General features: G+C 70.4%; 52 protein-coding genes and 3 pseudogenes (1 of these 55 cut by a window edge). 30 read left to right on the plus strand and 25 right to left on the minus strand.

What is annotated here, in order from left to right:
- A pseudogene (locus tag ACFUPX_RS17345) lies at nt 1–308 on the plus strand (sugar kinase); the annotation flags it as partial.
- Between the two features lie 10 nt (nt 309–318).
- Here the strand turns inward: ACFUPX_RS17345 and ACFUPX_RS17350 are convergent.
- From ACFUPX_RS17350 to ACFUPX_RS17365, 4 genes are all read right to left on the minus strand, one after another.
- Nucleotides 319–1,191: a family 16 glycosylhydrolase gene (locus ACFUPX_RS17350; protein WP_383322409.1), complete on the minus strand. Its 873-nt coding sequence runs from the start codon at nt 1,189–1,191 to the stop codon at nt 319–321.
- A 171-nt stretch (nt 1,192–1,362) separates the two neighbouring features.
- On the minus strand, nt 1,363–3,708 hold the full coding sequence (locus ACFUPX_RS17355) for an ATP-binding cassette domain-containing protein (protein WP_383322412.1): 2,346 nt from the start codon (nt 3,706–3,708) through the stop codon (nt 1,363–1,365).
- A 59-nt stretch (nt 3,709–3,767) separates the two neighbouring features.
- Complete coding sequence (locus ACFUPX_RS17360; protein WP_383322415.1) at nt 3,768–4,769, minus strand: LLM class flavin-dependent oxidoreductase; 1,002 nt, start codon at nt 4,767–4,769, stop codon at nt 3,768–3,770.
- Between the two features lie 143 nt (nt 4,770–4,912).
- Nucleotides 4,913–5,122, minus strand: a complete 210-nt coding sequence (locus ACFUPX_RS17365) for a winged helix-turn-helix transcriptional regulator (RefSeq protein WP_383322418.1) — start codon at nt 5,120–5,122, stop codon at nt 4,913–4,915.
- Between the two features lie 394 nt (nt 5,123–5,516).
- On the opposite strand from ACFUPX_RS17365, the gene ACFUPX_RS17370 reads away from it, so the two are divergent.
- Genes ACFUPX_RS17370 through ACFUPX_RS17385 form a run of 4 tightly spaced genes read left to right on the plus strand, consistent with a single transcriptional unit; the run spans nt 5,517 to nt 9,166 of the window.
- Nucleotides 5,517–6,362 carry a helix-turn-helix domain-containing protein gene (locus tag ACFUPX_RS17370; protein WP_383322420.1) on the plus strand — a complete coding sequence of 282 codons (846 nt, stop codon included), beginning with the start codon at nt 5,517–5,519 and terminating at the stop codon, nt 6,360–6,362.
- Complete coding sequence (locus ACFUPX_RS17375; RefSeq protein ID WP_383322423.1) at nt 6,359–7,156, plus strand: SAM-dependent methyltransferase; 798 nt, start codon at nt 6,359–6,361, stop codon at nt 7,154–7,156. The genes ACFUPX_RS17370 and ACFUPX_RS17375 overlap by 4 nt, the downstream gene beginning before the upstream one ends.
- Nucleotides 7,153–8,628, plus strand: a complete 1,476-nt coding sequence (locus tag ACFUPX_RS17380) for a helix-turn-helix domain-containing protein (RefSeq protein WP_383322426.1) — start codon at nt 7,153–7,155, stop codon at nt 8,626–8,628. The genes ACFUPX_RS17375 and ACFUPX_RS17380 overlap by 4 nt, the downstream gene beginning before the upstream one ends.
- Nucleotides 8,629–8,677: 49 nt before the next feature.
- The gene (locus tag ACFUPX_RS17385) at nt 8,678–9,166 is read left to right on the plus strand and encodes a hypothetical protein (protein WP_383322429.1); all 489 of its coding nucleotides are present in this window, start codon (nt 8,678–8,680) and stop codon (nt 9,164–9,166) included.
- 40 nt (nt 9,167–9,206) lie between these two features.
- Here the strand turns inward: ACFUPX_RS17385 and ACFUPX_RS17390 are convergent, their stop codons facing one another.
- Complete coding sequence (locus ACFUPX_RS17390) at nt 9,207–9,428, minus strand: dodecin (RefSeq protein WP_190078819.1); 222 nt, start codon at nt 9,426–9,428, stop codon at nt 9,207–9,209.
- Nucleotides 9,429–9,710: 282 nt separating this feature from the next.
- Between ACFUPX_RS17390 and ACFUPX_RS17395 the strand changes: the two genes are divergently transcribed.
- Entirely contained in the window at nt 9,711–10,964 is a 1,254-nt protein-coding gene (locus tag ACFUPX_RS17395; protein WP_383322640.1) for an extracellular solute-binding protein, read from the plus strand.
- A 25-nt stretch (nt 10,965–10,989) separates the two neighbouring features.
- Here the strand turns inward: ACFUPX_RS17395 and egtD are convergent, their stop codons facing one another.
- From egtD to egtA, 4 genes are read right to left on the minus strand one after another with little or no spacing between them, the layout of a single operon-like run.
- Nucleotides 10,990–11,952 carry an L-histidine N(alpha)-methyltransferase gene (gene egtD / locus ACFUPX_RS17400; protein WP_383322432.1) on the minus strand — a complete coding sequence of 321 codons (963 nt, stop codon included), beginning with the start codon at nt 11,950–11,952 and terminating at the stop codon, nt 10,990–10,992.
- Entirely contained in the window at nt 11,949–12,704 is a 756-nt protein-coding gene (gene egtC / locus ACFUPX_RS17405; RefSeq protein WP_383322435.1) for an ergothioneine biosynthesis protein EgtC, read from the minus strand. The genes egtD and egtC overlap by 4 nt, the downstream gene beginning before the upstream one ends.
- A complete protein-coding gene (gene egtB, locus ACFUPX_RS17410; RefSeq protein ID WP_383322437.1) occupies nt 12,704–14,032 on the minus strand; it encodes an ergothioneine biosynthesis protein EgtB in 1,329 nt (442 codons plus the stop codon). The genes egtC and egtB overlap by 1 nt, the downstream gene beginning before the upstream one ends.
- Entirely contained in the window at nt 14,029–15,381 is a 1,353-nt protein-coding gene (egtA, locus tag ACFUPX_RS17415) for an ergothioneine biosynthesis glutamate--cysteine ligase EgtA (protein ID WP_383322440.1), read from the minus strand. Before egtA ends, egtB begins: the two co-directional genes overlap by 4 nt.
- 259 nt (nt 15,382–15,640) lie before the next feature.
- Between egtA and ACFUPX_RS17420 the strand changes: the two genes are divergently transcribed.
- Nucleotides 15,641–16,528 (plus strand): TIGR02452 family protein, encoded by an 888-nt coding sequence (locus ACFUPX_RS17420; protein ID WP_383322443.1) that lies wholly within the window; start codon nt 15,641–15,643, stop codon nt 16,526–16,528.
- On the opposite strand, the gene ACFUPX_RS17425 is transcribed toward ACFUPX_RS17420, so the two are convergent.
- A complete protein-coding gene (locus ACFUPX_RS17425; protein ID WP_383322446.1) occupies nt 16,513–16,971 on the minus strand; it encodes a type II toxin-antitoxin system PemK/MazF family toxin in 459 nt (152 codons plus the stop codon). The genes ACFUPX_RS17420 and ACFUPX_RS17425 overlap by 16 nt on opposite strands.
- Before the next feature lie 71 nt (nt 16,972–17,042).
- On the opposite strand from ACFUPX_RS17425, the gene ACFUPX_RS17430 reads away from it, so the two are divergent.
- The gene (locus ACFUPX_RS17430; RefSeq protein ID WP_383322449.1) at nt 17,043–18,113 is read left to right on the plus strand and encodes a glycosyl hydrolase family 18 protein; all 1,071 of its coding nucleotides are present in this window, start codon (nt 17,043–17,045) and stop codon (nt 18,111–18,113) included.
- A gap of 17 nt (nt 18,114–18,130) precedes the next feature.
- On the opposite strand, the gene ACFUPX_RS17435 is transcribed toward ACFUPX_RS17430, so the two are convergent.
- Nucleotides 18,131–19,549 carry an amidase gene (locus ACFUPX_RS17435; protein WP_383322452.1) on the minus strand — a complete coding sequence of 473 codons (1,419 nt, stop codon included), beginning with the start codon at nt 19,547–19,549 and terminating at the stop codon, nt 18,131–18,133.
- 182 nt (nt 19,550–19,731) lie between these two features.
- Here ACFUPX_RS17435 and ACFUPX_RS17440 point away from each other — a divergent pair, with 182 nt between their 5' ends.
- Nucleotides 19,732–20,778 carry a LacI family DNA-binding transcriptional regulator gene (locus ACFUPX_RS17440; RefSeq protein WP_383322455.1) on the plus strand — a complete coding sequence of 349 codons (1,047 nt, stop codon included), beginning with the start codon at nt 19,732–19,734 and terminating at the stop codon, nt 20,776–20,778.
- A gap of 21 nt (nt 20,779–20,799) precedes the next feature.
- On the opposite strand, the gene trxA is transcribed toward ACFUPX_RS17440, so the two are convergent.
- On the minus strand, nt 20,800–21,192 hold the full coding sequence (gene trxA, locus ACFUPX_RS17445) for a thioredoxin (RefSeq protein WP_383322458.1): 393 nt from the start codon (nt 21,190–21,192) through the stop codon (nt 20,800–20,802).
- Nucleotides 21,193–21,344: 152 nt separating this feature from the next.
- Here trxA and ACFUPX_RS17450 point away from each other — a divergent pair, with 152 nt between their 5' ends.
- Nucleotides 21,345–22,778, plus strand: coding sequence for a dihydrolipoyl dehydrogenase family protein (locus ACFUPX_RS17450; RefSeq protein ID WP_383322461.1), 1,434 nt, complete (start codon nt 21,345–21,347; stop codon nt 22,776–22,778).
- Between the two features lie 195 nt (nt 22,779–22,973).
- Here the strand turns inward: ACFUPX_RS17450 and ACFUPX_RS17455 are convergent, their stop codons facing one another.
- Nucleotides 22,974–24,977, minus strand: a complete 2,004-nt coding sequence (locus tag ACFUPX_RS17455; protein WP_383322464.1) for a heavy metal translocating P-type ATPase — start codon at nt 24,975–24,977, stop codon at nt 22,974–22,976.
- Nucleotides 24,978–25,072: 95 nt separating this feature from the next.
- On the opposite strand from ACFUPX_RS17455, the gene ACFUPX_RS17460 reads away from it, so the two are divergent.
- The 3 genes from ACFUPX_RS17460 to crcB (ACFUPX_RS17470) all read left to right on the plus strand — a co-directional run bounded on the left by ACFUPX_RS17460 (nt 25,073) and on the right by crcB (ACFUPX_RS17470) (nt 26,290).
- Nucleotides 25,073–25,438 carry an ArsR/SmtB family transcription factor gene (locus ACFUPX_RS17460; RefSeq protein ID WP_383322467.1) on the plus strand — a complete coding sequence of 122 codons (366 nt, stop codon included), beginning with the start codon at nt 25,073–25,075 and terminating at the stop codon, nt 25,436–25,438.
- 61 nt (nt 25,439–25,499) lie between these two features.
- The gene (gene crcB, locus ACFUPX_RS17465) at nt 25,500–25,910 is read left to right on the plus strand and encodes a fluoride efflux transporter CrcB (RefSeq protein ID WP_383322470.1); all 411 of its coding nucleotides are present in this window, start codon (nt 25,500–25,502) and stop codon (nt 25,908–25,910) included.
- Nucleotides 25,907–26,290: a fluoride efflux transporter CrcB gene (gene crcB / locus ACFUPX_RS17470; protein ID WP_383322643.1), complete on the plus strand. Its 384-nt coding sequence runs from the start codon at nt 25,907–25,909 to the stop codon at nt 26,288–26,290. Before crcB (ACFUPX_RS17465) ends, crcB (ACFUPX_RS17470) begins: the two co-directional genes overlap by 4 nt.
- 41 nt (nt 26,291–26,331) lie before the next feature.
- Here crcB (ACFUPX_RS17470) and ACFUPX_RS17475 read toward each other — a convergent pair whose 3' ends face one another.
- On the minus strand, nt 26,332–26,679 hold the full coding sequence (locus tag ACFUPX_RS17475) for a tetratricopeptide repeat protein (protein WP_383322472.1): 348 nt from the start codon (nt 26,677–26,679) through the stop codon (nt 26,332–26,334).
- 162 nt (nt 26,680–26,841) lie between these two features.
- On the opposite strand from ACFUPX_RS17475, the gene ACFUPX_RS17480 reads away from it, so the two are divergent.
- The 3 genes from ACFUPX_RS17480 (at nt 26,842) to ACFUPX_RS17490 (ending at nt 29,762) form a co-directional block, all read left to right on the plus strand.
- Nucleotides 26,842–27,807 carry a pirin family protein gene (locus ACFUPX_RS17480; RefSeq protein WP_383322475.1) on the plus strand — a complete coding sequence of 322 codons (966 nt, stop codon included), beginning with the start codon at nt 26,842–26,844 and terminating at the stop codon, nt 27,805–27,807.
- 872 nt (nt 27,808–28,679) lie between these two features.
- Complete coding sequence (locus ACFUPX_RS17485; protein WP_383322478.1) at nt 28,680–28,967, plus strand: hypothetical protein; 288 nt, start codon at nt 28,680–28,682, stop codon at nt 28,965–28,967.
- Between the two features lie 48 nt (nt 28,968–29,015).
- Complete coding sequence (locus ACFUPX_RS17490) at nt 29,016–29,762, plus strand: hypothetical protein (RefSeq protein WP_383322646.1); 747 nt, start codon at nt 29,016–29,018, stop codon at nt 29,760–29,762.
- On the opposite strand, the pseudogene ACFUPX_RS17495 reads toward ACFUPX_RS17490, so the two are convergent.
- Nucleotides 29,714–30,466, minus strand: a pseudogene (locus ACFUPX_RS17495) (IS5 family transposase). The gene ACFUPX_RS17490 and the pseudogene ACFUPX_RS17495 overlap by 49 nt on opposite strands.
- A gap of 411 nt (nt 30,467–30,877) precedes the next feature.
- On the opposite strand from ACFUPX_RS17495, the gene ACFUPX_RS17500 reads away from it, so the two are divergent.
- The 3 genes and pseudogenes from ACFUPX_RS17500 to ACFUPX_RS17510 all read left to right on the plus strand — a co-directional run.
- Entirely contained in the window at nt 30,878–31,699 is an 822-nt protein-coding gene (locus tag ACFUPX_RS17500) for an SDR family oxidoreductase (protein ID WP_383322481.1), read from the plus strand.
- A gap of 32 nt (nt 31,700–31,731) precedes the next feature.
- On the plus strand, nt 31,732–32,625 hold the full coding sequence (locus ACFUPX_RS17505; protein ID WP_383322484.1) for a helix-turn-helix transcriptional regulator: 894 nt from the start codon (nt 31,732–31,734) through the stop codon (nt 32,623–32,625).
- An 823-nt stretch (nt 32,626–33,448) separates the two neighbouring features.
- Nucleotides 33,449–33,580: pseudogene (locus ACFUPX_RS17510) on the plus strand (pirin family protein); the annotation flags it as partial.
- A gap of 452 nt (nt 33,581–34,032) precedes the next feature.
- Here the strand turns inward: ACFUPX_RS17510 and ACFUPX_RS17515 are convergent.
- From ACFUPX_RS17515 to ACFUPX_RS17535, 5 genes are read right to left on the minus strand one after another with little or no spacing between them, the layout of a single operon-like run.
- On the minus strand, nt 34,033–35,541 hold the full coding sequence (locus tag ACFUPX_RS17515) for a hypothetical protein (RefSeq protein ID WP_383322487.1): 1,509 nt from the start codon (nt 35,539–35,541) through the stop codon (nt 34,033–34,035).
- Nucleotides 35,542–35,560: 19 nt separating this feature from the next.
- Nucleotides 35,561–35,809, minus strand: coding sequence for an acyl carrier protein (locus ACFUPX_RS17520; RefSeq protein WP_383322490.1), 249 nt, complete (start codon nt 35,807–35,809; stop codon nt 35,561–35,563).
- Nucleotides 35,810–35,847: 38 nt separating this feature from the next.
- Nucleotides 35,848–36,621 carry an SDR family oxidoreductase gene (locus ACFUPX_RS17525; protein ID WP_383322493.1) on the minus strand — a complete coding sequence of 258 codons (774 nt, stop codon included), beginning with the start codon at nt 36,619–36,621 and terminating at the stop codon, nt 35,848–35,850.
- On the minus strand, nt 36,621–37,595 hold the full coding sequence (locus ACFUPX_RS17530) for a DMT family transporter (RefSeq protein WP_383322496.1): 975 nt from the start codon (nt 37,593–37,595) through the stop codon (nt 36,621–36,623). Before ACFUPX_RS17530 ends, ACFUPX_RS17525 begins: the two co-directional genes overlap by 1 nt.
- Nucleotides 37,596–37,611: 16 nt before the next feature.
- Nucleotides 37,612–39,087, minus strand: coding sequence for a PqqD family protein (locus ACFUPX_RS17535; protein WP_383322499.1), 1,476 nt, complete (start codon nt 39,085–39,087; stop codon nt 37,612–37,614).
- Nucleotides 39,088–39,392: 305 nt separating this feature from the next.
- On the opposite strand from ACFUPX_RS17535, the gene ACFUPX_RS17540 reads away from it, so the two are divergent.
- The 9 genes from ACFUPX_RS17540 (at nt 39,393) to ACFUPX_RS17580 (ending at nt 50,439) form a co-directional block, all read left to right on the plus strand.
- Nucleotides 39,393–40,418: a hypothetical protein gene (locus tag ACFUPX_RS17540; RefSeq protein WP_383322502.1), complete on the plus strand. Its 1,026-nt coding sequence runs from the start codon at nt 39,393–39,395 to the stop codon at nt 40,416–40,418.
- A 31-nt stretch (nt 40,419–40,449) separates the two neighbouring features.
- Nucleotides 40,450–41,298, plus strand: a complete 849-nt coding sequence (locus tag ACFUPX_RS17545) for a fumarylacetoacetate hydrolase family protein (RefSeq protein ID WP_383322505.1) — start codon at nt 40,450–40,452, stop codon at nt 41,296–41,298.
- Nucleotides 41,299–41,302: 4 nt separating this feature from the next.
- Nucleotides 41,303–43,012: a non-ribosomal peptide synthetase gene (locus ACFUPX_RS17550; protein ID WP_383322507.1), complete on the plus strand. Its 1,710-nt coding sequence runs from the start codon at nt 41,303–41,305 to the stop codon at nt 43,010–43,012.
- Nucleotides 43,013–43,017: 5 nt separating this feature from the next.
- Nucleotides 43,018–44,784 carry an asparagine synthase (glutamine-hydrolyzing) gene (gene asnB, locus ACFUPX_RS17555; RefSeq protein WP_383322510.1) on the plus strand — a complete coding sequence of 589 codons (1,767 nt, stop codon included), beginning with the start codon at nt 43,018–43,020 and terminating at the stop codon, nt 44,782–44,784.
- 27 nt (nt 44,785–44,811) lie between these two features.
- The gene (locus ACFUPX_RS17560) at nt 44,812–45,498 is read left to right on the plus strand and encodes a thioesterase II family protein (RefSeq protein WP_383322513.1); all 687 of its coding nucleotides are present in this window, start codon (nt 44,812–44,814) and stop codon (nt 45,496–45,498) included.
- A gap of 35 nt (nt 45,499–45,533) precedes the next feature.
- Entirely contained in the window at nt 45,534–47,171 is a 1,638-nt protein-coding gene (locus tag ACFUPX_RS17565) for an FAD/NAD(P)-binding protein (protein WP_383322516.1), read from the plus strand.
- On the plus strand, nt 47,134–48,429 hold the full coding sequence (locus tag ACFUPX_RS17570) for an ATP-grasp domain-containing protein (protein ID WP_383322518.1): 1,296 nt from the start codon (nt 47,134–47,136) through the stop codon (nt 48,427–48,429). Before ACFUPX_RS17565 ends, ACFUPX_RS17570 begins: the two co-directional genes overlap by 38 nt.
- 2 nt (nt 48,430–48,431) lie before the next feature.
- The gene (locus ACFUPX_RS17575; RefSeq protein ID WP_383322521.1) at nt 48,432–49,418 is read left to right on the plus strand and encodes a hypothetical protein; all 987 of its coding nucleotides are present in this window, start codon (nt 48,432–48,434) and stop codon (nt 49,416–49,418) included.
- Nucleotides 49,419–49,500: 82 nt separating this feature from the next.
- Complete coding sequence (locus tag ACFUPX_RS17580) at nt 49,501–50,439, plus strand: UbiA family prenyltransferase (protein ID WP_383322524.1); 939 nt, start codon at nt 49,501–49,503, stop codon at nt 50,437–50,439.
- A gap of 52 nt (nt 50,440–50,491) precedes the next feature.
- Here the strand turns inward: ACFUPX_RS17580 and ACFUPX_RS17585 are convergent, their stop codons facing one another.
- The 3 genes from ACFUPX_RS17585 to ACFUPX_RS17595 form a co-directional block, all read right to left on the minus strand.
- Complete coding sequence (locus ACFUPX_RS17585; RefSeq protein ID WP_383322526.1) at nt 50,492–51,160, minus strand: response regulator transcription factor; 669 nt, start codon at nt 51,158–51,160, stop codon at nt 50,492–50,494.
- A gap of 596 nt (nt 51,161–51,756) precedes the next feature.
- Entirely contained in the window at nt 51,757–52,620 is an 864-nt protein-coding gene (locus ACFUPX_RS17590) for a hypothetical protein (protein ID WP_383322528.1), read from the minus strand.
- Nucleotides 52,617–53,321, minus strand: coding sequence for a GntR family transcriptional regulator (locus ACFUPX_RS17595; protein WP_383322531.1), 705 nt, complete (start codon nt 53,319–53,321; stop codon nt 52,617–52,619). The genes ACFUPX_RS17590 and ACFUPX_RS17595 overlap by 4 nt, the downstream gene beginning before the upstream one ends.
- Nucleotides 53,322–53,483: 162 nt before the next feature.
- On the opposite strand from ACFUPX_RS17595, the gene ACFUPX_RS17600 reads away from it, so the two are divergent.
- The gene (locus ACFUPX_RS17600; RefSeq protein WP_383322534.1) at nt 53,484–54,026 is read left to right on the plus strand and encodes a YbhB/YbcL family Raf kinase inhibitor-like protein; all 543 of its coding nucleotides are present in this window, start codon (nt 53,484–53,486) and stop codon (nt 54,024–54,026) included.
- Nucleotides 54,023–54,490, plus strand: coding sequence for an NUDIX domain-containing protein (locus tag ACFUPX_RS17605; protein ID WP_383322537.1), 468 nt, complete (start codon nt 54,023–54,025; stop codon nt 54,488–54,490). The genes ACFUPX_RS17600 and ACFUPX_RS17605 overlap by 4 nt, the downstream gene beginning before the upstream one ends.
- A gap of 90 nt (nt 54,491–54,580) precedes the next feature.
- Here ACFUPX_RS17605 and ACFUPX_RS17610 read toward each other — a convergent pair whose 3' ends face one another.
- Complete coding sequence (locus tag ACFUPX_RS17610) at nt 54,581–55,420, minus strand: ECF transporter S component (RefSeq protein ID WP_383322538.1); 840 nt, start codon at nt 55,418–55,420, stop codon at nt 54,581–54,583.
- Nucleotides 55,417–55,879, minus strand: the final stretch of a protein-coding gene (locus ACFUPX_RS17615; RefSeq protein ID WP_383322540.1) for an ABC transporter ATP-binding protein. It continues 1,220 nt past the right edge of the window; 463 of the gene's 1,683 nt are visible here — the last part of the coding sequence; its start codon lies off the right edge, out of view — the gene reads right to left on this strand; its stop codon occupies nt 55,417–55,419. Before ACFUPX_RS17615 ends, ACFUPX_RS17610 begins: the two co-directional genes overlap by 4 nt.

Below are 55,879 nucleotides of genomic sequence, written 5' to 3' on the forward strand. Positions count from 1 at the left end.
CCGCCGAACGCCTGGTCGCGGTCGGCGGTGGCGCCCGTGCGCTGTGGACCCGGATCGTGTCCGACGTGACCGGGCGCGAGCAGCATCTGCCGCGCCACACCACCGGTGCCGCGTACGGCGACGCGTTCCTCGCGGCGGTCGGTGCCGGGCTCGCCGGGCCGGGCGACATCGCGCACTGGAACCCGACGGTCGAGGTGGTCGCCCCCGATGCCACCACCTCGACCGTCTACGACCAGCTCTACGGGCTCTACCTGGACCTGTATCCGGCGACCCGCGAGGCGGCGCACCTGCTCGCGCGCCTCAACTAGTCCGCGCCACCTAGTTGTTGGTGGTCACGTGGACGTAGTCGACGACGAGCTGCTGGGGGAAGGTCGTGTTGCCGTCCGGGTCGCCGGGCCAGTAGCCGCCGACCGCGAGGTTGAGGATCAGGAAGAAGGGCTTGTCGAAGACCCACTGCTTGCCGCCCAGGTCGGCGGGGGTGCGGGTCTGGTAGACGTTGCCGTCCACGGACCACGTGACCTTGTTCGGCGACCAGTCCACCGCGAAGGTGTGGAACTTGTCCGAGAAGGCCTCGCCGCCGGGCAGGGTGTAGCCCGCGCCGATGCCGCCCGAGCCCGAGTAGCCGGGGCCGTGCAGCGTGCCGTGGACGGTGCCCGGCTCGAAGCCGACGTTCTCCATGATGTCGATCTCGCCGCTCTGGGGCCATCCGACGTTGCCGATGTCGGCGCCGAGCATCCAGAACGCGGGCCACATGCCCTGCCCCTTCGGCACCTTCATCCGGGCCTCGACATGGCCGTACGTCTGCGTGAACTTGCCCGAGGTGTTGAGCCGGGCCGAGGTGTACTCGCAACGCCCGTACCAGCACTGGTAGTTCTCGGGGTTCTCCTTGCGGGCGGTGATGACCAGGTTGCCCTGGCCGTCGAGGGCCGCGTTCTTGTTGCCCGACGTGTAGAACTGCCGCTCGTGGTTGTTGACGTTGTCGCCGGTCTCGATCTGCCACTTGCCGCCGTCGACCGCGGAGCCGGCGGCGCCGTTGAAGTCGTCGGTGAAGGTCGCGGCGGCCGCGGTGGAACCGGCGGGGGAGGGGGCCGCCGACGCTCCGGAGGGCAGCCCGGCCAGGGCCGAGGCGCAGCAGGCCAGGGCGACGGAGGAGAACGCCGCACGGCGGCGCCAAGAGGAGTGCACTGTCATCACATCGCTTCACGTGGGGGTGGCGAGAGGGGTGGGGGGAGTGCTGAGGCATGCGCATGACAACACGACATCGGGAACTGAACGCGGCGGGCGATCAACCCCGACGCTTTGTTCAGTACTTGATTTAAGGCAGACTCGCGGGCGCCGTCAAGGAGTTGGTGTGTACCAACCTCATCGGCCCCCGGCCACCGCCCGCGCCAGATACGGCGCCGTCCGGCTCCCTTGGGCCCGCGCCACCACCGCGGGCGGCCCCGAGGCGACCACGCGACCGCCCTCGTCACCGCCGCCGGGACCCAGGTCGATCACCCAGTCCGCGTCCGCCACCACCGCCATGTCGTGTTCGACGACGACCACCGAGTGGCCCGCGTCGACCAGGCCGTGCAGCTGGCGCATCAGGACCTCGACGTCCGCCGGGTGGAGTCCGGTCGTCGGTTCGTCCAGGAGGTAGAGCGTGTGACCGCGCCGGACGCGCTGCAGCTCGCTGGCCAGTTTGATCCGCTGGGCCTCGCCGCCCGACAGCTCCGTGGCGGGCTGGCCCAGGCGCAGATAGCCCAGGCCCACGTCGAGGAGGGTCCGCAGGCTGCGGGCGACGGCCGGGGTGTCCGCGAAGAACTCGGCGGCCGCCTCCACCGTCAGGTCGAGCACCTCCGCGATGTTCCGTCCGTGGTACGTCACTTCGAGGGTCTCGGGGTTGTAGCGCGCACCCCCGCAGTCCGGGCAGGGTGCGTACGTACTGGGAAGGAAGAGCAGCTCCACGCTCACGAACCCCTCGCCCTGGCAGGTCTCGCACCGCCCGCCCGCGACGTTGAACGAGAACCGGCCCACGCCGTAACCCCGTGAGCGCGCCGCGTCCGTGGCCGCGAAGGCCTTGCGCACGACGTCGAAGAGGCCCGTGTAGGTGGCCAGATTGGAACGGGGCGTGCGGCCGATCGGCTTCTGGTCGACGCACACCAGACGCCCCACGCCGTCCAGGTCCTCGGTGACCTCGCCGATGAGCGTGGACTTGCCCGAACCGGAGACACCGGTGACCGCGGTGAAGGCGCCGAGCGGGAACTCGGCCCTCACGTCGCGCAGGTTGTGCCGGCTCACCGGGCCGACCTTCAGCCAGCCGCGCGGGGTGCGCACCGGGCGTGCCGGAGCGGGTTCGCGGCCGAAGAGGAAGCGGGCCGTCGCGGACCGAGTGACCTTCTCCAGGTCCGCGACCGGACCGCTGTGCAGGACCTGGCCGCCGTGCTCACCTGCGTCAGGACCCACGTCGACCAGCCAGTCCGCGTGGCGCATGACGTCGAGATGGTGCTCCACGACGAAGACCGAGTTGCCCGCGGCCTTGAGCCGGTCGAGAACGGTGAGCAGGGACTCCGTGTCCGCCGGGTGCAGACCGGCCGACGGCTCGTCCAGGACGTACACGACGCCGAAGAGCCCGGAGCGCAACTGGGTCGCCAGGCGCAGCCGTTGGAGCTCGCCCGTGGAGAGGGTGGGCGTGGACCGGTCCGGGCTCAGATAGCCCAGGCCCAGCTCGGTGATCGTGGCGATGCGGGCCAGGAGATCCTCGGACAGGACGCGCGCCGCCTCCGAAACCGAGCCGCCCTCCAGGGACTTGGCCAGTTCCGACAGGGGAAGCGCGGCGAGGTCGGCGATCGTGCGGCCCGCGAACGTGACCGCCATCGCCTCCGGACGCAGCCTGCTGCCGCCGCACGCCGGGCAGTCGGCGCCCGCCAGGAACCGTTCGGCCTTGGCGCGCAGCGGCTGGCTCTTGGAGTCCGAGAACGTCTTCATCACATAGCGCCGGGCACTCATGTACGTGCCTTGGTACGGGCGTTGGATGCGGCCCGCGTCCCGCACCGGGTGCACCGTCACCACCGGCTGCTCGTCGGTGAACAGGATCCATTCCCGGTCCGCCGGCGGCAGCTCGCGCCAGGGACGGTCGACGTCGTGGCCGAGTGCGTCGAGCACGTCCCGCAGGTTCTTGCCCTGCCAGGCGCCGGGCCAGGCGGCGATCGCACCCTCCCGGATGGAGAGGGACGGATCCGGGACCAGGAGCTCCTCGCTCGTGCGGTGCACGCGGCCCAGGCCGTGGCACTCGGGGCAGGCCCCGGCGGCCGTGTTCGGCGAGAAGGAGTCCGAGTCGAGCCGCCGGGCGCCCTCGGGATACGTACCGGCGCGGGAGAAGAGCATGCGCAGCGAGTTCGAGAGGCTGGTGACCGTGCCCACCGATGAGCGCGACGTGGGCGCCGAGCGTCGCTGCTGGAGCGAGACCGCCGGGGGCAGACCGGTGATCTCACCGACCTTCGGCGCCCCCACCTGGTGGATGAGCCGTCTGGCGTACGGGGCGACGGACTCGAAGTAGCGTCGCTGGGCCTCCGCGTAGATCGTCCCGAAGGCGAGCGAGGACTTTCCCGAGCCGGAGACGCCGGTGAAGACCGCGAGGACGTCACGCGGGACGTCCACGTCGACGTCCCGCAGATTGTGCTCGCGGGCACCCCGGACACGTACGAACGGATCGTGGGGGCTGTGCATGGGCGGACTCCGTACGCGGCTCGGGTGACTCGGGTGCCTCGGGGGCAAACCCCACGATTCTAGGCCCCGGACAGACCCGCGACCCGGGCCAGGCGCCGGAAGGAGTCAAGGAGGCCCTCGCGGTCGTACGTACTGGTCGTGACCAGCACTTCTTGCGCCCCGCTCTCCTTGATCAGCGTCTCCAGTTCGCCCGCCACCTGTTCCTCCGTGCCGTGGATGTGGCCGACGAGCCCGGATTCGTAGAAGCCGCGCTCCTTCTCGGTCATCGTCGTCGCCGGTGACTCGACGCGCTCGGCCGGGGGCAGGGGCGGGAACGTGCCGTGAGTGCGTGAATAGGCCATCGACCAGGCCTCGGGGATCAGCAGGCGGCGGGCCTCCTCGGGCGTCCCGGCGACGGCGATGGTGCCCGATATGACGACGTAGGGCTCGCTGGACCACTCCGATGGCCGGAAGGACGTGCGGTAGTGCTCGATGCCGCGGAGCATCTTCTCGCGGCTCCGGATGTCGCCGATGACCATCGGGAGCCCGGCCCGTGCCGCGATGGTGGCGCCCTCGCCGATGGCCAGGACGAAGGGCGGGACGGTCAGGCCCTCGGTCGGGCGGGCGTGCGCTCCGGTGTCCGACGTGCCGCGGAACCAGCCCAGGAGCTCGGTGAGCTGCGCCGCGAAGTCATCCGCGTCGTGCTTGTCCCGGCGCAGGGCCCTGCGCACCCCGTCGGTGAAGCCCACCGAGCGGCCGAGCCCCATGTCGATGCGCCCGGGGAAGAGCGCTTCCAGGACCCCGAACTGCTCGGCGACGATCAGGGGTTGATGGTTCGGCAGCATCACTCCGCCGGTGCCGACCCGGATGGTGCGCGTCGCGGCGGCGACCGCGGCGGCGAGGACGGTCGGCGCGGAACCCGCGACGCCCGGCACCGCGTGATGCTCCGAGACCCAGAAGCGGTGGTACCCGAGGGCTTCGAGCTCCTTGGCCAGGCGCACGGTGTCGCGCAGCGCCTCGGGACCGTCGTGCCCCTCGCGGGTGCGGGAACGGTCGAGGACGGAGAACCGGGTCGCTTCCACACGAGATCCCTTCGCCGGGTGGGGATCGCGTTCTGATCTCCGCTGTCCTCTCCATGATCCGTGACGTGCGGGGAGCGGGCAAAGTGATATTGGTCGCCGCGGAGGCGGGAGACGGGAGGCCTGGGGGCGCAGCTCAGAGGCGGCTACTCCTCGGGCACCCTCTGCCGCAGCCCCTGGACGCGGGCCACGATGGCGGAGTGCGTCTCGGTCCACTGGGCGGCGGGCACCATGACCGTCAGGAGCTCCCGGGCCGGCGGGGCGAGGCGGTACGTCGTGACGTACGGGTAGTCCATCGCCCGTTCGCGTTCGATGAGCTCTCCCTGCCTCAGGCGCTGCAGGGTCTGGCTCAGCATGCCCTCCTGGAGGAAATGGTGTGCATTTCCCGGCCAGTTGCTGATGGGGGTCTGCGCACGGACCGTATTCAAAAGTTCCGTGTACTGCAGCGGTCCGTCATTCAAGGCCACCAGGATGTCCCAATGCCATTCACCGTTCAATAAGTGGAAAAAATCGTGGATTCGCTGTAAGTACCGCTCGCCGCTCGGTGGTGGTTCCGCGTGAACCGGGCGAGCTGCTTTTGATTTCAACTTACGTGCTCTCACGGATAGTTGATCATTCCTTCTCTCGGCCCGGTCCTGGGCTTTCAGCATAGGGAATAAGGACATACAAAGGGTTGCGCGCAACGATTGCAAGGTACAGAGTGTGCACGATCCACAAGTTGCGGTAAGTGCGGGAAGGGGGGAGGTGTTTGTGGCCCGCGAGCGATCCGGCCGGACCGTCGCGCATCTCGTTCTGGCCACCCGGCTGAAAACGTTGCGTGAATCGGCGGGGCTGAGTTTCCAGCAGGCGGCCGAGGCGCTGGGCGCCCATTCGGCGACCGTCCGCCGCATCGAGCAGGCCCAGACGTCCCTGGACGCGGGCCAGGTCTCCACCCTCCTGTCGCTGTACGGGGCGGGCCCGGGGGAGACCGGGGAGTTCCTCGGGAAGCTGGCGGCCGCCAACCGCCCCGGCTGGTGGCACCCGTGGCGTGCCGTCATGGACGCCTGGCAGCTCGACCTGATGAGCGTGGAGTCCGCGGCCAGCATCATCCGGACCTGGCACCCCTCGCTCGTCCCCGCCCTGCTGCGCACCCCGGCCTATGCCCGCGCCGTCGACGACGTCCTGCGCCCGGATCTGTCTCCCGCGGCCAAGGACCGGCGCACCGACTTCCTGATGGAACGTCAAGAGCGGTTGGGTGCCCAGCAGACGCGCGTCTGGGCACTGATGTCGGCCACGGCCCTGCACACGCGCGTAGGGGATGCGCAGACCATGGCCGGACAGCGGAAGTCGCTCGAATCGGCCGCGGAGCGGCCTGAAGTGACCCTGCAGATCCACCCGCTGGACGGGCCCGCGCACGCCATGACCGGCAAGCCGCCGCTGACCGTGTACCGGGTCGAGGTGCCGGAGATCTCCGACCACGTCGTCCGGGAGGGAGGCCTGCCCGGCACGGCCGACGTCTGGGACGCGCACGAGACCGTGACGGCCTATCTCATGCTCCTCGACTACTCCTGCACCGCCGCGCCCCACCCCCACAAGTCGAAAGAGGAACTGGTGTGACCGAACCGACGAAGCTGCCCCCGGAGATAGACACCTCCGTCGCCCACAGCGCGCGTGTCTGGAACTACTGGCTGGGCGGCAAGGACAACTTCCCCGCCGATCAGCAGGCCGGGGACGCCTATCGCGACAGATATCCGCTGATCGAGCAATTCGCCCGCGAGTCACGGGACTTCCTGCGGCGCACCGTCAGCCACCTGGCGCGGGACGCCGGGATCCGCCAGTTCCTCGACCTGGGCGCCGGACTGCCGACGGCCAACAACACCCACGAGGTCGCCCAGCGCATCGCCCCCGAATCCCGGGTGGTCTACGTGGACCACGACCCGCTCGTCCTGCTGCACGTGCACGCGATGCGCACCAGCACCCCCGAGGGTGCCACCGCCTATGTGCTGGCGGACATGCGTGACACGGACGCGGTCCTGCGGGGCGCGGCCGAGACCCTGGACCTGACCCGGCCCGTCGCCCTGGTGATCAACGACGTCCTGGGCCACATCGTCGACTGGGACGACGCCCTGTCTCTCGTACGCCGCCTGGTGGCGAAGCTTCCCTCGGGGAGCTATCTGGCACTGAGCCACTCCACCGCGTCGGACGAGGAACACCGCAAGGTGCAGGAGGAGTACAACAACTCCGGCGCGATTCCCTACATCTTCCGCGAGCCGGAGGTGACGATCGCCTTCTTCGAGGGACTTGAGTTGGTCGAACCCGGCTTCGTCTCCTGGCCCAACTGGCGGCCGGACGCCAACACGGACCGCACCACCGAGCGGGCGGGATGGGGCGCCGTCGCACGGATTCCGTGACGACGAGCCGGGCGGGCCGCGCGCAGGACCGTGCGGGGCCCGCTCCCGCCTCCCCCGTCGAGAACACGCCCTACCAATGGGCGCGACGGCTCACGCGCGCGGCCGGCCGGTCCGGTGCCGCGCTGATCACCGAGGCCGCCGTCCTGGCCGACGGCTGGGCGGCCCTGGTGAACCCCGTGGCAGGCGCGGTGCACAGCCACCCGCACACCGCCGGGCCCGCGGCGGTGCGTGCCGCCGCGCACCCCCGGGCCCATCCGCACCTCACCGTCCAGCAGGTGGCCGAAGCCGTCCTCGTCCTCGGCCCCGGCAAGGCGACGCCCGCTCCCCGCACGGCCCTGATCGCGCAGATCACCGTCGACCTGCTGCTGGTGCGGGCCCGGCAGGCGGACGAGACGCGCGGCGCCGAGCAGCGGCTGCACAGCGCGGCGCTGCACCTCCTGCGGCGCGGCCACCATCGCCTCGCCACCGATGTCCTCGGCGGCAGCACCGCCACGCACGCCACGGTGTACCGCCTCGCCGGCAGCGACGTACCCACCGCGCACCAGGCCCTGTGGCGAGCGGCACGCTCCGGCGTACCCCTCGGCGACGTCCGCATGCTGGTGGGCCTGGACGGGGCGGAACTGGTGGTGGCCGCCCTCCATGGCGCGAACCCGCGTGGCGCGCAGGAGGAACCCGCCCCCGCGCTCCCGCTCCTCGCCCGGATCGCCGAGCGCCACCAACTGACCGGAGGAGCGGCGGACCCCGCGCCACTGGACATGATCCCCACCGCGTGGGACGAGGCCGGGGCCGCGCGCAACGGCGCAGCCGTCGGCAGTCTCGTCCCCGCGGCCGGTCTCGGGGCGCACGGGTTGCTCCGTGTCCTGCCCACGGACCGCCTCGCCGCCTGGTCGGCCGCCGTGCTGCAGCCCCTGGACCGTGAGCAGCGCCGGACCCTGGAGACCTGGCTCAGGGCGGGCTCGGCCCAGGCCGCGGCGCCGGCCCTGGACGTGTCCGAGGGCACGGTCCGCTCACGGCTGCGCGGCATCGGCGCTCTGCTCGCGGCCGAACTGGACGGCCCCACCGTCCAGGCGCAGCTGCTGCTCGCGCTGCGGGCCCCGGCGCCGACCGAACCCGCCGCCTCGTCCGTACGCCTTCCCGCATCGCCGCTGCCCCCCGAACTCCTGGGCTCCGACCGGGCCGAGAGCTGGGCGGCCACCCTGCTCGCACCGTTGGACCCACGGCTGCGCACCGCACTGAGGTGCTGGCTGGGGCAGCGTGGCAGGACCGCTCCCGCCGCGGCCGAGCTGGGGCTGCACCGGACCACCCTCACCGCCTGGCTGGACAAGTGCGGCCGCCTCCTGAGCCTGGACCTGTCCTCCGCGACGGTCAGGGCGGAGCTGCACCTGGCCGCCGAGACGATCGCGGCTCCCGGCGATTCGCCGACTGCGCTACCGCGTCGCGGGGGCAGAACCTATCGAGGGCCGCGGGAGTAGGCCCCGAGGTCGATGCGTGACCGTCAGGGGGATTGCCTACGCTGGGCGCGTGACGGACGACAGCAGGCCACTGGCCGTATTCGACCTGGACGGCACGCTCGCGGACACCGCGCACCGCCAGCGCTTCCTGGAGCGGGCGCCGCGGGACTGGGACGCCTTCTTCGCCGCGGCCCCGGACGACCCGCCGCTGGAGCAGGGCGTATCCCTCGCTCTGCGGAGCGCGCGGGAGTGCGAGGTCGCCTACCTCACGGGCAGGCCCGAGCGGTGCCGCAAGGACACCGTGGCGTGGCTCGCGGCGCAGGGGCTTCCCGAGGGGCGGATCTGGATGCGCCGGGGCGACGACCGGCGCCCGGCCCGCCGCACCAAGCTGGAGATCCTCCAGCAGATCGCCAGGTCCCGCGAGGTCCGGATGCTGGTGGACGACGACGAGCTGGTGTGCGACGAGGCCGAGCGCGCGGGCTTCAAGGTCGTACGGGCACGCTGGGCGAGCACGTCCGCCGCGCTGAAGGACGCCCAGGAGCGTCAGGGGCGGACGTGACCGTCCTGCGGTGGGGTGGGGCGCCGTCGGCGCCCCACCGTCAGGCGCTGTCGCCGTCCTCCAGGCGGAAGCCGACCTTCAGGCCCACCTGGTAGTGCTCGATCTCGCCGTTCTCGATGTGGCCGCGCACCTGGGTGACCTCGAACCAGTCGAGCGAGCGCAGCGTCTGCGAGGCGCGGGCGACGCCGTTGCGAATCGCCTGATCGACGCCCTCGTGCGAGGTGCCGACGATCTCGGTGACCCGATAGGTGTGGTCGGACATCAGGGTGTTCCTCTCCGCCGTGTGGTGACCTCACAGCCGTGGGGTGAGGCCACTCCACCGTGCCCCACCACGCGGCGGTGCGCGAGGCGGTGGGCACGAGTTCACCCCGCCGACGGCCCCGGAATCTGGGATGCCGGCGCCGTTCCCCCTTGACCGGCCCATTGGTACAGACCAAAATCCAGCCGTACCCGTTCGAGCCACCAGCTCTCCCCCCACGTCGGGCCGACCTTCCCTGTCCGCAGGCAGAAAGTGACCCACGTGAAACCGCACCGCCGCGCCGCCATGTCCGTGTCCCTCGTCCTCGCCACGTCCACGCTGCTCGCCGGATGCGGCGTCCTGCCGGGCGACGGGCAGGAGAAGCGGACCGTCACCGTGTGGCTCATGCGGGGCAGCGCGTCGGAGGAGTTCATCAAGCGGTTCACGGACGACTTCGAGAAGCGCAACGGCGACATCGACCTGGAGATACGCCTCCAGGAGTGGACCGGCATCGGCGGCAAGGTCAAAGCGGCGCTCAAGGCCGAGGACGGGCCCGACGTCATCGAGGTCGGCAATACCCAGGTCGCCCAGTACGTCGACGAGGGCGGGCTCTACGACCTCACCCTGGAGTCCGCGCGCGACCTCGGCATGAAGGACTGGCTGCCGGGCCTCGCCGAGCCAGGCCGGTACAACGGCAGCCAGTACGGCATCCCTTGGTACGCGGCCAACCGCGTCGTCATCTACAACAAGGACCTCTTCGCACGGGCCGGGATCGAGCAGCCGCCGAAGACGCGCGCGCAGTGGATCGCCGACACCCAGCGGCTCAACTCCGGCGGCGACCAGGGGATCTACCTGGCGGGCCAGGACTGGTACACCCTGGCCGGATTCATCTGGGACGAGGGTGGCGAACTGGCCACGGAGGCCAAGGGGTCACGAGGCGTGTGGCAGGGCAGCCTGCACGCGCCCGCGGCCCTGCGCGGCATGGAGTTCTACCGGAAACTGCAGGCGCTGGGCGAGGGCCCCCGCGACGCGGACGAGGAACACCCGCCGCAGGCCGGGGTGTTCGCCGAGGGCGAGGTGGCGCAGATCGTCGCCGTGCCCGGGACGGCGCGGGCCATCGAGAAGGCGAACCCCGAACTGAAGGGGAAACTCGGCTACTTCCCGATCCCGGGCAAGACGGCGGCGAAGCCGGGCGCCGTCTTCACCGGCGGATCCGACCTCGTCGTGCGCGGGAAGACGGACGACCGCAAGAGCGCCGTCGCCGTGATCGAGGCTCTCGCGGGCAAGAAGTGGCAGAAGGACCTGGCCCGGACCATGAACTACGTACCGAACAAGACGACTCTCGCCGCGGCCGTCTCCGACGAGGAGGGAGTCGCCGCGATGGCCGCGGGCGCCGCGCAGGGCCGGGCGACACCGGCCTCGCCGAAGTGGGCCGCCGTGGAGGCGGACAACCCCATCAAGGCGTACATGTCGAAGGTGCTCGGCGGGGGCGACCCGGCGACGGAAGCCAAGGCGGCCTCGCGCCGGATCACCCGGGAACTGGACGTGAGCGGGCCGTGACTCTCACGAACCCGCGTCACGGTCCCTAGCGCGCCACGCTCAGCGACAGCGCGAAGCGCGCCCTCTCGTCCGTCCACCAGTGGGTCAGCTCCAGGTCCGCCGCCGCCAGTTCGGCCCGCACGCCGTCCTCCCGGAACTTCGCCGAGATCTCGGTGCGCATCTCCTCGTGGCGGTCGAAGTCCACCGCCAGGTCGAGCGCCGGGATCTTCACCGTCTGGGCGGTCAGCGAGCGCAGGCGCATCTCGATCCACTCGTGCTCGCGGTCCCAGACGGCCACGTGCGAGAACGCGTCGGGGTCGAAGTCCGCGCCCAGTTCGCGGTTGATCACGTGCAGGACGTTCTTGTTGAAGGAGGCCGTGACGCCCGACCCGTCGTCGTACGCGGAGACGAGCACCGACTCCTCCTTCACCAGGTCGGTGCCGAGCAGCAGCGCGTCACCGGGCGAGAGCAGGGTGCGCGCCGACGCGAGGAACGCCGAGCGCTCCGAGGGCAGCAGATTGCCGATCGTGCCGCCCAGGAAGGCGACGAGACGCGGGCCCGGCGTGCCGGGAAGGGCGAGGCCGCGGGTGAAGTCGGCGATCAGGGCGTGCACGTTCAGGGAGGGGCGCGAGGCGATCAGGGTGTTCGCGGCGCCGATGAGCGCGCTCTCGCTCACGTCCACGGGGACGTACGTGTGCAGGCCCGGGAGCGCGTCGATCAGGTGCCGGGTCTTCTCCGACGAGCCCGAACCGAGCTCGATCAGCGTGCGTGCACCGGTCGCCCCGGCGATCTCGGCGGCGCGGGTCTGCAGGATCTCCCGCTCGGCGCGCGTGGGGTAGTACTCGGGGAGCGTGGTGATCTCGTCGAAGAGCGCGCTGCCCCGCGCGTCGTAGAACCATTTGGGCGGCAACGTCTTGGGGCTGTGGGTGAGGCCGTGCAGGACGTCGGCGCGCAGGGCGGCGTCGGTGGTGTCCGCGGGCAGGGTGCGGGTCAGCTGGAACGGGCTCACGCGGTGGGCTCCTTGAGCGGGGTCAGCAGGACATCGGTACGGCTTGCGGCGAGCAGGGTGCGGTCGGGCACCTGCCGCCAGTGCGGATCGTCGTCGTAGGGCTCGGAGGCCACGACGGTGCGGCGGCCCGGTTCGGCGAGGTACCAGAGGGTGTCGCCCCAGGCGGTCGCGGCGATCGTCTCGCCGTTGGTGAGCAGGAGGTTGAGACGTGATCCGGGCGCCGCCTCCGCGACCTCGACGACGGTGTCCGCGAGGGCCTGGCCCTCGTCGTCGCCGCTGCGCAGCCGGTGCAGGACGAGCGCCCACACCAGGGCCGAGTCGCAGCGCGCCTCCATGGAGAGGAGCTCCGCGGACGGCAGGCGCTGGGCCACCGGGGCCAGTGAGCGCGGCCATCCGCTGACCGCGCCGTTGTGGCTGAACAGCCAGGTCCCCGCGGCGAACGGCGCCGCCGCGGCTTCCCCGTCCGCGCCCGCCTCGGTCGCGTCACGCACCGCGGCGAGCAGCGCCCCGGACCGCACGACCCGGGAGAGGTCCGCGAAGGACTGGTCGCCCCAGATCGGCCCGGAGCGGCGGTAGCGAGCGGGCACCGGGTCCCCTTCGGCGTACCAGCCCACTCCGAAGCCATCGGCGTTGACCGTGCCGTAGCGCTGCTGCCGCGGCGCCCAGGACTGACGGAACAGGCTGTGCAAGGGGTCCACGATGAGCTTTCCGAGCGGCTCCTGCGGTCCCAGGAAGGCCAGATGACGGCACATCAGACGGTCTCCGTCGGGTCCGCGTCGCGTGCGGTGCGAAACCCGGAGAAGATCTGCCGCCGCACCGGATGGTCCCAGTTGCGGAACGTGCCCCGGCACGCCACCTCGTCCACGGAGAACGCCCCGCCGCGCAGCACCTTGTAGTCGCCGCCGAAGAAGACGTCCGAGTACTCGCGGTAGGGGAACGCGGCGAACCCCGGATAGGGCAGGAAGTCGCTGGACGTCCACTCCCACACATCGCCGATCAACTGGCGTACGCCGAGCGGGGATTCACCGGCCGGGTAGCTGCCCGCGGGAGCCGGGCGCAGATGGCGCTGGCCGAGGTTCGCGTGCTCCGGCGTGGGGTCCGCGTCGCCCCACGGGTAGCGCGTCGAGCGGTCGCTCGCGGGGTCGTGCCGTGCGGCCTTCTCCCACTCCTCCTCGCTGGGCAGCCGCCGGCCCGCCCAGCGGGCGTACGCGTCCGCCTCGTACCAACTGACGTGCAGCACCGGCTCGTCCGGCGGCACCGCCTCGACGGTCCCGAAGTGCCGACGCAGCCACCGGCCGCCCTCCTGGCGCCAGAACAGCGGCGCCGAGAGGCTGTTGCCCCGCACCATGTCCCAGCCCGACGGGGTCCACCACCGCTGCTCCGTGTATCCGCCGTCGGCGATGAAACGCTGGTAGTCGGCGTTGGTCACCGGCGTCGTGTCGATGTGGAACGGCGGGACCAGCCGGTGGTGCGCGGGCCGTTCGTTGTCGAGGGCCCACGGCTCGGTGGACGTGCCCATGGTGAACGGGCCGCCCGGCACGAGGACTTCGGACGGCCCGTTGAAGGGCGGCGCGGGCGCGGGGTCCGGCGCGGTGAGCGCGGTGGGACCCGAACGCAGCTGATGGGTGATCAGCATCGTCTCGTCGTGCTGCTGTTCGTGCTGAGCGATCATGCCGAACGCGAAGCCCGCGTCGGTCAGCGGCGAGCCGCGAAAGGGCGTGCTTTCCAGTACGTCCAGTGCGCGCCCCCGCACTTCGGCCGCGTACCGGCGGGCCTCGGCGGGCGCGAGCAGCGGCAGGCTGGGCCGCTCGGAGCGGGGGTGCTCGAAGGCGTCGTACAGGCCGTCGATCTCGGGCCGCATGGCATCACGGCCCGCCACCGCACGCAGCAGCCACATCTCTTCCTGGTTGCCGATGTGCGCCAGGTCCCAGACCAGCGGCGACATCAACGGCGAGTGCTGTGCGGTCAGTTCCGGTTCCTCGACGCACGTGGTGAGGAGCGAGGTGCGGTCCCTGGCGGCCAGGAGCGCCGCCAGGGCGCGCCGGCGAAGCGCATCGGGATCGCTGACGGTTCCGGTCATCGGAGGATGCCCTTCTCGTGCTCGTGGTCGTAGTGGTGGCCGTCCGTGTGCCCGTCGAGCAGGTCGTCGGCCGGGCAGCGGCCCCGCGCGACATACCGCTCGGCGTACGCGGCGACCACTGCCTGCACCTGGGCGCTCGCGCCCATCCGGGGCAGCGCGTCGGCCGCCGCGGCGAAACAGGCGGCCGCGGCCTCGCGGAGCTCCGGATCGGCGAGACCGTGCCGGGCCGCGTCCAGCCACAGCGGGCTGCGCGGCGCCGCGGGCGCACCGGGCGGGCAGGCGCGCTCGGCCAGCGGCTTCAGCGTGCGGTAGGCGGTCTCGGCGGCCTGCGGGTCGTCGAAGAGCGCGCTGGTCACGGCGAGCGGCACGATCCAGCCGTCCGCGCCCGGCTGTGCGTCGACCATCCGCAGCTCCAGATGGCCTCGCGGGCGTACGGGCGGAAAGAGCGTGGTCAGGTGATAGTCGAGGTCGTCGCGCGTCGGCGGACGCGGCCCGCCCGAACGGGTCCAGGTGCGGAAGGTGAGCCCCTCCGGCACGGTCCAGGGGGCGGCGGGCCCGTTGGGTCCGCCGGGTTCGTCATCGGACCCTCTGATGAACATCACCGGAGCGTCCAGGGCGTGCCGTGTCCAGGCCGCACGCGGCTCCGCGTCCATCGACGGCGCGCCGGACGTGCCCGGATCGATCGACGCCCACACGGCCTGCCGCGTGGAGCGCCAGCCGGTGGAACGCCCGTCCTGGACGGGCGAGTTGGCGAACGCCGCGACCAGGACCGGACCCAGCAGATGCGCGAGCCGCCAGCGCCTTCCGTAGCCGAGCGGGCCCGGCTCCTCGTGTCCGGCGTCCAGGCAGATCTGCACGGAGGCCGTGGAGCACATCATGCGGCGGCCCGCCGGACCCGTGCGGTCGAGGTAGGACTCCATCGCGTCGTACCGCGGCCGGTGCAGGATGCGGGACGGCGGGCGCCAGGGATCGGCACCGAGCCCGGTGAGCGTCAGATCAAGGGTGGCAAGGCGGTCGCGTACCAGGGAGAGATCGGCCGATACGGCGGATACGCACTCCATGAGCGAGGCGGCGGGGAGCGAGCTGAGCTCCAGCTGGCCGCCTGGTTCGACGGTGATCAGGGAGTGCAGGGGCAGGGCCCGCAGTGCGGCGTAGGCCGCTTCGAGGCGGGCGGGGGACACGGGCAGATGGAGCCGGTTCGGCTCGTGGATCAGCCATTCCAGTTCGACACCGGTGATGCTCGGCGGTCCGGTCTTGAAGCAGATGCCGGTGACCAGCGCCTCCGCCTCGGACTCGGATACCGCGGTGCCGTACTTCGCGCGGTAGGTCGTACAGTCGCCCTCGGGCATGCAGGGGTCCTCCTGTTCAAGTTCTGCCTGGTCCAGCGGTTGTTGTGGACCACCCGGCCGACTCGGGACGGGTGATCCGAGCCGACCTGGTCGCAGCGCTCGTACCACCCAAGACCCTGTCGGCCGTTCGCACAAGAGTGCCCCTGAGGCCAGTCCGACGCCAGAGAATTCTGTTGCGGCGGGCGTCGGCGAGAGCTCACGATGCGTTCATGTGCGAGACGGGGGACAGAACCGCGGAGGTCGGGGCGGGGGAGCGGGCATGAGTGCGCGACTGCGTGGCATCGCGCGACAGACCGAGGAGATCGTGGCGGCAGGCCGATACGCGGCTGCGGATGGCCGCGACGTGGTGATCGCGGATGCGGTGGACGCCGCGCGCTCCGGCACGCGGATGTTCGGTCCGGCGGCCCTGTCCATGGCTCCTGTGGCGCCGCCCGAGCTGATGTCCACGGTAGTCGAGGTCACCGGCGAGAGCAGCTTGGAGGCCGCGCGCCGCCTGGTGGGCGCGGAGGGCGGCCCGGTGGCGGCCCTGAACTTCTCCTCCGCGCGCAATCCCGGCGGCGGCTATCTGAACGGCGCGCAGGCGCAGGAGGAGGCCCTGTGCAGGGCCTCGGCGCTGTACACGTGCGTGCGCTCGGCCCGGGAGTTCTACGAGTACCACCGCGACCACCGCGACCCCTTCTACAGCGACCGCGTGATCCACTCCCCGGCCGTGCCGGTCTTCCGCGACGACCGGGGACGGCTCCTCGGCGAGGACGAGGCGTACAGGGTCGGCTTCCTCACCGCGGCGGCGCCGAACGCGGGCGTGGTGCTGCGCCGGAGTCCCGAGCGCGCCAAGGAGCTGCCGTCCGCGCTGGCCGCTCGCGCGCAGCGGGTCCTGGAGACCGCCGTGGTCTGCGGATACCGCCGCCTCGTGCTGGGCGCGTGGGGCTGCGGGGTCTTCCAGAACGACCCCGCCGACGTGGCGGAGGCGTTCCGGGCGCCGCTCGGTGAAGGCGGCCGGTTCCACGGGTACTTCGAGCACGTCGTCTTCGGGGTGCTCGACCGCACGCGCGGCGCGGTGACGCGGACCGCCTTCGAGGAGGCGTTCGGCGCGGGGTTCGAGAGCCCCGTCAGGGGCGCGGAGAACCGCGCTCAGCGCCAGCCGTAGCGCTCCTGGAGGCGCCGCACGACCAGGTTGAACCGCATCCGGTCCAGCGCGCACGCCTCGCGGCGCATGCCCTCGTCGTGCACCCGGAGCACCCGGTCGACGGCGACCCACGAGTCGCGGCCCTCGCGGTCCCAAGGGCCACTGCCGATCGGCACCCAGTCCCGCTCGTCCGCGTGCTGCTTGCTGGAGAGCTGGACGGCCAGCAGCGTGCCGCGCGCCTCGCGGGCGACGACCAGGACGGGACGGTCCTTGCCGCGCCCGTCGTTCTCCTCGTAGGGAACCCAGGTCCAGACGATCTCGCCGGGGTCGGGATCGCCGTCGTGGGCGGGGGCGTACGTCGTCTGGACCTGGCCGACCTCGCGCGGCTCGGCCTCGGTGGTCGCGGTGCGGCCGGTGCGGCCCGGGTGCGCGGACATCTGCTGGTCATCGGTGTTGGCAGTCACGCGGGACACCGTAGAACCTGTCTGGCCCAACCCGCAGAGCGGGTCCGCCCGATGGACCGCAGGCTCGGTCCATGGCGCCACGACGACACCTCAGCCGAGCCCGGATCACCGCGGTCCTCGCCCTCTGCGGCACGGCACTTGCCCCGACGCTCCCTCAGCCCACCGAGCCCGCCGAGCGGTTCGCGCCGCCACCGCGCACCGTCTCCGGGTGGCTTCCCTACTGGGACCAGGAAGCCGCGTACAAGGACGCCCTGCGCCACGCCGACCAACTGCACACCGTCAGCCCCTTCTGGTACGAGGCCAAGACGGCGGGACGCGTGGCGAACCACACCGGAGCGGGCTCGCGCCGCGTCATCGACGGACTCCACAAGGCGGGCATCAAGGTCGTGCCGACCGTCATGGAGCGGATGCGGCCCGGCGCGCTCGCGGCCGTCGTCACCGACAAGGCCCGCCGCGCGGAGCACGTCGAGGAACTCCTGCGGGTCGTCAGGAGCCGTGCGTACGACGGCATCGACCTGGACTACGAGTCCATCGCGCCCACCGGCGACTTGGCCTACAAGAAGGTGGGGGCGGGGTACGCGACGATGGTCGCCGACCTGTGCGCGCGGCTGCACGCGCTGCGCAAGCAGTGCGTCATCACCGTCTCGCCGAAGACACGGATCAGCGGACGCGTCTGGGACTACCGCCGACTGGGCGCCGCCGCCGACCGGTTGCGCATCATGGCCTACGACCAGCACTGGTCCCAGGGGCCTCCGGGCCCCCTGTCGTCGCCCGCCTGGTACGAGGAGATCCTGCGCAACGCCACCGCCGAAGTCCCCGCGGCGAAACTGGAGATGGGCCTGCCCGGCTACGGCTGGGACTGGGAGGTCGGCAGCCGCGGCCGGGCCAAGCACGTCACCTGGAAGGAAGCGGAGGCCCTGCGCCGCCGGGTCGGCGCGCCCTACCGCATCGACCCGAAGTCGGGCACGCCGCACTTCACGTACAAGGAAGGCGGCAAGAACCGCACGGTCTGGTACCAGGACGCGCGCGGCACCGCCGCGCACCTGCCGGTGCTGCGCAAGTACGGCGTACGCCACACCGTCCTGTGGGCCATCGGCTTCGAGGACCCGGCGCTGTGGGCGACCCTCGCCAAGAGCTCATAGGGGCTCGCGGGCGCCGCTCATGACGCCTGCGCGGGATGTGCGGGCCACTGCTCGTACCAGCGCTGGTCCGCCTCCAGCTGCGCCGCGAGGGACACCAGGACCGGCTCGCCGCCCGCGGGCCCGAGCAGCTGCGCGCCGACCGGCAGGCCGTCGCCCACCCGGCCCGCGGGCACGTTGACGCCGGGCCAGCCAAGGACGTTCCACGTCCACGCGTAGGGGCAGGCGGCGATCATCGCCCGGTCGGTGCGCCATCCGCTCAGTGCGGCCATCGTGCCCACGCGCGGCGGGGGAGTGGCGGTGGTGGGCGTGAGGACCACGTCGTACGTCGAGAAGATCGCGCCCACCCGTCGGTGCAGCACGGCTTCGGCGCGCCTGGCCAGGCGCAGCGGGGCGCCGCCGAGGAGGCGGCCCAGGCGGGCCGCCTCCCTGGTCCGCGGGTCGAGCAGGTGCGGGTCGGGGACCTCGCGGGCCCAGTCGGTGATCCCGGCCGTGGCGCGCGGCACGAAGTCGAGGCCGATCTGGCCGTAGCGAGGGTCGGCCTCCTCGACGTCGTGGCCGAGGGCGGCTAGCCGGTCCGCGAGGACCATGACCTTGCGCCGCACCACGGGATGCAGACGCTTGGGGGTCGCGGTGAACGGCATGCGCAGGGAGAGGGCGATCCGCAGCCGCCCCGGATCGCGGGTCGCCGCCTCCGACGCGCTGATGGCGGCCGGTTTGTGCAGGTCACCGCTGTGGTTGCCGCTCGCCGCGTCGAGCAGCAGGGCCGCGTCTGCGACGGTCCTCGCGAGCGGGCCGTTGACGGTGATGCCGTTGAACGACTCGGGCCAGGGCCATGTCGAGATCCGGCCGCGCTGCGGCTTGATCCCGACGAGATGGGTCCAGGCCGCCGGGATCCGCACCGAGCCCGCGCCGTCCGAGCCGAGCGCGGCGGGCACCAGACCCGCGGCGACCGCGGCCGCCGAGCCGCCGGACGAGCCGCCGGGGGTGTGACCGGTGTGCCACGGGTTGCGGGTGTCCCCGAAGCCGGGCCCCTCCGTGAAGGGCCACTGGCCCAGCTCACACGTGTTGGTCTTGCCGACGATCACGGCTCCGGCCGCCCGCAGCCTGCGTACGGACTCGGCGTCCTCCTTCTTCGGCGGGAAGTCGCCCCGGCAGCCGAAAGCGGTCGGCTCGCCCGCTATGTCGGTGTCGTCCTTCACCGCGAGCGGCACGCCGAGCAGCGGTCGCGCCGACCCGTCCGCCGAGGCCAACTCCCGGTCGGCGGCGTCCGCTTCGGCGAGCGCGGCCTGTGCGCGCACCAGCTTGAAGGCGTTGAGCACGGGCTGCGAAGCCTCGATCCGCGCCAGCGTCCGCTCCGTCAGCGCACGTGAGGACACGTCTCCGGCGGCCAGCGCACGGGCAGTGGCCGCGAGGCCGTCAGCACGGTCGGCAGTCATGTGGGGGCACCTTTGATCGACGGACAGGTGCCCGCACGCTAACGGGCGCGGCGGGAACGCGGTACGAGGGCGGGGCAGTTCACGCCGCGCACGGACCGCCCGGAGCGCCCCGACGCAGGCCGGGTGCGCCCGGCCGCCCGCCTGGGAGCGCTTGCGCGCCGTCTGGAAAGATGAGCCCCGCCATGGTGCAGATACCGAACAAGAGCGCACAGCAACAGCAACCCGCGCAGTACTCCGTGCCGACGAGCGCCGACGTGGCGCGCCTGGCCGGGGTCTCGCGCGCGACGGTCTCGTACGTCCTGAACAACACGAGCGCCGTCCGCATCAGCGAGCCCACCCGCCGCCGTGTCCACGAGGCCGCCAAGGAACTGGGGTACGTCCCGCACGCCGCGGCCCGCAGCCTGCGCGCCGGGCACACCCGGGTGGTCCTGATGCCGACGCCGCAGATCCCGGCGGGCCCGCTCTTCAGCGAGTTCTTCAACGAGCTCCAGTGGGCGCTCAGCCGGTTCGACTACACCGTCGTGCAGTACGGCAGCCTCGGCCTGACCGGCGAGGAGGCGGCCCGCGCCTGGGCCGAGCTGCGCCCGGTCGCGGTCCTGGCCCCCGACGCCTCGGGGCTCGGCGCGCGGGGCGTGAGCGTCCTGAAGCGCTCGGGCGCCAAGGCCGTCTTCACCATCGGCCCGCAGCGGGCCGAGGGCGCCCACGCCCTGCTCATGGACCAGCGCCTGGTGGGCCGGTGCGCCGCCACGCACCTCCTGGAGCGCGGAAGGCGCCACATCGGTGTCGTGATCCCCGAGGAGGCGGGCCTGGAGCCCTTCGCGCGCCCGCGCGCCGAGGGCGTCAGCGGCACGCTGGCCCAGTACGGCCCGGACGCCACCATGACCGAGCTGCCCCTCGCCTACGACGAGGAGTCGGCGGCCCGGCTCGCGGCACGCTGGCGCACCCTGGGCATCGACGGGGTCTTCACGTACAACGACGAGTTCGCGATGCTCCTGATGCGGGCGCTCCAGGACGAAGGCATCGCCGTCCCCGAGGAGACGGCGATGATCGGCGCCGACGACTTGATGCTCGGCAGGCTCCTGCGGCCGCGGCTCAGCACGGTCCGCATCGAGCTGCCGTCGGGTCAGAAGCTCGCGGAGCTCGTCGACCGGGTCGTGCGCGACCCGGGCATGGAGCCCGAGGTGCACGACGTGCTCGGTGCGACGGCAGTGCACCGCGAGTCCAGCTGACCCGTACGTGTGGGGGCTTCCTTACTGCTGCTCCTGCGCCTGAGCCTTGGCCTGCTCCTCGGCGACGGACTTGCGGACCTCGTCCATGTCCAGCTGCCTGGCCTGCCCGATGACGTCCTCCAGCGCCTCTCCCGGCAGCGCGCCGGGCTGTGCGAACACGGCCACCTGGTCACGGACGATCATGAGCGTCGGGATCGACTGGATGCCGAAGGCCTGAGCGAGCTCGGGCTGCGCCTCCGTGTCCACCTTGCCGAAGACCATGTCGGGATTGGCTTCGGCGGCCTTGTCGTAGACCGGCGCGAACGACTTGCACGGACCGCACCACTCCGCCCAGAAGTCGATCAGGACGAATTCGTTGTCCGTGACCGTCTGGTCGAAGTTCTCCTTGGTGAGCTCCACAGTCGTGCTGCTCATGGTGTTACCTCTTCCTGCTGTCTTACTGCTGTCGGTCGAAGCCGCTGTGCACAACGGCTCGGGCGCTGCACGTATTCCACGCTCTCACCCGTGCTCGTTCCGCGCGCGTACCCATGTGGCCACGTCGCACACCTGCGACCACACTGGCAGGCATGACGGATTCGAAAACGTACGACGTAGTGGTGCTGGGCGCCGGTCCCGTGGGGGAGAACGTCGCCGACCGGGCCCGCGCGGGTGGCCTGAGCGTGGCGATCGTGGAGAGCGAACTCGTCGGGGGCGAATGCTCGTACTGGGCGTGCATGCCGAGCAAGGCGCTGCTGCGCCCGGTCATCGCCCGAGCGGACGCCCGCAAGGTCCCCGGACTGCGCCAGTCGGTGCAGGGTCCCCTGGACACGGCGGCGGTGCTCGCGCACCGCGACGACTACACCTCGCACTGGAAGGACGACGGCCAGGTGGGCTGGCTGGATTCGATCGGCCTGGACCTCTACCGCGGACACGGCCGTATCGCCGGGAAACGCCAGGTGAGCGTCACGGGCACCGACGGAACCGAGCAGCCCCTCACCGCCCGCCACGCGGTGGCCGTGTGCACCGGCACCCGCGCCGCGCTGCCCGACCTGCCGGGCCTGGCCGAGGTGAAGCCGTGGACGAGCCGCGAGGCCACCAGCGCGGACCACGTGCCGGGCCGCCTCGCGGTGGTCGGCGGCGGCGTGGTCGCCGTGGAGATGGCCACCGCCTGGCAGGCGCTCGGCTCGCAGGTCACGCTGCTGGTGCGCGGCGACGGGCTGCTGCCGCGGATGGAGCCGTTCGCCGGGGAGCTGGTCGCCAAGGCGCTGACGGAGGCGGGCGCGGACGTGCGCACCGGCGTCTCCGTGACGGCCGTGCGGAGGGAGAACGGCACGGTCACCGCGACCCTGACCGGCGGGAGCGGCGGTGACACCCTCGAAGCCGACGAGATCCTCTTCGCCACGGGACGCGCCCCGCGCACCGACGACATCGGTCTCGACACGATCGGCATGGACCCCGGCTCCTGGCTGCCGGTCGACGACAGCCTGCGGGTGCAGGGCAGCAGCTGGCTCTACGCGGTGGGCGACGCCAACCACCGCGCGCTCCTCACCCACCAGGGCAAGTACCAGGCCCGCATCGCCGGCGCCGCGATCACCGCCCGCGCCCAGGGCGTCCCTCTCCTGGAGACCGACCCCTGGGGCGCGCACTCCGCCACCGCCGACCGCGTCGCCGTACCCCAGGTGGTCTTCACCGACCCCGAGGCATCATCGGCGGGCCTCACCCTCGCCGAGGCGGAAGCCGCGGGCCACCGGGTGCGGGCCGTGGACTACGACATGGCGGGCGTGGCGGGCGCGGGCCTCTACGCGGACGGCTACGAAGGCCGGGCCCGCATGATCGTCGACCTCGACCGCGAGGTCCTGCTCGGCGTGACGTTCGTGGGCCCTGGCGTCGGCGAACTCATCCACTCGGCGACGGTGGCGATCGCGGGAGAGGTGCCGATCGACCGCCTCTGGCACGCGGTCCCGGCGTACCCGACGGTCAGCGAGGTGTGGCTGCGGCTGCTGGAGACGTATCGGGGGTAGTCGGCGCGGTACGCGCGTGCCGCGTCCTGGAAGCGGCGGCAAGGTCGCGCAGCCGCATCCCGCGCTGAAGCGTGGGGCGTGAGGCGGCTGTGAGGCGGCTGTGAGGCGTGAGGTGTGAGGTCTGGGGCGTGAGGTCTGGGGCCCAGGCCTCACGCCTGAGCCGAGAACCGCAGCCGCCGCCGACGGACCGTCCGCTCAGGCGCCCGCGCCCGCCCCCGCGTCCCGCCACGCCGCCTCCCGCAGCAGCCGCAGCCCGTTGAGGCCCACGATCACGGTGGAGCCCTCGTGGCCGAGTACGCCGAGCGGGAGCGGGAGGGTGCCGATCAGGTCCCAGGTGACCAGGACGGCGATGAAGGCCCCGGCGATCACCAGGTTCTGCACCACGAGGCCGTGGGCGCGCCGGGACAGGGCGATCACCTTCGGCACGGTGGCGAGTTCGTCCCGCACGATGACCGCGTCGGCGGTCTCCAGGGCGAGGTCGGATCCGGCCCGGCCCATCGCGATGCCGGTGTGGGCCGCGGCGAGGGCGGGCGCGTCGTTGACGCCGTCCCCGACGACAAGGACCTTGCGGCCAGCGCCCTGCGCCTCCCGCACCGCCGCGACCTTGTCCTGCGGCAGCAGCCCGGCCCGTACGTCACCGATGCCGGCCTCCGCCGCGAGCCGGGCCGCGGCCTGCGCGTTGTCGCCGGTGAGCAGCATGGGGGCGGTGCCGGTCAGGGACTCCAGGGCGGTGACGGTGGCCGCCGCGTCCGGGCGCAGGCGGTCGGCGATGCCCAGGACGCCCACGGGGACGCCGTCGCGCAGGACGAGCACGGCGGTCTGACCGTCCTCGCCCAACTGACGTACGTGCGCGAGAGCCTCGGTGCTCGCAGCGTCCTGGGCGTCATCGGTCGGCCTGGTGCCCAGCAGCCGCCCCGGAGCCCCCACCGCCACGGCCGCACCCGCGACCGTGGCGCTCACCCCGACACCCGGCGCCGACGCGAAGTCCGCCACCGCCGGAAGGCCGAGACCGCGAGCGCGCGCCGCGCCCACGACGGCGCGGGCCAGCGGGTGTTCGCTGCGGTGCTCGACCGCCGCCGCGAGGGCGAGCAGGGTGTCGTCGGTCAGGCCCCCGCCGGGGAGCGCGTGGACGGCGGTCACCCGGGGTGTTCCCTCGGTCAGGGTGCCCGTCTTGTCGAGGGCGACCGCGTCCACCTGCCCCAGACGCTCCATCACCACGGCGGACTTGACCAGAACGCCGTGCCGCCCGGCGTTCGCGATCGCCGAGAGAAGCGGCGGCATCGTGGCAAGGACCACCGCGCACGGCGAGGCCACGATCATGAACGTCATCGCCCGCAGCAGCGCCCCGGTCAGGTCGTCGCCGAGCGCCAGCGGCGCCGCGAACACGGCGAGCGTGGCGACGACCATGCCGAGCGAGTACCGCTGCTCGACCTTCTCGATGAACAGCTGCGTGGGCGCCTTGGTCTCCGACGCCTCCTCGACCATCGCCACGATCCGCGCGATCACCGAGTCCGCCGCGTCCCGCCCCACCCGCACCCGCAGCGCACCCGCCCCGTTGAGCGTGCCCGCGAACACCTCGTCCCCCGCCTCCTTGGCGACCGGCAGCGGCTCCCCGGTGATCGTCGCCTGATCGACGTCACTGGCACCGTCGAGCACCTCGCCGTCCGCGCCGACCCGCTCACCAGGCCGTACGAGGATGACGTCGCCGACCTTCAACTCGGCCGTGCCGACGGCCTCTTCACCACCCCCGTGGCCCAGCCGCGTGGCCGTGGCGGGCGCGAGGTCGAGCAGGCCGCGCACCGAATCGGCGGTGCGGGCGGTGGCGAGGGCCTCAAGGGCGCCGGACGTGGCGAAGATGACGATGAGCAGCGCCCCGTCCATCACCTGCCCGATCGAGGCCGCGCCCAGGGCCGCGACGATCATCAGCAGGTCCACGTCCAGGGTCTTCCCGCGCAGCGCACGCAGCCCGGCGAGCGCGGGCTCCCAGCCCCCGGCGACGTACGCGACGGCGTACAGCGCACCCCACGTCCACGAGGCGGCCCCCGCGAGCTGGAGCGGCAGCGCGACCAGGAACGCGGCCGTGGCCGCCGCCGCCCAGCGGGCCTCCGCGAGCGCGAGGACGCGGGTGCGGCGGCGGGGAGCCGCCGCAAAACCGGCGGAGGATCCCTGGTCGGAGCGGGTCAGCAGGGTAGTGGGCATGGCGAAGGAACCCTTCACGGGCTGGGGAACGGCGACGCCCACACCGTACAGGAACGAATGAACAGCTTTTCATGTGTCATCGATAGGATGACGCCATGGGCCACGGAGTCGACGACAAGAGCACCGCCACCACGCGGGAACGCCTGGACAGCGTGGGGGCCGCCGACGTCGCCGCCACCCTCCAGGCCCTGGCGACCCCCTCGCGGCTGCTGATCCTCGCCCGTCTGCAGGAGGGCCCCTGCGCTGCCGGCGATCTCGCGGAGGCGGTCGGCATGGAGCAGTCGGCCTGCTCCCACCAGTTGCGCCTGCTGCGCAACCTCGGCCTCATCACCGGCGAACGGCACGGCCGCTCCGTCATCTACGCCCTCTACGACCACCACGTCGCCGAACTCCTCGACCAGGCGCTCTTCCACGTCGAGCACCTGCGCCTCGGTCTGCGGGACACGCCGTCGGGCGGCTAGCCTGAGGGTGATCTTCGGTGGCGATCTCTTGATTCCACCCGGTTGAGGGGATTTCGCGCAGGTGAGAGAGCACGGCGTGTGGCCCGTGGTGGCGGTCGTGGCCGTCGGCGGCGCGATCGGCGCCTCGGCACGCTACGGAGCGTCCCTGATCTGGCCCACCGCCCCCGGCACCTTCCCCGCGACGACACTCCTGGTCAACGTCGTCGGATGCGCGCTCATGGGCGTCCTCATGGTGCTCCTCACCGAGGTGCGGACGTCGTCGCACCGCCTCCTTCGCCCCTTCTTCGGCACCGGGGTACTGGGCGGCTTCACCACCTTCTCCACCTACGCGGTGGACATCGAGCGTTTGGTGGAAGCCGGCCACGCCGGCACGGGCCTGGCCTATCTGGGACTGACGCTGCTCGCGGCCCTCGCGGCGGTGTGGAGCGCGGCGTGGGCGACGCGACGCGTCGTGGCGTGGGGGCGGCCATGAGCCAACTGGCCAACTGGCTCTGCGTGGTGGCGGGCGCGATGATCGGCGCCCCGCTGCGATTCCTCACCGACCGCGCCGTGCAGGCCAGGCACGGCACGGTCTTCCCGTGGGGGACGCTCACGGTCAACGTGGCGGGCAGCCTGGTCCTCGGCCTGCTCACCGGCGCGACCGTCGCGGGCGCCACCGCCTCCCACACCCAACTGTTCCTCGGCACCGGCCTGTGCGGCGCCCTGACGACGTACTCGACCTTCTCGTACGAGACGCTGCGGCTCTCCGAGGGCGGTGCCCGGTTCTACGCGGCGGTCAATGTCGTGGCCGGTGTGGTGGCGGCGCTCGGCGCGGCCCTCGTGGGTGTGGCGCTGGCGGAGGCGGTGGGGTGAGATCGCGCCATGCGCGGGCCGCTCCCGCGCATGGCCCTGGATCAGGCCTGGGCGAAGTCGCCCGAGAGGGCCGCGGCCATCCGCAGGTGCGGGGCCGCGTCCGTGTCCCGGCCCTGCCGTTCGAGCGTGCGGCCCAGGAGCAGCCGGGCGTACTGCTCGACGGGGTCGAGCGCGATGACCGTACGCAACTCGCTCTCCGCGCGCCGCAGTTGCGCCGAGTGGTAGTAGGCGCGGGCGAGCAGCAGACGCGGGGCGACCTGCTCCGGTACCTCGTCGGCCAGGGCGGCGAGGATGCGCGCCGCCGTGGCGTACTCCTTGGCGTCGAAGAACTGCCGCGCGCGCTCCCAGCGCTCCGCCGCGGTTCCGTGGTCGTAGTACGTGATGTCCACTGTTGCCTCCTTCGAGGCGTCCAACGGACCTAGGTGATTGAATATTCCACCAAGCCACGCCTCGGGGCCCGGCCCCAGCACTCCGGCGCCCTGCCCACTTCCTCGGGAATGACCGGGGCGCGTGCCTGACGGCCGGCGCCCCACGGGTCTAGGTTGTGCGACATGAGCAATCTTGATCGTGAGGCGGTCCCGTCCCTGTGCGGCGGTCGCGGGTTCGTCGTCGCCGAGCCGGTCCGCGAACTCCTCAGCCCCCGCAAGGTCAAGCTCGGCGAGTCCACGGAGGTCCGCCGCCTGCTGCCCAACCTGGGCCGCCGCATGGTCGGCGCCTGGTGCTTCGTGGACCACTACGGCCCCGACGACATCGCCGACGAGCCCGGCATGCAGGTGGGACCCCACCCGCACATGGGCCTGCAGACCGTGAGCTGGCTGCACGAAGGCGAGGTCCTGCACCGCGACTCCACGGGCAGCCTCCAGACGATCCGCCCCCGCGAACTCGGCCTGATGACCTCGGGACGGGCGATCTCGCACTCCGAGGAGAGCCCCAGGTCACACGCCCGCCTCCTGCACGGCGCCCAGTTGTGGGTCGCGCTGCCCGACGTCCACCGCAACACCGACCCGCGCTTCGAGCACCACGCCCAACTGCCCCTGGTCACGGCCCCCGGCCTGACGGCGACCCTCATCCTGGGCACGGTCGACGGCACCACCTCACCCGGCACGACCTACACCCCGATCGTCGGCGCCGACCTCACCCTGACCCGCGACGCGGACGTACGCCTGCCCCTGAACCCGGACTTCGAGTACGCGGTCCTGTGCATGTCCGGCGAGACCCGCGTGGACGGAGTCCCCGTCGTGCCCGGCTCGATGCTGTACCTGGGCTGCGGCCGCACCGAACTCCCGCTGCACGCCGAGTCGGACGCGAGCCTGATGCTCCTGGGCGGCGAGCCGTTCGACGAGGAGCTCGTCATGTGGTGGAACTTCATCGGGCGGTCCAACGAGGATATCGCGCAGGCCCGTTCGGACTGGATGGACAGCTCGCGCTTCGGCGAGGTGAAGGGGTACGACGGTGGCCGGATCCCTGCGCCGGACCTGCCGCCCGTACCGCTGAAGCCGCGGGGGCGGGTGCGCTGACCAGTTCGGTTGCCGTCGTCAGGGCCGCAGCCTGGGGCGGTCCTGAGTACGGCGTATGCGGGTAGCCCTGGGTGAGTGATCATGCTCGCCGAAGGGGCTTCCGAGTCGCGCGGCGAACCGTGGGTTTGACCATCTGTGGCCAGGTCTGGCAAACCTCATGCTGACCCAATGCTGACTCTACTGACACGTAATCAGATGGGGTTGCCGCTGTGTGCCTCGGACGCGCGTTGGGCTACCTCCGCCGCTTTCGGGCAGGCGTTGCTGACGTTGAACCGTGCGGACTCGCGAAACGAGGCACGGCCGCACGGCATCGCGTTCCGCTGCGCGTGGGTAACCGGTCGTGCCTCTTTGTGCTCGTGACGCTCCGTCACCCCTCCGTGGACACTTGGGCCGTGTGAGGACCTGCTGAAGATGCTGTTGCCGCACCTGTCCGGGGTGCTGGTGGAGCAAGTGAGCGTGGAGTACGAGGTGTTGCGCATCGCGGCACGCACCCGCGGCGAGGTGGAAGTGTCGTGTCCGGACTGCGGGGCTGCTCGATCGAGACGGCGACACAGTGGATACCGGCGGGCGGTGGCCGATGGCGCGATCGGCGGGCGCATGGTCGCCTGCGTGCTCGATGACCTCCCGTGTCACCGCCCGCACGCCCTGGCGAGGCGAGGTCGGGGTCGTAGAGGGCGAAGGTGCGCGTGCCACGGACTTGGGCGAGGGAAGGGAGCGTCTCGCACAGCAGTTGTGTGGCGACCCGGCGCTGTCGCTTCTCCTCTTCCACGCGTTCGCGGCGCTCTGCCCACGCCCCGGCCAGCGACAGCTGGCCCTCGGCTACCCGGGTAGCGAGTTCTGGATCCTCTTCGCGGAGCGACCATGTCGGGTGCATGCTGAAGAACGGCGCTTGCGCGGCCCGTGACAGCAGTGGCGACGCCGAGTTGTTCCCCGAGGGAACGCGCGGTCTGTTCCCCGCACCTATTCATCAACGGCGCACGGCTCCGCGGGCCACCGCAGTGAGCCGGGCCTTCCCGAGGGGGCTTCTGCGCATCAACGTGCAGGCGTTACGCGAAGACCGCATCCTCCAGGAGATCCACGCCACCGGCGGCGAGATCAGACGCATATGCGACCTGTTCGGACTCAGCATCACCGGAGCCCTGCGCTACACCGAGATCTAGGACGTTTCGTTCGGATCTTGCGAGGCTTGTCATACTTCCCGAGTGGAGATGCAAGCCGAGGAGGCAGCACGGCGTTGGCTGGCTGATCAAGGCGTCAGCCGGGTGCGCGACGGGTGGGTGAGCGACGAGGAACCGGACGCGTTGCTCACCGCCAATCAGGTGGCGCACTCCTGGGCCGGTGATGTGTTCGCCGAAGACCTGGATGCAGCCGACCAGGTGCGGTTGGCTTTCGGGCTGCTGGATCTCCTCGACGAGTACTGGGTCACGTGCGAGATCCGGTTCGCGAACGAGGGTGCGGAGGGTCCCCTGCCGGTCGACGTACTGTGGGGCGGCTACCGTCAGCGGCTGGAGGCGGACCGGGACGCCGAAGCCGTCACCTACTCGCTGTGGGTGGACTGGTTCGAGGATCACGCCACTTCCGCGACGGCCTTCGCCGAGGTTCTCGGTAACGACGTCGACCGGGTGGTGGTCGAGCGATCGGAAGCCCTGCTCCGCCGAGCCTGTCGGGTTCTGGAGTGTTCGGGCCCGGTGCGCTGGTCGGTGAAGGAGCTGACATATCGCACCGCCATGCGGCTTCCTGCCCTGCACTCGGCTGTCTTCCGCGGCCTTCTGGCGTGCTTCCACGACGTCTACGGCGACGTGGAGCCGACTGCCGCACTGGCCTTCCTCTGCCGACTGGATCTTCCCGCGAACACCCCGCACTTTGCCGAACTGCGCCACGTGCTTGCCGCGGGGCACAAGAATTACTACCGCAGCCCTGGTGCCTGGGACGATGCGGTTCGCTCCTGCTCCTGAGTCGTTGGCCTGGCAGACCAAAGAAAGATGCTGGCGACGTGGAGTCCGGCCAGGTAGATGGTTGCGGTCTTTTCGTAGCGGGTGGCGAGGCGCCGCCACTGCTTCAGGCGGTTGATGCAGCGTTCGACGGTGTTGCGCTGCTTGTATGCCTCGCGGTCGAAGGCGGGTGGTCTGCCACCTCGACTGCCGCGCCGCAGCCGGTGGCCGCGTTGATCGGCCGGAATGGAGATGACCGCCCGGATTCCACGCTTGCGCAGATGCTCGCAGATGCTCGCAGATCGCGCGGGAGGAGTACGCCTTGTGGGCCAGGACCACGTCCGGCCTGGCCGATGGCATTGTCATCGGGCTCACCGGCCGGGCCCCTTTTTGCGGGCCCCGGCTGCGTGCTGGTGAGCGCGCACGACAGTGGAGTCGGCTGAGACGGCCCAGCTGAGGTCTTCCTCGGCGTCGGCCTGTGCGATGAGCGCGGTGAACACCCGTTTCCAGGTGCCGTCGATGGCCCACATCCGCAGCCTGTTGTAGACGCCCCTCCAGTTCCCGTATTTCTCGGGCAGATGGACCCACTGCGATCCGGTCTGGAACTTCCAGGCGATCGCATCGATCACCTCACGATGATCCCGCCACCGGCCACCCCGCTGCGGCGTCCGGTCTGGCAACAACGGCTCGATCCGCGCCCACTGCGTGTCAGTCAACGGCACACCCAGACCAACGATCAGATGATCCAAACGAAACGGCCTAGCCGCACCACCGGCTCCAGCCCGCGCGGATGAGACCGTCGCCGCCGCATGGGGAGATTGCATCTCGGAAGTGCCTTGTCGATCGTGCCTGATGTGGTCTTAGGCAGATCCCATCATCGCAGGTCACAAGGCACTTCATCCGGCATCAAGCCGGGGTGATCTGGACTCAGCGCATCAGGAAAGGGGGTTCTGGCAGTACCTGTATCACCAGGGTCTCCCAGATGTGCACAATGCCTGTCAACCTGGCGTGAGTCGAAAGCGCCGACAGCACTCCGTGGACACGCACTGCAGCTTTACCTCCATCAGCTCAATTCAGCTGCCGCCCCGAATGCGTGACCGTGTCGGCGCATTCTGACACGACAGAAGGAACGGACACCAATGACGGACAACCAATTCACCACTCACACAGAACTTTTCGATCTGAGTGGGAAGTACGCACTTGTCACTGGCGGCACCAAGGGTATTGGGATGATGATTGCGCGCGGCCTTCTCCAGGCGGGCGCCCGCGTCGTCATCAGCTCACGCAACGCGGACACGTGCGCGGAGGCGCAGCAGCTGCTATCCGAATTCGGCGACGTCCAAGCAATTCCCGCCGACCTGTCCAGGCACGACGAGTGCCAGCGCCTCGCTGATCTTGTCATGGCCGACTCGGAACGCCTGGACATCCTCGTCAACAACGCGGGAGCGATGCGTAGCGAGCCGCTGGAGACGTTCCCGGACGAGGCCTGGGATGCAGTGCTCGACCTCAACCTCAAGTCGCCGTTCTGGCTGGTGCAGGCACTGCTTCCCGCACTTCGCAGGGCGGGAACCGCCGATGATCCGGCACGGATCATCAACATCGGCAGTATCGCCGCCATCCACGTCGCCCAGGCGCCCACCTACTCGTACGCCAGCAGCAAAGCGGCACTCCACCAACTCACCAGAGTGCTTGCCCGGGAGCTGGGCCCACAGCACGTCACGGTGAACGCGGTAGCACCGGGAGTCTTCCCGTCGCAGATGATGGGGGCCACGCTCGATGCCATCGGCGACACGATCGCGGCGGCGGCCCCACTGCGCCGGCTCGGCCGCGACGACGACATGGCGGGTGCCGCCGTGTTTCTCGCCAGCCGGGCTGGGTCCTACCTCACGGGCGCCATCATCCCGGTAGATGGCGGCACCGCGACGACTGCAACGGGTACCCCCCCTGTCATGGGCCACTGACTAGTACGGCTGAACGGGCCTATGGTAGGGGGATGGCCACGATGGATCCACGCACCGAGATCCGGGAATTTCTCAGCTCGCGTCGTGCCCGCATCGCACCCGAGCAGGCGGGCCTGCCCGTTTACGGCGGCAACCGCCGGGTCAAAGGTCTGCGCCGCGAGGAGGTCGCGCTGCTCGCGGGGGTATCGGTCGACTACTACGTGCGCATGGAGCGCGGCAGCCTCGCCGGTGCCTCCGACGGAGTGCTTGACGCGTTGGCCTCTGCCTTGCAACTCGACGAGGCCGAGCGCGACCACCTGTTCCACCTCGCGCGCCAATCGAGGGCGCCCCGCAGCCCACGCCGGCGCAGGCCTGCCGTGGGGGTGCGCTCGACGCTCCAGCAGGTGCTCGACGCGATCTCCGATGCGCCGGCCTGGATCGGTAACGGCCGTTATGACGTGCTCGCCATGAATCAACTTGCTCGCGCGCTGTATTCACCGGTGCTGGCCGATTCGCGACGGCCCGCGAACACAGCGCGGTTCGTCTATCTGAAGCCCGAAGCGGCCAGAGATTTTTTTGTCGATTACGACCAAGTCGCCGGTGCCGTGGCTGCGAAGCTGCGCATGGAAGCTGGCCGCAATCCGCACGACGAGGAGCTGATCGCCCTGGTCGGCGAACTGTCAACGTGCAGTGAGCTATTTCGGCAGCGGTGGGCATCTCAGGACGTGCGGCTGCACCGGTCCGGCCGTAAGCGTATGCACCATCCGATCGTGGGCCAGCTCGACTTGGACGTCGAGTCCATGGAACTGCCCGCAGAACCCGGCCTGCACCTCAACATCTACACCGCACCCGCGGGCACACCGACCGCGGACAATTTGGCGCTTTTGGCGTCGTGGGCGGCCACCCAACAGACGCTGGCGACCGAGCTTGAAGCACACAACGGATAGTCCAACCCCTTCAGCCGTACTAGGGTCCGTCTCCCCGACCAGCGCGGGCAGACCGCACCGCTCGGCCAGCCGCACCACCGGCTCCAGCCCGCCGTACGCGATCAGGTTCGGATCATCGAACGCGGATGAGACCGCCGCCGGGTCATGGCGAGATTGCATCTCGGAAGTGCCTTGTCCGGCCGTGGCTTAATGCATCGTTGTGTCGTAACCGAGGCACGGGCGGCACTGCGTGCGATCAATACGCAGAGCGACGGGGGACGCTCGGTGAAACGGATCCACTTCACGAGCGAGGATCTCGCTCGAACTCGGTTGGCCATGTCGATCGGTATGGCGGCGAAAGGCCTTCGACAGCGTCAGGTTGCTGTTGGGAGAGCAAGCGCGCCCACTGGTCGCGTTGATGCCGACTCGCGGGCCCATGGTCGATTTGGCCAGCCTGGCGGGAGACGCGATGTGCATCGAGGAGGCGGCAGACAACATCCTCGCGGCTCCACGTGCGCTGTGGCGCATGGAACTGGAGCATGTCGACTTCGAGCCGACGCAACGCGCGTGGGTTCGCAGCCTGTTCAATGGTGACCCGGAGCCGCGCAGACAACTCGCCGCAGCGCTCATCGCCTGCCACCGTGTGAACGTGGAGCCCTATTGCGGAAGGGTGAAGTCGCGTCTGTCGGTCGGCCGGGAGGCTTACGCGCGCACCATGGCCGACCTTCTCTGGCAGCTCGTGATGATCGGTGCAGTCAGCCAGTTCGGCCGCGATTATGGCCTCGGCCTCGAACATTCCGTACGACCCGGGCACATCGCACCGCCAGCGGGCGGCAGCACTGGGGACATCGCGCAGGCCCGTTCGGACTGGATGGACAGCTCGCGCTTCGGCGAGGTGAAGGGGTACGACGGTGGCCGGATCCCTGCGCCGGACCTGCCGCCCGTACCGCTGAAGCCGCGGGTGCGGGTGCGCTGACCATTGCGGTTGCCGTCGTCGGGGCAGCAGTCCGGAGCGCTCCTTTCCGGCAGGCGTTGCTGATGTCGAGCCGTGCGGACTCGCGAAACGAGGGACGGCCGCAGGGCATCGCGTTCCGTTCCGTGTGGGTATCGCGGGCGCCTGTCAGAAGCCGACAACCGCGACAACGGGGCGGCGGCCTTGTGGAATCACCCCAGATGAGCACGGTGATGGGCTGACCAGGAGACGCAGGGATGGTGCGTTGTCGGTGCCGGGCAGGTGGGGCGTGTCCCGGTAGGGGCCTGCCGGTCGTTGTGGCGTACTCACGATTCTGACCGCCCGACGCGGTCCGGTGCCGGCAACGCCCGCGCGGTGCAACCACGCGACGGTAAGCCGAGGCTGATCGGCCTGATGGTCGAGGGCGCCGATTCGCTCATGCCTGCCGTGAACCCCCGGGACCACGGGGGAGGTTGTCAGATGAGTTGCCAGGTTGTGGTGAGTTGGCTTTCGGGACGGCGGCCGGGCAGGCCTGCGAGGACGTGGACGAGCGCCTCGTAGACGGTGAGGGCACCGCTGAGTGGTGTCCGGGTTTTCGCCAGGGACTTCTGCATGCGGTACAGGTGGGTGAACGCGTGCTTGGTGTTTCGTTGTCGGAGCGCCGACTTGATCTGGGCGGCGGCCTTGAGGGTCGCCTCGTCGACCTCACCCGCGGTCTCCTCTGCGGACTCGACGAGTTCGGCGTGGGTGCGCAGGAAGCGCTGCGCGGTCTCGGTCAGCTGGGCCTTGAGGGAGAGAGTCTCCCCGGGGTCGGCGCCGGTCAGCACGGCCAGCTCGAGGACGTCCCGCGCGAGGCTGTCAGCCTGACCTGCGACGGGGCCCACCAGCAGGACATCGGGGGCCTGTTGTGGCGCTGGACTCAAGTGTGGTTCCGCGAGCAGCAGGCGCAGGGCCAGCAGTTGTGACTCGGCGTCGGAGGATGGTGTGACGACGCACAGGTCTGCCTCTCGTACTGCCGGCTCCGCGGCGGCGAGGACGGGGGAGGAGCTGATCCGGACGGGGACGGCTGGGCCGGCGTCCGAGACGGTGCGCCGCGCCCCGTCCCATTGGGCCCTGTGAGGGCCGTCGGGGGCGAAGGCGGCTACGGCGAACGCGCCCGTGCCGATGTCCGTGTGCTTGACGGCGAGTCCGTGGGCCGCGGCCAGCCGCAGGTATTCCTCCTGGGCGACGGCTGCGTCGAGGCCGTCGGTGGACCCGGTCCGCACGGCGCGCCCGCCTCCGGCCAGTGGAGGCAGGGGCCAGTGCCCGGGGGCCTCCCCCTGGTCGGGTGGGGTCAGGGCGAAGCGCACGGGCAGGCCGACCTCGCGGGCGAAGGCCAGGTCGGTTGCGTCGTGACCAGGGTTGACCAGGACGGCCCCGGTTCCGAACTCCGGTGCGACCCAGCCGGCGGTCCATACCGGCAGCAGGTCCCCGGTGAGCGGATGACGGCAGTAGCGGCCCGTGAAGGAGGACGTGTGCCCGGTCGGCAGACCGTGGCTCAGAGGGTGTCCGGGATGCACGGCCACGGCGCAGCCTGCCGGCGTCGGCGACCAGTCCGTGGTGAAGACGGTCAGGGCCGCCTCGGCCGGATCTGAGTCCTCCACAGGGAAGGTGAACACCGCTCCGGGAGTTCGGCGCAGGGCTTTGCGATGGCGGGAGGCCGTCGACTGAGGCCACGTGCCGTCCTGCTCGGAGCCGACCCGATCGCGCGCCGCTGAAGTGGGCACGTAGCGAATCGCTTCATGCTCCGACGGTTCGGCGGGGCCCGTCAGGCCCGCTGCGGTGGCGGTACGGGCAAGGGCGGCCGCCGGGTCGACCGGACCTATGGAGGCGAGCGTGCGTCCGTCCTGGACTGCCATTCGGTTGAGGAGTGCCGCAAGGACCTGGCAGCGCAATGTCGTCGAGGGCGCCTGTGGGGCGGGCAGGGGCAGTGCGAGGTGGTTCACGAGGATCTCCGCAGGGCGATCAGGGGTGGTGCATGACGATGTGGTCGACCACATCGCGGACCGTGTTGAAGTGCTTCACTTGTTCGTCCGCAATCGTGACGGCGAATCGCTCCTCGGCGGCGACGGCGATCTCGACCATCGACAGGGAGTCGACGTCCAAGTCGTCGGTGAAGGAGCTGTCCTCGCGGACTGCGTCGGAGGAGACGCCCGCGATCTCGCCGACCGTGTCGGCGAGAGCCTTCGTGATCTCGGCTCTGGTGGTCTGCACAGCGAATTGTCCTTAGATGGCGGGGGAGGGGGCGGGGGTCACAGGCCGCGTACGAGGCCGCCGTCGCACCGCAGGGCGACCCCGGTCACGTATGAGGCGGGTGCGCCGCACAGGAAGGCGGCGGCAGCGGCGAACTCGGAGGGATGGCCGTAGCGGCCGGCGGGGATCGCGGCGACCGATTCCCGTTCCACGTCCGCCACCGAGCGATCGGTGCGTTCGGCGTTTGCGGCGTCGACCGTCCTGGTGCGCTCGGTTCTGATCCGCCCCGGCAGGAGAAGGTTGACTGTCACGCCGTCCGCGGCGACCTCGGCGGCCAGCGTCTTGAGGTACCCGGCCAGACCGGCCCGGCCCAGATTGGACAGGGCGAGGTGGGGGATGGGAGCGGCGATTCCACTGGACCCCACCGCGAGGATGCGGCCCCAACCGCGCGCCCGCATGGCGGGCAGGGCCAGTGAGATCAGGCGGATGTGGGGCCGCACGTTCGTCTCGAAGGCGCTGTCGACGTCCTCGGCGGTGACGTCGGTAGCCTGCGCCGGTCGCGGCCCCGGACCGTTCAGTACGAGGACGTCGGGTGGCCCGAAGGCATGCACGGTGGCCTTGAAGAGTTCCTCCGGGCCATGTGGGGACAGCAGGTCGGCCCCGGCGCCGACGGCGTTCGGCAGGCGTGCGGCGGCCTCTTTCGCCCGTGCGTCGTGCCGGCCGTTCACGACGGTGTTGGCGCCCTCCGCCGCCAGGGCTGAGGCGATGGCCGCGCCGAGGCCTTGCGTGGACGAACAGACGAGAGCCGTACGGCCGGAGAGGGCGAGATCCATCAGGACACCTCCTCGGCCTGCCTGTCGGCAGGGACCCGCGGCTGGGCCGTCCGCTCGACAAGCGTGTTCCCCAGGACGGCCAGCAGGGCTCCGGCGAGCATGACCACGGTGCCGGTCAGCTGCACGCCGGTGAACGACTCGCCCAAGAAGACCGTGGAGAAGAACGTGCCGAACACCGGCACCGTGAACATCATGACCGTGGCCATGGAAGGGCTGACGTCGCGCAGCCCCCGGTAGTAGAACAAGTAGGCGATCGCGGTCGGCCCTATCGCAAGGAAGACAACGTTCGCCCAGGCCAGGTCCGAGACCGCTGACCACGCGACGTCGCCCGCTGTCGGCGCCGCGAGGACCACAAGTCCCAGTCCGCCGACGGCGGTTCCCCAGGCCGTCGCCCTCAGGGGGGCGATGCCGGCAAGGAGCGACTTCGACAAGATGCTGTACGCCGCCCAGCAGGCGGCGCCCGCGACGAAGACGAGGTCACCGAGGAGCCGCTGGTTGCTGGTGTGGCCGACCCCGAGCAGGAAGACGGCGGCGCCGGTCAGGCCGACCAGCAGGCCCGCGACGCGCGCCCATGACGCCTTCTCACGGCGTAGGAGCAGCAGTGTCGCGGTGGTCAGGATGGGGCTCAGGACGGGCACGATGATGCTGCCGTCGAGAGCGGGCGCCAGCGACAGTCCCCAGAAGAAGAAGAAGTTGTAGGCCAGTACGCCGAGCAGGCCGATCAGACCCGCGCGGAGGGCGGCGGTGCGTCCGATGGGCGCGGACTTACGGCGCAGCGCGATGGCCAGCACGATCAGCAGTACGGCTCCTCCGCCGAACCGTAGCGCTGCGGCCATCTGGTGCGGCATCGCGCCGACGACCACCTTGGAGCTGGCGAACGCGCTGCCGAACATCACCATGGTGACGAGCAGGTTGAGGTAGGGAGCGGCGGGTGAGCCCGCCGGCGGAGTGGAAGGATTGGCGTCGGATGTCATCGGTGTCCTCCAGCTTCTAGCGGCCGGCGACCCGGTCCAGGACCTCGCCACCGGTGGAGTTGCGCTGCACGCTGATGATCTTCTTGTGCGGGTCGCTGTCCATGACCAGGGGGAGGACTCCCGACTGCGTGCCCTTGGCGTCGAAGGGTGACCACAGCGGACCGTCGTGGAGCGCCCGGAGGTCGGTCAGGCTCAGGCCGCTGAGGCGCTCGAGGCGCGCGGCCAGCCAGTCGCTGGTGTTCGTGCCCGCCAGGAGCCCGCGGAGGCGGTCCTCCTCGGCCAGCAGGTCGGGGCACTCCCCGGCCAGGTAGTCATGGAGGTTCGCCGCGCGGCCGGCGAAGGGCGAGTAGACCATGCAGACCAACTGCTCGGTGTCCAGGCCGAAGGCATCCTCTGCGTAGCGGGTGGCCGCCTCGCGCATCCGCTCTACGCCCTCCTCCGTGCGGTAACGCGCCGCGATCTCCTCGACCAGGTGCTCGGGAAAGTGCTTCTTGCGCATCAGTTCCAGGGCGAAGTCCACGTACTGGGCAATGCCTTCGCCGTACCCGCGCCCATAGACGTGCTCGGTCCGCAGTCCGCGCAGGTGGGCCATGAGTGCGGGGTTGGCGCAGTCGGATTCGGTGAAGTTGAACGCGATCTCGTCGAAGACGAAACCGAGGAAGTCCGTGAGGAGCCGCCAGTGCGCCCCCGAGGCGTAGCTGGTGTAGTCGTAGATGGAGAAGAACTCCAGGGCCGAGGGGACGTCGGAGGTGACCCCCCGCTCCTTGACCCGGTCGCTGTTGTCCCGGCCGTGGATCTCCTGAAAGTAGGCCTGTGCCAGGCCGTCGAGGGTCTCCAGCGTCCCCCGGAAGCGCTTCTTGCTGTCGGCGGGCTTCTGTCCCGCTCCGCGGGCCAGTTGTCGGATCCACACCGCGTAGTCCCGCTGCTCCTGCGGTGAGTCACCCGTGATGATCAGGTCCACGCCCGCTCCGTGGCGGGCAGCGATGCCGAAGGAACTGGCCACGTTCAGGTTGCAGGCGTTGCAGAACGTGGCCCGGCCGTCGCCATAGGTACGGTGACCGGACATCAGCATGTCGGTCCGGTTAAAGGCGATCAGGCGGTGCGGCATGCTGCGGTCCCGGTCGAAGGGGACCACGCGGTCGCGCTCGATCAGCAGCAGTTCCACGTCGCGATCCCCGTACAGACCGAGAGCCTGGTACGTGGCGTCGATGTTGAGCATCACCTGGTAGGGCATGCCGCCGTGCCGCATGGTGACCACCCTCAGGTTGAAGGTGGCTCCGTGGCGCTCCGCGAGAGCCAGGTGGACCGCGCGGACGAACGCCACTGCGTACGCGCTGTCCTTACCGCCGCCGTAGGCGACCATGACCGTGTTCCGGCTGAGGTCGTCGTGGTGCGGCAAGGCTTCATACAGTTCGGTGACGCACTCCTCGACGGCCGGAACATCGTGCTCCGGCAGTGCGCCTTTGAGGTTCTCCAGCACGGTCGCGCGCATCTGTCCTCCTGGGGTCCAACGTGAACGGGTGAGGGCCGAAGAGCCCGTGAAAGGGCGTCCCGACCGGACGCCCGCCGCCCTATGCGAAATCTTTCGCGAAGCGGCGAACTCGACACCCAGAACGTAAAGGCCGAAGAGGGCAGTTGAGTGGGTCTCACCCCGCATTGCATCGAAGGATGTACGTCTCCCGGTGTTGCCGCCCGCCCTTCGTTGTAGCGCCCCCCGGGGACGCCGTCGCGTGCTGCAAAGTCGTGGCAGATCCGCAGTGATCTGGCATCCATTCCCCACTGCTTCGGAGGACCAAGATGTACGCAGCCCCTGCCCGGACGTTCTCGTCGCGGCGGCTTGAGATTCTCGACGCGACGTTGCGGGACGGTTCCTACGCAGTCGACTTCCAACTCGACGAGAATTTCGTCCGGAAGCTGCTCCGTAGGCTGGAAGCGACACCCATCAACAAGGTCGAGATCGGGCACGGCCTCGGGTTCGAGGCGGAGCAGTCCGGAATCAAGGCTTCCAACATCGATCTGGCGAAATGGTGCGAGATCGCCGGCCAAGAGCTCTCCACCACGCCCTGGGGCATGTTCGCGCAGCCCGCGTTCAGCCGGCTCGAAACCCTCGCTGACCTGTGCAAGGAAGGCATGTCGTTCGTACGGATCGGCATGGAGCCCGAGAAGGTCCCGGACCACCTCGACTACCTCCGGCGCGCCACCGAGATCTGCGACGAGGTGTACCTCAACCTGATGAAGACCAGCAGCACCCCCGCGCAGGAACTGCCCGAGCTGCTGCGCGACATCCCCGCCGTGGCGGGCCTGTATGTGGTCGACTCCTGCGGCTCGATGATGCCCGACGACGTGCAGCGGTATGTGACCGTGGCGAAGGACATCTGCCCCGTCGTCGGATTCCACGGGCACGACAACCTGGGCATGGCGAACGCGAACAGCATCGCCGCATTCCAGGCGGGTGCGACCATCGCGGACGGCACGCTCGACGGAATCGGTCGTGGTGCCGGGAACGCGGAGACGGAATCGCTGGCCGGAATCATGCGCGTTCTCGGATCGGACCGGTTCGACTACAAGGAACTGGCCAAACTGGCGCACTTCTGCCGCACCAACCTGGAACTCCTCCCCGAGGACCGCAATATGCAGGTTCTCGGCGGTGTGATCGGAATTCACTCCGGTTTCTTCCCGCTCATTGACCAGCTGTGCGAGGAACTCGCCGTCGAACCAGCGCCGTTGATGGAGACAGCCGTCGGCATGGCCCGGCGCAGCGCCGAGAAGAACGACATCCGAGCGGCCGCGCAGCACCTTTCCCGGCAGACCGCCGCGGCCTGAACCCTCGTCCACCCCATTTGAGAGGAACGCCATGCGTTTTGCGCGAGTCAACACCCACAACGGACTGCGGACAGCGGTGTCCCACCTCGGCGGCTGGATCCCGCTCTCCGCTCTGGACGCCTTCACCGGCCGACAGCTGCCGTACCGGCTCAGTGACCTCCTCGATGCCGCCCGACGCCAGGAACTCGCCGAACTCCTTGACCAGGTGACCGACGTCGACTTGCTCGACGTACGCCTGGAGGAGGCCGCCACCGTCGTCGACGGCGGTGACATCTGGGGAGCCGGACTCAACTACCTGGGACATTCCCAGGACCTCAGCACACAGCAGCCCGCTTCCGGACCCGGCTCGTACCTGCGGCCAAGGGGCTGCCTCATCGACAACGGAGGTCAGATCGAACTGCCCGCGCAGAGCGGCCGGGTGACTGCGGAGGCGGAACTCGGGCTCGTCGTCGGCCAGGAGTGCAAGAACGTGCGCGGGCAGGAGTGGCGATCGGTGATCGCCGGCGTCACCGCGGTCCTGGACATGACCGCGGAAGACGTGATCCGGGAGAACCCGCGCTACATCCCGTGGGCCAAGGGCTTCGACACGTTCTGCAGCGTGGGCCCCCAGGTGGTGACCCTTGACGAGTTCGACGACCAGGCGCTGAGGTCGACGCGGGTCTCCACGGTTCGCAACGGTGAGGTCATCGCCTCGGCTCCCGTGTCGGACATGAAGTACGACCTGGCTTTCCTCGTCGAGTACTTCAGCGCCGGACGCACCCTTGCACCCGGCACCGTCATCTGCACCGGCACGCCCGGGGCGGCCGTGATCGAGCCGGGCGACACGATCAGCTCGCTCGTTGAGGGCGTCGGCACCCTGTCCCACACCGTGAAGGGCTGAGACCTTGAGCGCACAGCACACCTCCGTGGCGGACGCCCTTTCCGCGGCGATCGAATGCCATCCGGAGCGCCCCGCCATCGAGACAGCCGACGGCGTCGTCACCTTCCGCGAATTCGGCAGCCTTGTCGCCGAGTTCACCCACGAGCTCCAGACGCTCGCCTCGCCCGGCGAGTTCATCGGCATCGAAGCCGTCCGGACCCCGGCCTCGATCGTCGCCATGGCCGCCGCGCTCAGGGCCGAACGCCCCTTCGTCTTCCTCGACCCACGCGACAGCGCCTCCTCCAACCACGCGAAGGTCGTCTCGCTCGGTGTGGACTGGATCGCCGAGACCTCCGCAGGGACGAGCGCGCCCGTCCTGGTGCCCACACCCACGCAGTGGCGCGCCACCCACGAGCCGGCCGACGGAGCGATCGTTCCGCTCGAGGACCGGGTCGGCTACGCCATCCACACGTCGGGATCGACCGGTGAGCCCAAGTGCGTGCTGGTCAGCGCCACGCCCCTGGCCGGGGTGATCCGCGACCATGTGCGCGCCCTGGAACTGGGACCTGAGAGCCGGACGCTCCAGTTCGCCCGGCTGACGTTCGACGGCTGCCTCACCGAGATCCTGTGGACGCTGACCGCCGGCGCCTGCCTCGTGGTCCTTGGTGAGGAACACCTCAGCCCGGGCGCCCTACTTCAGGCGACCCTGGAGAAGTACCGCGTCACGCACCTGAAGACCACGCCCTACGCCCTCACCGCGACAGACCCGACGGCCGCGATGGGCCTGCGTCACGTGATCAACGGCGGGGGAGCCTGCCGCCCCGCCGTGGTGCGCAAGTGGGCCGCGCACACGGACTTCCACAACGCCTACGGGACCACGGAGAGTACCGTCTGCAACCTCCTGAGCGCCCCGCTGAACCCCGACGACTGCACCGACGCCGTGCCCCTGGGCGCGGTGGTGGGGGACTGCGGTCTGGAGGTGGCCCAGCTGCCCGGCGGGCCCGCGACAGGGACCGGCGGCGCCATCCGCGGTGAGCTGGTCGTCACGGGGCCCAGCGTAGGCATCGGCTACCTCACATCCCAGGGCCTGCGCCGTTTCGGCGAGGGCCCCGAGGACCGCGTCTACCGCACGGGCGACATCGTCGAGGTACGCGACGGCCAGTACTACTTCGTCGAGCGTCTGGACCGGCAGCTTAAGGTGCGCGGCTATCGGCTTGACCCGGGGGAGATCGAGAGCGCGGCCTGCCGGCTCGACGCCGTCGTCGAAGCGGCGGTGGACGCCGAGGCGTACGACAGTGACGATCCCTCCGCGGCCGACGCCCTGGTGTGCTACTACCAGGGCGAGGCAAGCCCCCGCGAGCTTCGCGCACACCTGGAGGCGGTGCTCGACCCGTACAAGGTCCCCTCGGTGATGAACCAGGTCGAAGCCCTGCCCTACACCCGCAACGGCAAGGTGGACCGGGACGCCTTGCGGGCCCGCCGGCAAGAGTCGGGCGCGGCGGGGCACGAGGGCGGAGCGGCCGAACAGGTCCTCGCCCTGGTGCGCCGTCTGACCGGAGTGGCCGACGCGGGCGTGGAGGACAACTTCTTCGACCTGGGCGGCGACTCGGCCTCCACGGTCATCCTCGTCAACAAGCTGAAGGACCTCGGCTGGATGGACGCCGGCGTACGCGACGTCCTTCGGGCGGAGAACCTGCAGGTGCTGGTCGACCACGTGCGTGAACGGGGGGTGTGACCAACATGTGCGGTGTGTGCGGCACATACTCGCCGTCCGGTGTCACCGACCGCGGCGTGGCCGCGGCCATGCACGAGCGGCAGGTGCACCGAGGACCGGATGAGACCTACTCACTGAACACCGAAACGATCTGCGCCAAGCTCGGTCGCCTCGGGTTCACCGGCCTGGCCGACGGATGGCAGCCTGCGGAGGACAGCACCGGCCGCTACGTGGCCATGACGAACGGGGAGATATACAACGCTCGTGAGCTGCAGTCTCGTATGGGGCTCGACCAGCCACACAACGGAGTCGACATCGCCGTCGTCCCGGAACTCTTCGCACGGTACGGACTTGAGGGACTGCACCTGGTCGACGGGCAGTTCGCCACTGTCGTCCTGGACCGCGCCCGCAACGCGCTCTACCTAGCCCGGGACCGCTTCGGCATCTGTCCCATGTACTACACCGAGGTCGGCCCGCAGGTGCACTTCTGCTCCGAACTCAAGCCGCTGGTGCAGTGTGTGGACCGGCCGCGAAAGGTGGACCTGAGCGCCGTCGACCAGTACCTCTCGCTGGGCAACATCGTTGCTCCGCGCACCCTGGTGCAAGGGGTCCGAGCCGTCCCGCCGGGGTGCGCCGTCCGCTTCGACGCGGACGGAAGCCAGACGCTGCGCTATTGGCGTTACGGCGAGTTCGCCCCGGTGGCCGGAGCCGTCACCGATGTGGCGCTGCGGGAGGCGATGCGCGCTTCGGTCAAGGACCGACTGCGGGCAGACGTGGAGATCGGGGCATACCTGAGCGGAGGCTTCGACTCGACCGCCATCGTGATGGAGGCGGCCGCTCTCAGTGCCCAGCCGGTCCGCACCTTCTCGGTGGTCTTCGACGACCCCGGGCTCGACGAGGGCCGCTTCCAGCGCGAGGTGGCGCATGCGGTCGGCAGCAAGCACGAGCAGGTCTCCTGCCATCACAGCGACATCACCGCGCGGTTCGAGGAGATGGTCCGGCACTGCTGCTACCCGCAGCGGGAGACCTATAACGTCGCCGCGATGATGCTCGCGGGCAGCGTACGAGACGCCGGCATCAAGGGGGTGGTGTCCGGAGAGGGCGCGGACGAGCTGTTCTTCGGCTACGACTCCTATGCGTTCGATGGCCTGGCCCGCTCACGGCGTCCCTCCCGGGCGGAGAACGAACAGGCCTGGGGCCGACCGGACTTCGGTTGGGAGGTGGACTGGGACAAGGTCGCACGCCGACGGGAGCGGTTTCTCACGCCCTGGGCACGCGCGGCCCTGACGGGCCACGAGTTCCACCACTCGCGGCTCATCCCGTTCACCGACCAGGAGGTGCGGCAGCTCTCCCGTATGCAGTTGCGCTCGATCGCCGATGTGTACGTCCAGATGTCCGGCCACCTGCTCGGCGACCACGGGGACTCGATGCTGATGCGGCACTCCGTCGAAGGCCGCTACCCGTTCCTCGGCAATTCCGTCGTCTCACTCGCCCTCCAAGTCGAAGACGCCAGGAAGATGGCCGACTTCGAGGGAAAGGCCTGCCTCAGGTCGGCCTACGAAGGCATCGTTCCGCAGTCCGTCCTGCAGCGCGGAAAACATGGCTTCACCGCCTACGACGTCCAGTCGATCACGAGCAGCCGCACCTGGGAGGACTGGCGTGCGCTGGTCGAGGCCTCCGGCCTGTTCACGGCCGACTGCCTGGACGGGCCGGCCGAGACAGGGAAGTGGGACTTCAGGATCAGCGCGATCAGCATCGCGATGATCATGGACGAGCTGGGCCTCACCCTCTGACCCCGACAGGGAGAAACGGAGATACCGGTGCCCCCCACACCGCACGGCACGCTCATCCTGCCCGGGGCAGGATCCTTCGGCGGCGAACTCAAACCCCTCCTGGACGAGCTCGGGCCCGCTGCCCGAATCGCCCGGTACCCCGGCCGCTTCGGGCGCGACGCGGGCAAGGACACGACGTTCCCCGAGGTCGTCGACGCGTGTACGGAACAGGCGCGGAACCCGCCCGCTGACCGGGTGACCCTGGTCGGGCACAGCTTCGGCGCCTACGTCGCCCACGCCACAGCGGCGGAACTGGAGCGGCGCCAAACCCCTGTCCACGCGCTGGTCGTCGTCGGCGCCAACGCGCCTCATCTGCTCGCCGTCCCACCGGCCGCACGCTCCGACCGGGCGGCCGTTGCCGCCTACCTGGAGGGCATCGACCCGCGGCTGCTGCCGGACCCGTCCGACGAATGGCGCGACCTGGTCCTGGACGCCGCCATGCAGGACCTGCGCCTGCTTGCGCACTTCAGTGACGCACCCCGGCCGCACCCACGGTGCCCGGTCTTCGCCGCGCGAGGGGCAGCGGACCCGCTCACTTCCGCCGAGGGCACAGCGGAGTGGGCCGCGGCGACCACCGGCTCCTGCGCCCGCCGCACCTTCCCCGGTGGCCACTCCGATCTGCTGACCACGCCCGCGTTCGCCGACTGGCTGCGCACCGTCGCCTCGCGCGAGTAACACCCGCCCCCTGAGAGGAAGGAGACACACTCCCCGTGGACAGCCGCGACAGCCGCGACAGTCGTCCCCTGAGCACCGGTGGCCACCTGGTGGTCGTCGGTGGCGGAGCCTCCGCCACCGCGGTGCTCCACCACCTTGCGCAGCATGCCGACGTCCGCCCCCTGTCGGTGACAGTCGTCGATTCACGGCCGGTCGGATTCGGGGTGGCCTTCGGAACCGCCGATCCGCGTCTGCGCTGCAACACCTCCGTCGACGTCACCTCATTGCACCGGGGCCAGCAGTCCGACCTGCTGCGCTACCTGGCCGGGCGCGGGTGGCCGGTGAGCCGGTCGGACTTCGTGCCCCGGACCCTGGTCGGGCAGTACTGCCGTGAGCGCTTCGCTCAGGCACGGAGCACGCTGACGGCTCGCGGCTGTGCGGTGCGTCAGATGACAGGCCGTGCCAGGACGGTGCGGTCCGCCGCTGAGCCGGGCCGGGGATACCTCGTCACCCTGAATGACGGCAGCACCCTGGAGGCCACGGACGTGGTGGTGGCGGTGGGCGGCGACCAGCCCCGCTTGCCGGACGCGCTCCGCGAATACGCGGACCATCCCGGCCTGCTGGCCGGCGCCTATCCCTCTGGCCGGCTGCGAGAACTGGCGGAAGACGCAAGGCCGTTGGTCCTGGGTACCAAACTGTCCGGGGTCGACGCCGCACTCGTGCTGTGCGCAGAACAACGCCACGTCACCCTGTGCTCGCCGTCGGGAGAGCTTCCCGCAGTCCGGGACCGGCTGTGCCGCCCGGACCGGCCGGCCGGGCTCCTTTCCGGGCTGCGCGAACTGGACCCTCGGTCCCCAGGCTTCGACCTCGCGTTCACCAGGCTTCTCATCCGCGCGGTCCGGACCGCCTCACCGTTGCCCCCGCCCGCCCTCGGCAAGCAGTTCGGAACCGAACCCGATGCGTTGCGGCGGCTCGGTACCGAACTGCGGCAGACCGAGTCCGGCGCCAACGCCTGGCAGTCCCTCATCGCCGAACTCATCGAAGCCGTCAACGACTGGACCCAAGGGTGGCCCCGCGACGACCGGGACAGCTTGCTCATGCGCTTCCGTCCACTGATCGCCCGTCACATCTCCGCCATCCCCGTGGCCAGCGCCCGAACTCTGGCGCAGCACGGGCTCGCCGGGCGGCTCGTGGTACGGCGAGGTACCCCCGTGTCCCTCACCCCCGCGCCCGGTGGCGGCTGGCACGCCCGGTGGCACCCCGAAAGCGCTGCCGAGCACTTCTCCCACGTCGTCGCGGCGTCCGGTTACCGGCCGCCCGCCGTGTGTACGCACGGGCCGGCTCTCCTGGCCTTCGGCGTCGCCGCCTGCTCGCCCGACTGCGCTCCACCCCTGCCCGACGACCGACTGAGGCTCATGTCACCCGACGGCGGCGCCTCGGAGCGGATCTGGATGGTGGGAGCCGCAGCCGGGGGGCGCACCGCCATCGTCAACTACCTGTGGACCGCGGCAGCGCAGGCCGACGTGGTGGCGCAGAGTTTGGCCACTCCCGTCCCCCCAACCGCAGGGCCGGCAGCAGCGCTCCCGCAATCGGACGCCGCACCAACGCATCAGGCGCCCGAAACACGCACGACCTCCAGCTACGAAAGGCATCCTCGTGTACGTACTCGTCGACCCCGTCTCCACCGGCCGTGAACTCGCTGCCGCCTTCAGCGAGGAAGGCGCCCGCGTCCTCCACCTCTATGAGGCCGCCCTGCACGCTGATCACGCCGTCGACACCGCGCCCCGCACTCACCTGCTGACGCAGACCGGCCCCGGCGCCGTACAGGAGGCGGCCGATCTGTTGCGCAACGAACCGGTCGCCGCGGTGATCGCCGCGAGTGAGCGAGGAGTGCTGCTCGCCGACGAACTGGCCGACGTGCTCGGTCTGCCGCACCACGAGCAGCACCTGGCCGCCGCTCGCCGCGACAAGGAGCTCATGGTGCGCGCCTTGGAGGCCGCGGGTATACCGGCGGCCCGCACCCGTACCATCGCCTCCGCCGCCGAACTCGACCAGGCACTCGACGCATGGGGCACTGCTCCTGGCACACCATTGGTGATCAAGCCGCGTGACAGCGCGGGAAGCGACGGCTGCACCGTGGTCACCAGCCGCGCCCAAGCGCACGCTGCCCTCGAGACCACGTTGCTGAAGTCCAACCTCATGGGGGAGACGAACACCGACCTGCTGCTCCAGGAGTACCTGACGGGTACTCAATACATTGTCAACACCGTCAGCATGGCAGGCCGGCACTTGGTCACGGAGGTCTACCGGGAACGCATCGACACCATCGGCGGCGCTCCGGTCCTGCGCCACATCCTCTCCCGCCCCCAGCTCGACGAGGGGGAGCGCGATCTCGTCGACTACGTCCTGCGCTGCCTGGACGCCCTGGGCATCAAGGAAGGCGCCGCCCATACGGAGGTGATGCTCACGGCCGCCGGACCACGCCTCGTGGAGGTCAACTCCCGGATCATGGGACCGTCTCTGGCCCCCGACCCGTATCACGCCGCCTTCGGCTACAGCCATCAGCACCTGGTGGCCGAACGCTTTTTGCGACCGCAGGAGTTCGCCCGCCGGTTCGACCTCCCCTATGGCGGGGGGCGCACGCTCGCCAAGCTCTTCCTTCGAGGCTTCTGCGACGGAGAACTCGCCTCGGTGCAGGGTGCGCGTACCTTGCGCCGCCTGCCTGGTTTCCACTCCATCGACAGGCTTCCCTCCACCGGCGCTCCGATCCCCGACCGGACCTTGACGACCGGGGCCTCGGGCATCGCCTACCTTGTCCACGAGGACGAGGACCTGCTCCACAGCTCGTTGGAGTTCGTCCACCACCTCGAGGACGATCACGCCTTCTACCGCATGGTCGACGTCGGGACAGACGTGCGGGGCGTCGGGGAAGAACAAGGAGCGGCTGCCTGACGATGCGTGCCATTGCCATGATTGCGTTCTCGGTGCTGATGCAGGCGGCTGCCGAGGCTTTCCTTTCCGGCCGCATCAGTAGCGGTGACAGCCTGCGTTTCTCCCTGCTTGCCTTCCTCGGGTGCACTGTGCTCTTCCTGGCGGTCAACCGAGTGAGCAGGATCAAGAACCGCTCAAGTAAGCCAATGCCGAAAGGACTTGGTGGTGCGTGGCGTCAGTTCGCCGCGCTCAATGTGGCCAGCGCGGTCACCTTCCTTGGCCTGTACGTGGCGCTGGTGTGGGTACCGGCGGCGCTCGCGGCCAGTCTGATGGCCGGCGTCGGTCCGGTCGCCGCGAGTATCCTCGCCCGGCTGTCGGGGGAGATCCGTCCCGTCGCGGACTGGCTCCGCTCGGTGGGTTTGCTCGTCGCTTCCCTGGTCACCGCGGCAGCCGTACAGCCCTCCCTGCTGGACACCTCGTCCTGGCAGTCCGGCCCAGCCGCGAGCGCCGTCGGCGCCGGGCTCGCCCTTCTCGCGGGGATCGGGGCCACGGTGCTCGCCCGGCTCTCCCGCCGGCTCGGGGAGCGCGGGGTCGCGCCGTCCGTCGTGATGGCGCACCGCTTCCATCTGACCTACGTGGTCGCCGCGCTCCCCCTGTTCAATGGTCAATTCGTCGAGCGGCCGCAGCTGGGCTGGGGGGTGACGGCACTGGTCGCCTTCGCTGGTGTGGTGATTCCGCTCTACGCCCTTCAGGTCGGTGCCCAACGCACGTCGGCCACGGTCACCATGGCTCTGCTCGCTGCTCAGCCCGGTCTGGCCTACCTCGTCCAGGGTGCTCTCGGTTACCCCCTCACGGTGCAGGGCACTGTCGCCGTCGGGCTGCTGCTGCTTGCGGCAAGCGCCGTGGCTCATGCCGAGCACCGCCGCCCTCATGAGCACGGCGTGACGAATGCCGGCCGGACCCCGGCAGCCCAGGAGACCGACGACCCTGCCTCGGCCAGAGTCGTCTGACGGCTGCGGGCAGATGCTCAACTACTGCCACCTTGGTTGTAGAAGCCCCCCGGCGTGCAAGGAGCTCTTCTACGCTCCGCACATGGTTGCTGTCATCGAAATACCGGACCGTGCGCGCTTGTTGAGCAGGCAAGGAAAGATTTCCATCGCCGCGCGAACCGCTCGCCTGTGTTGGACAGAAGCACGGCCCGTCGTGCAGATCGCCTTCCTGCTGCGGTTCGCGACGGGAACGGCCTTCGCCACGCAGGATGAACTCGATCTCCCCCGGATCTTGGCAGGGGCGGCGGCATGGTTGTGCGCGAGTGTCTTCGCCTACCTGTTCAACGGCGTGATGGACGTGGAGGAGGACCGCCGCAACCATTCCGACAGACCGATCGCGCGGGGCGCCCTGCCGCTGCGCCGCGCCGTCGCGGTCACGCTGACAGCGGCACTGGTCGCCCTGCTGCTGTCCGCTCTGTGTGGCGGACTGATCGGCTGGGTTCTTGTCTTCCTCGCGCTGGGATGGGCGTACTCGGCGCCACCCCTGGCGGCGAAGCGGGCGAGCCTGCCCTGCGCGGTCGTGGTGTTCGGCCTCGGCTGGACGTCCTACGCGGGCGGCGCGGCAGCAGCCGGGGGTGGCCTTGCCGTCCCCGCCGTGGTGTTCGCCACCGCCATGGCCGCGTGGATGGCCCTGGTCGGTGCCGTAGTGAAGGATTTCAGCGATGCGGAAGGTGACGCCGAGGCCGGAAGGCGCACACTCGCCGCCACCCGCGGCGTGCACGTCGCCAGACGCCTCGCGGTCGCGGGGGCCCTGACCGTCGGTGTCGGCGCCCCCGTGGCCGCGTGGACCTGGGCGCCATCCGTCCTGCCGGGCACACTCCCGCTGGTTCTCGGCGCGGGGTGGGTGACAGTGCGCTGCTTGCGCGGCAGGCACACCGAGCGCCGCGATCGCCATACGCGGCGGGACGCTTACCGGGCATTCATGATCACGCAGTACGCCGCAAACCTGGTCATGCTTGTGACGCTAGTGGGTTCGCGGTGACCCCGGCGCCGCTTCAGCCGGTTGTGCGGTCAAGCCCGTGACATGAGGGCGGTCACCTTCGCTCCGCGCCCTTCAGTACCGCGTCCATCCGGGATGTTGCCCCGAGTTTGTTGAAGATGTTGTAGAGGTGGCGCTTCACGGTTCCCTCGCTGATGTCCAACTGGGAAGCAACCTGACGATTGGTGAGCGCCAAGGCGACCGCGTCGAGGATCTGGCGCTCCCGCGGGGTCAGTTCCTCCGAGGAGTCACCCCCCTCTTCATCTGTCGGTGCGGGGTTGGTGCGCGGCTGTGTCTCAGGGGAGTGGGGGGTGGCAGGGGCGAGGATCTGATCGCGCGTTTCTTCGTAGCCTCTGCTTCCGGCGTAGAGGCGCACCGAAGAAGCGGCCCGGAAAGCCGCGTTCACCTGCTGCCAGATCACCGACCGCAGCTGCGGCGCCGCCGACGCCACGGCAGCATGGACCGTCGGCTGAAGGGCCGACCACAACAGCTCGGCAGCTCGCACCGATTCGGCGACCGGTACCCTCTGCAGGGCTCGGTTCACACCGAGAAGCCGTGTGTAGTCCTCCGCCGCGGTGGTGTCCGGCAGGCCCCCCTGCTCCAGGGTGGCGATGCAGTCATCGATGATCGCCACGGCCTGACGCCGGCACGACGACCACAGATCCGAGCGCTCGGCCAGCACACTGTCCACTCGCAACAGACCGGCTTGATAGGCGTCCAGCACATCGGGTATGGCAGAGCGCAGAGCTGTCGCGACTCGTCGGCGGGATTCGTCTTCTTCGGGTTTCTCGCCGTCACGGGACACCGAGAGGCCGCCGGTTGTATGGCGGTGCGAACGAGGGTCGCGAGGCACACATCCTCCAAATCACGAAGCCCTGTACGGCGAGGCTCATCCGCAGACCACGGCCCCCGCCGGGGCGGGGGAGCCACTATCGGACTGGTCTCTGGAAATATAATCAGCCGATGATCATGTGGCAATGATCGTATTCCGCCCCTTGGACGCCATGGCCGTCGTCCCAGCCTGTACCTCTGACCTGGCGCGACGTCGCCGTGCAGGGCAGTGGGCGGCCCCACTACGGCTGCACGATCAAGCTCAACCTGTTCCGCGACCGGCCGGACTCTGGCGGACGCCGCCACCATCGGCCTCCTCCAACAGGTGTGCGCGTCCCGCAACAGGTGTGCGCGTCCCGCTCCGCGCCCGCCGCATCGCCTACGTGGTGGAAATGGGCATGACGTGGGCGCGCGGCAACCGCAACGCGCCCCCGCTCCCGAGTTCGGTCACCGGTCCGATCGTCATGCCCGCTCCGCCCTCCCCGACGCTCAGCCCTTGCCGAAGTGCACCGCGGGGAAGGCGCCCGCTGCCCTGATGGTTTTGCAGAAGCTGCCGGCCAGTTCGGTGAGGCGTGCGGTGGCGGCCGGGCCGAGGTGGTCGTACGGGGCGGCGTCGAGGCGGTCGGTGAGCACCTCGGTCTCGCCGCGCAGGGCCGTGCCCCCCTGCGTGAGGTCGCCTGCCTCGTCCAGCAGGCCGCGCTCGCGCAACTGGTCCCGGGCGGTGTCCCACTGCTGCGCGGACCACCCGCGGGTCCGCATGAACAGCGCCGATGTCGGTGCCGTGCCGGTGGCGTTGTGCAGGACCAGCGCCTCGATGCCGGACAGGCCGGCGATCGCCAAGGCGGCGAGGTGACCGTCACCCCGGTGTTCGCGCAGAAGCGTCGCGGCGTGCCACAGGGCCAGGTGCGGCTCCTCGGGTACGGGGAGATCGGCGTTGGCGGCGTACAACGGCCGCGCCTCCCGGCGGCAGGCTTCGGTGGCGTGCAGCGCCAGTTCGGCCGCCTCGGTCACTTCCCTGGATGTGAGGGCCTCCTTGCCGAGCATCCGCCGCAGCGTCCGGTCCGCGCCGCGCAGCCGTGCCGTGAGCGCCTTCTGCGGTGTGGTGACGGTCCACGCGGCGGGGATGTACCGCAGTACGTGCTCATGGTTGAAGTTGTAGAACGCCGCTGTGACGGTGCCCGCGGCGACAGTGCCGAGAGGTGCGGCGCGGCCCGCGAGGTAGACCATGGGGCCGCGCTCAAGACCTAGTGCCGTGAGTTCTTCCTCCGGCTCCGGCGCGAAGTACATGGCCACGTGCAGGGGGCTGACGGCATTGTGACAGTGGCGGCCTGCGCTCGCCTCGATGGACGTCATGCTGTGGCTCCGGGCTCGTGGTGGGGGCAGTCGGTCAGTCCGGCCGCAGTCTGGGTGAGGTGCTGGGTCAGGACCTCGGCCGCGGTGTCGGCGTCGCGGGCGAGCGCGGCCTCCTCGAGCCGGCGATGCTCCAGGGCGCCGTCCCGGTCGGGGTTGCGGTGTGCCGACCAGCGGCGGGCCAGCTCGCTCGCTGTCCACAGCCGGTCGAAGGTCTCCAGCAGGACGAGATTGCCGCACCCCTCCAGCAGCGTGCGGTGAAAGAGGCGGTGGGCTTCGGCCCATGTGCTGCTGTAGTGCTCGCCCTCCTCTGCCACGTACGCCGGGGTGCGGGTGAGACGGTGGTGGGAGGCTCGTACGCGGGCTTCCCAGTCCACATCGCCGCGTTCGACGGCCATGCGCAGCATGACCGGTTCGATCGTCCGGCGGGCCTCCGCGATCTCCTGCCATCGGCGGTCGGAGTACGCCGGGACGGCGAAGCCGCGGTTGGGCAGCCGATCGGCGAGGCCCTCGCCGACCACCCGCACGAGCGCCTCACGCACGACGGCCAGGCTCACGCCCTGCTCTTTAGCGAGGTCTTGGGGTTTGAGGGCATCGCCGGGGGCGTGGTCCCCGCGCATGATCGCGGCCCGCAGGTGTGCGTAGACCTGCTCGGAGAGGATCTGCTTCCCCGCCGGGGGTGAGGTGGGAGTCGTCTGAGTCATGCCTACACAATAGACGATCCGCTGAATAATCGATTATCAATGTTATGGTCGATCTCAGTGGTGAGCGGAAGCGTGACCACGTCGCCTCCTGGCTCCACCACGGCGGGACCTCCGCCGACCGCATCACCACCACCCCACAGCACATCCGAGAGGAACGACACCATGAGCTTCAACGACCCCTTTGCCCGTCTCCCCGAGGCGGCCTCTTTCACCGTTGTCAGCACCACCGTCACCGGCGGCGCCCCCTGGTCGATCGAGCAATACTCCGGCCTCTTTGGCGTCCCCGGCGGGAAGGACGTCTCCCCGCAGCTTTCTTGGAGCGGCGCCCCGGAAGGCACCAAGAGCTACGCCGTCACGGTCTACGACCCTGATGCCCCCACCGGGTCCGGGTTCTGGCACTGGGCGGTCGCCGATATCCCCGCCACCGTCACCGAGCTGCCCGAAGGTGCCGGCGATGACACCGGCTCGGGCCTGCCCGGGGGCGCGTTCCAGCTGCCCAACGACGCCCGCGCGGCCCGCTTCATCGGCGCCGCCCCGCCGGCCGGACACGGCCCGCACCGCTACTTCACCGTGGTGCATGCCCTCGACGTCGACACCATCGGCGTCCCCGCCGACGCCACCCCGGCCGCCCTCGGCTTCACCATGGCCGGCCACATCCTCGGCCGCGCGGTCCTGACAGCCACCGCTGAGACAATGCCGGGATGACTTCTCCTAGAAGCCGTGTCGCCGCATACGTGATCCGGCATCGCGCTGTCGCGGAGGTCCTGGTTTTCGACCACGTCGGTATGCCGGAGGCCGGCACCCAAGTCCCAGCGGGAGGAGTCAAGCCAGGCGAAAGCGTGGAGGATGCGGTGCTTCGAGAGGTAGCGGAGGAGACCGGTCTGCTGACTGCCACCGTGGTCCGGCAACTCGCCGTGGAGGACAAGCCGCATCCCGAAACGGGACAGCCTCGGCGCACCACCTTCTTGTACCTCCGGGCACCAGCAGGCACCCCTGACGCGTGGGAGCACGCCGTCCACGGCGACGGAGAGGACTCCGGTCTCACCTTCGCCTGCCGATTCCTCCCGCTTCCCTTGCGGCAGACACTTGCTGACGAGCAAGACGCGTGGATGGGCCGCATCGACCCGCGCTGGACCACCGAGACCGGGGACGGCCCATCCCGGCATTGACGAACAGCAGCGTGGGATCCATCCCAGGATCAGGACCCCGTCCAGCATCAGCGCGCCCGTGATGCTCTGCGACCGCTGGACGGGTTCGGTTCAGCGTGCGGTGTCGGGCGACCGGGGCGAGGGTCGTGCGGCGAACCTGACCGGGGCTTGGAATCGCGCCTTGCGTGCGGCCCTTCGGAAGACGGTGAGAACCGCGGGGCCGGCGAGGGTGATGCAGATGAAGTTGGTGACCGCGCGGCCGGTGTCCCAGCCCAGCGACGTGGCCAGGTCGAAGGCGATGTAGCGCTGCCACTGCTCGGTGAAGGGCAGGCCCGGCAGGTAGGCGATGGAGCTGTTGGGGTCGAGGGAGAAGGGCCAGAAGGAGAGGTTGAGCAGGAAGCCGAAGAGGTAGCCGGACAGCGAGCCGTACACCGCGAGCAGCAGCACCTCGCGCCGCCCTGTGGCGCGGGGCAGCAGCCCGGCGAGCATGCCCACGAAGGCACAGCCGAACATCTGATACGGCATCCACGGCCCCACACCTCCCGTGATGAGGGCGGAGGCGAACAAAGATGTGCAGCCCAGGGTGAAGCCGAAGCCGGGGCCGTAGACCCGTCCGGCGAGGACGAGGATGAAGAAGACGGTTTCGATGCCGGCCGTGCCCGCGCCGAGCGGACGGATGGCCGCGTTGACCGCGGAGAGTACGCCGAGCATGGCGAGCGCCTTGGAGTTGATCCCGCCCTCGGCGATCTCTGAGATCACCACGCAGAGTACGAGGACGAGCAGGGCTCCGAAGATGAGTGGGGGCGCGTAGGAGGAGCCGAACTTGCCGGGGGCGACCACGAACGGCCAGAAGAAGGCGACGAGGCCGACGCATGCGGCCAGGGCGATGATCACGCCGGCGCGGGGCGTGATGCGGATGGCGGTGATGCGGAGCTGTGCGGGGACACTCACCGGGCTGCACCCTCTTCGGCGTCCGGCAGGCCGGCGGCGGCTTGGCCGACGGTCAGGTAGGGGAGCGGGGCGAGGATCTTGGCCACCTGCGGGGCGAACACCGGTGAGGCGACGATCACTTCGGAGGCCGGCCCGTCCGCGACGGTCTCGCCCTCGGCCATCACCACGACCCGGTCGGCGGTTCGCGCGACGAACTCCACGTCGTGCGTGGACACCACCACGGCGCGGCCCTCGGCGGCCAAAGTGTCCAGGATGTCGGTGAGTTGGGCCTTGGCGCGGTAGTCCAGGCCGCGGGTCGGCTCGTCCAGGAGGACGACACCGGGGGCTGCGGACAGCTGGATCGCCAGGACCAGGGCGAGCTTCTGGCCCTCGGAAAGGTCGCGGGGGTGTGTGCTCCCCTCGATGCCGGGAGCCAGACGGTCCAGTATTTCGCGCGCGCGTGGCCCGGTTCCGTCGATG

Origin of the sequence: Streptomyces sp. NPDC057302, assembly GCF_042667685.1 — a bacterium.
Classification (GTDB): Bacteria; Actinomycetota; Actinomycetes; order Streptomycetales; family Streptomycetaceae; genus Streptomyces.

What these genes read in the sequence shown, in the direction of transcription:
- ACFUPX_RS17350 (WP_383322409.1), bottom strand. Translation starts at nt 1,191, where the DNA reads ATGACAGTGCACTCCTCTTGGCGCCGCCGTGCGGCGTTCTCCTCCGTC.
- ACFUPX_RS17355 (WP_383322412.1), bottom strand. Translation starts at nt 3,708, where the DNA reads ATGCACAGCCCCCACGATCCGTTCGTACGTGTCCGGGGTGCCCGCGAG.
- ACFUPX_RS17365 (WP_383322418.1), bottom strand. Translation starts at nt 5,122, where the DNA reads ATGCTGAGCCAGACCCTGCAGCGCCTGAGGCAGGGAGAGCTCATCGAA.
- ACFUPX_RS17390 (WP_190078819.1), bottom strand. Translation starts at nt 9,428, where the DNA reads ATGTCCGACCACACCTATCGGGTCACCGAGATCGTCGGCACCTCGCAC.
- ACFUPX_RS17395 (WP_383322640.1), top strand. Translation starts at nt 9,711, where the DNA reads ATGTCCGTGTCCCTCGTCCTCGCCACGTCCACGCTGCTCGCCGGATGC.
- egtC (WP_383322435.1), bottom strand. Translation starts at nt 12,704, where the DNA reads ATGTGCCGTCATCTGGCCTTCCTGGGACCGCAGGAGCCGCTCGGAAAG.
- egtB (WP_383322437.1), bottom strand. Translation starts at nt 14,032, where the DNA reads ATGACCGGAACCGTCAGCGATCCCGATGCGCTTCGCCGGCGCGCCCTG.
- egtA (WP_383322440.1), bottom strand. Translation starts at nt 15,381, where the DNA reads ATGCCCGAGGGCGACTGTACGACCTACCGCGCGAAGTACGGCACCGCG.
- ACFUPX_RS17420 (WP_383322443.1), top strand. Translation starts at nt 15,641, where the DNA reads ATGAGTGCGCGACTGCGTGGCATCGCGCGACAGACCGAGGAGATCGTG.
- ACFUPX_RS17430 (WP_383322449.1), top strand. Translation starts at nt 17,043, where the DNA reads ATGGCGCCACGACGACACCTCAGCCGAGCCCGGATCACCGCGGTCCTC.
- ACFUPX_RS17435 (WP_383322452.1), bottom strand. Translation starts at nt 19,549, where the DNA reads ATGACTGCCGACCGTGCTGACGGCCTCGCGGCCACTGCCCGTGCGCTG.
- ACFUPX_RS17440 (WP_383322455.1), top strand. Translation starts at nt 19,732, where the DNA reads ATGGTGCAGATACCGAACAAGAGCGCACAGCAACAGCAACCCGCGCAG.
- trxA (WP_383322458.1), bottom strand. Translation starts at nt 21,192, where the DNA reads ATGAGCAGCACGACTGTGGAGCTCACCAAGGAGAACTTCGACCAGACG.
- ACFUPX_RS17450 (WP_383322461.1), top strand. Translation starts at nt 21,345, where the DNA reads ATGACGGATTCGAAAACGTACGACGTAGTGGTGCTGGGCGCCGGTCCC.
- ACFUPX_RS17455 (WP_383322464.1), bottom strand. Translation starts at nt 24,977, where the DNA reads ATGCCCACTACCCTGCTGACCCGCTCCGACCAGGGATCCTCCGCCGGT.
- ACFUPX_RS17460 (WP_383322467.1), top strand. Translation starts at nt 25,073, where the DNA reads ATGGGCCACGGAGTCGACGACAAGAGCACCGCCACCACGCGGGAACGC.
- crcB (WP_383322643.1), top strand. Translation starts at nt 25,907, where the DNA reads ATGAGCCAACTGGCCAACTGGCTCTGCGTGGTGGCGGGCGCGATGATC.
- ACFUPX_RS17480 (WP_383322475.1), top strand. Translation starts at nt 26,842, where the DNA reads ATGAGCAATCTTGATCGTGAGGCGGTCCCGTCCCTGTGCGGCGGTCGC.
- ACFUPX_RS17485 (WP_383322478.1), top strand. Translation starts at nt 28,680, where the DNA reads ATGCTGAAGAACGGCGCTTGCGCGGCCCGTGACAGCAGTGGCGACGCC.
- ACFUPX_RS17490 (WP_383322646.1), top strand. Translation starts at nt 29,016, where the DNA reads ATGCAAGCCGAGGAGGCAGCACGGCGTTGGCTGGCTGATCAAGGCGTC.
- ACFUPX_RS17500 (WP_383322481.1), top strand. Translation starts at nt 30,878, where the DNA reads ATGACGGACAACCAATTCACCACTCACACAGAACTTTTCGATCTGAGT.
- ACFUPX_RS17505 (WP_383322484.1), top strand. Translation starts at nt 31,732, where the DNA reads ATGGCCACGATGGATCCACGCACCGAGATCCGGGAATTTCTCAGCTCG.
- ACFUPX_RS17525 (WP_383322493.1), bottom strand. Translation starts at nt 36,621, where the DNA reads ATGGATCTCGCCCTCTCCGGCCGTACGGCTCTCGTCTGTTCGTCCACG.
- ACFUPX_RS17530 (WP_383322496.1), bottom strand. Translation starts at nt 37,595, where the DNA reads ATGACATCCGACGCCAATCCTTCCACTCCGCCGGCGGGCTCACCCGCC.
- ACFUPX_RS17535 (WP_383322499.1), bottom strand. Translation starts at nt 39,087, where the DNA reads ATGCGCGCGACCGTGCTGGAGAACCTCAAAGGCGCACTGCCGGAGCAC.
- ACFUPX_RS17540 (WP_383322502.1), top strand. Translation starts at nt 39,393, where the DNA reads ATGTACGCAGCCCCTGCCCGGACGTTCTCGTCGCGGCGGCTTGAGATT.
- ACFUPX_RS17545 (WP_383322505.1), top strand. Translation starts at nt 40,450, where the DNA reads ATGCGTTTTGCGCGAGTCAACACCCACAACGGACTGCGGACAGCGGTG.
- asnB (WP_383322510.1), top strand. Translation starts at nt 43,018, where the DNA reads ATGTGCGGTGTGTGCGGCACATACTCGCCGTCCGGTGTCACCGACCGC.
- ACFUPX_RS17575 (WP_383322521.1), top strand. Translation starts at nt 48,432, where the DNA reads ATGCGTGCCATTGCCATGATTGCGTTCTCGGTGCTGATGCAGGCGGCT.
- ACFUPX_RS17580 (WP_383322524.1), top strand. Translation starts at nt 49,501, where the DNA reads ATGGTTGCTGTCATCGAAATACCGGACCGTGCGCGCTTGTTGAGCAGG.
- ACFUPX_RS17590 (WP_383322528.1), bottom strand. Translation starts at nt 52,620, where the DNA reads ATGACGTCCATCGAGGCGAGCGCAGGCCGCCACTGTCACAATGCCGTC.
- ACFUPX_RS17595 (WP_383322531.1), bottom strand. Translation starts at nt 53,321, where the DNA reads ATGACTCAGACGACTCCCACCTCACCCCCGGCGGGGAAGCAGATCCTC.
- ACFUPX_RS17600 (WP_383322534.1), top strand. Translation starts at nt 53,484, where the DNA reads ATGAGCTTCAACGACCCCTTTGCCCGTCTCCCCGAGGCGGCCTCTTTC.
- ACFUPX_RS17605 (WP_383322537.1), top strand. Translation starts at nt 54,023, where the DNA reads ATGACTTCTCCTAGAAGCCGTGTCGCCGCATACGTGATCCGGCATCGC.